Annotated in this window: 59 protein-coding genes and 1 tRNA gene (1 of these 60 only partly in view); 40 read left to right on the top strand and 20 right to left on the bottom strand. The window is 60.4% G+C overall.

The genetic code is table 11. From position 1 onward, the window contains the following. The 12 genes from D1641_RS07015 to D1641_RS06960 all read left to right on the top strand — a co-directional run. Window positions 1-283 carry the final stretch of a histidine phosphatase family protein gene (locus tag D1641_RS07015; RefSeq protein ID WP_160664073.1) on the top strand. It extends 806 nt beyond the left edge of the window, so 283 of the gene's 1,089 nt are visible here — the last part of the coding sequence; the start codon falls outside the window, past its left edge; it ends in the stop codon at window positions 281-283. Continuing rightward, window positions 262-1,200, top strand: a complete 939-nt coding sequence (locus tag D1641_RS07010; protein ID WP_160664071.1) for an NTP transferase domain-containing protein — start codon at window positions 262-264, stop codon at window positions 1,198-1,200. The genes D1641_RS07015 and D1641_RS07010 overlap by 22 nt, the downstream gene beginning before the upstream one ends. Window positions 1,201-1,278: 78 nt before the next feature. After that, window positions 1,279-2,109: a xanthine dehydrogenase accessory protein XdhC gene (xdhC, locus tag D1641_RS07005; protein ID WP_160664069.1), complete on the top strand. Its 831-nt coding sequence runs from the start codon at window positions 1,279-1,281 to the stop codon at window positions 2,107-2,109. A gap of 76 nt (window positions 2,110-2,185) precedes the next feature. Beyond that, window positions 2,186-3,130, top strand: a complete 945-nt coding sequence (gene moaA / locus D1641_RS07000) for a GTP 3',8-cyclase MoaA (protein ID WP_160664067.1) — start codon at window positions 2,186-2,188, stop codon at window positions 3,128-3,130. Window positions 3,131-3,133: 3 nt separating this feature from the next. Next, window positions 3,134-3,613, top strand: a complete 480-nt coding sequence (gene moaC / locus D1641_RS06995; RefSeq protein WP_160664065.1) for a cyclic pyranopterin monophosphate synthase MoaC — start codon at window positions 3,134-3,136, stop codon at window positions 3,611-3,613. Between the two features lie 6 nt (window positions 3,614-3,619). Further along, window positions 3,620-4,054, top strand: coding sequence for an MOSC domain-containing protein (locus D1641_RS06990; RefSeq protein WP_160664063.1), 435 nt, complete (start codon window positions 3,620-3,622; stop codon window positions 4,052-4,054). Next, the gene (locus D1641_RS06985) at window positions 4,051-5,070 is read left to right on the top strand and encodes a molybdopterin-binding protein (RefSeq protein ID WP_160664061.1); all 1,020 of its coding nucleotides are present in this window, start codon (window positions 4,051-4,053) and stop codon (window positions 5,068-5,070) included. Before D1641_RS06990 ends, D1641_RS06985 begins: the two co-directional genes overlap by 4 nt. 113 nt (window positions 5,071-5,183) lie before the next feature. Beyond that, window positions 5,184-5,966 (top strand): molybdate ABC transporter substrate-binding protein, encoded by a 783-nt coding sequence (gene modA, locus D1641_RS06980; protein WP_160664059.1) that lies wholly within the window; start codon window positions 5,184-5,186, stop codon window positions 5,964-5,966. Window positions 5,967-5,992: 26 nt separating this feature from the next. Beyond that, entirely contained in the window at window positions 5,993-6,658 is a 666-nt protein-coding gene (gene modB, locus D1641_RS06975) for a molybdate ABC transporter permease subunit (RefSeq protein ID WP_160664057.1), read from the top strand. A 5-nt stretch (window positions 6,659-6,663) separates the two neighbouring features. After that, entirely contained in the window at window positions 6,664-7,710 is a 1,047-nt protein-coding gene (locus D1641_RS06970; protein ID WP_160664055.1) for an ATP-binding cassette domain-containing protein, read from the top strand. A gap of 11 nt (window positions 7,711-7,721) precedes the next feature. Beyond that, the gene (locus D1641_RS06965; RefSeq protein ID WP_160664053.1) at window positions 7,722-8,219 is read left to right on the top strand and encodes a MogA/MoaB family molybdenum cofactor biosynthesis protein; all 498 of its coding nucleotides are present in this window, start codon (window positions 7,722-7,724) and stop codon (window positions 8,217-8,219) included. A 13-nt stretch (window positions 8,220-8,232) separates the two neighbouring features. Further along, window positions 8,233-8,607, top strand: a complete 375-nt coding sequence (locus D1641_RS06960) for a hypothetical protein (RefSeq protein WP_160664051.1) — start codon at window positions 8,233-8,235, stop codon at window positions 8,605-8,607. A 50-nt stretch (window positions 8,608-8,657) separates the two neighbouring features. Here D1641_RS06960 and D1641_RS06955 read toward each other — a convergent pair. Beyond that, window positions 8,658-8,733 (bottom strand) — tRNA-Gly (locus D1641_RS06955). A 70-nt stretch (window positions 8,734-8,803) separates the two neighbouring features. Next, window positions 8,804-9,337 carry a hypothetical protein gene (locus D1641_RS06950; protein WP_160664048.1) on the bottom strand — a complete coding sequence of 178 codons (534 nt, stop codon included), beginning with the start codon at window positions 9,335-9,337 and terminating at the stop codon, window positions 8,804-8,806. A gap of 220 nt (window positions 9,338-9,557) precedes the next feature. Here D1641_RS06950 and D1641_RS06945 point away from each other — a divergent pair, with 220 nt between their 5' ends. From D1641_RS06945 to D1641_RS06935, 3 genes are all read left to right on the top strand, one after another. Then, a complete protein-coding gene (locus tag D1641_RS06945; protein WP_201757275.1) occupies window positions 9,558-10,121 on the top strand; it encodes a biotin transporter BioY in 564 nt (187 codons plus the stop codon). 164 nt (window positions 10,122-10,285) lie between these two features. After that, a complete protein-coding gene (locus D1641_RS06940) occupies window positions 10,286-10,864 on the top strand; it encodes an RNA polymerase sigma factor (protein WP_160664044.1) in 579 nt (192 codons plus the stop codon). Beyond that, window positions 10,861-12,408 carry a PepSY domain-containing protein gene (locus tag D1641_RS06935; RefSeq protein WP_160664042.1) on the top strand — a complete coding sequence of 516 codons (1,548 nt, stop codon included), beginning with the start codon at window positions 10,861-10,863 and terminating at the stop codon, window positions 12,406-12,408. Before D1641_RS06940 ends, D1641_RS06935 begins: the two co-directional genes overlap by 4 nt. A 29-nt stretch (window positions 12,409-12,437) precedes the next feature. Here D1641_RS06935 and D1641_RS06930 read toward each other — a convergent pair whose 3' ends face one another. The 4 genes from D1641_RS06930 to D1641_RS06915 all read right to left on the bottom strand — a co-directional run bounded on the left by D1641_RS06930 (window position 12,438) and on the right by D1641_RS06915 (window position 16,004). Beyond that, window positions 12,438-13,904 (bottom strand): HAMP domain-containing sensor histidine kinase, encoded by a 1,467-nt coding sequence (locus tag D1641_RS06930; RefSeq protein WP_160664040.1) that lies wholly within the window; start codon window positions 13,902-13,904, stop codon window positions 12,438-12,440. A gap of 36 nt (window positions 13,905-13,940) precedes the next feature. Continuing rightward, a complete protein-coding gene (locus D1641_RS06925; RefSeq protein WP_160664038.1) occupies window positions 13,941-14,447 on the bottom strand; it encodes a hypothetical protein in 507 nt (168 codons plus the stop codon). A 203-nt stretch (window positions 14,448-14,650) separates the two neighbouring features. After that, a complete protein-coding gene (locus tag D1641_RS06920; protein WP_160664036.1) occupies window positions 14,651-15,331 on the bottom strand; it encodes a response regulator transcription factor in 681 nt (226 codons plus the stop codon). Window positions 15,332-15,398: 67 nt separating this feature from the next. Then, on the bottom strand, window positions 15,399-16,004 hold the full coding sequence (locus D1641_RS06915) for a hypothetical protein (protein ID WP_160664032.1): 606 nt from the start codon (window positions 16,002-16,004) through the stop codon (window positions 15,399-15,401). 177 nt (window positions 16,005-16,181) lie between these two features. Here D1641_RS06915 and D1641_RS06910 point away from each other — a divergent pair, with 177 nt between their 5' ends. Then, the gene (locus D1641_RS06910; protein WP_160664030.1) at window positions 16,182-17,336 is read left to right on the top strand and encodes a hypothetical protein; all 1,155 of its coding nucleotides are present in this window, start codon (window positions 16,182-16,184) and stop codon (window positions 17,334-17,336) included. Between the two features lie 32 nt (window positions 17,337-17,368). Here the strand turns inward: D1641_RS06910 and D1641_RS06905 are convergent, their stop codons facing one another. Then, on the bottom strand, window positions 17,369-18,514 hold the full coding sequence (locus D1641_RS06905; RefSeq protein ID WP_160664028.1) for an aldo/keto reductase: 1,146 nt from the start codon (window positions 18,512-18,514) through the stop codon (window positions 17,369-17,371). Between the two features lie 184 nt (window positions 18,515-18,698). Here D1641_RS06905 and D1641_RS06900 point away from each other — a divergent pair, with 184 nt between their 5' ends. The 5 genes from D1641_RS06900 to D1641_RS06880 all read left to right on the top strand — a co-directional run bounded on the left by D1641_RS06900 (window position 18,699) and on the right by D1641_RS06880 (window position 22,068). Next, window positions 18,699-19,133, top strand: coding sequence for a hypothetical protein (locus D1641_RS06900; RefSeq protein ID WP_160664024.1), 435 nt, complete (start codon window positions 18,699-18,701; stop codon window positions 19,131-19,133). Window positions 19,134-19,159: 26 nt separating this feature from the next. Next, window positions 19,160-19,885, top strand: coding sequence for an NAD-dependent protein deacylase (locus D1641_RS06895; protein WP_160664022.1), 726 nt, complete (start codon window positions 19,160-19,162; stop codon window positions 19,883-19,885). Continuing rightward, entirely contained in the window at window positions 19,882-20,787 is a 906-nt protein-coding gene (locus D1641_RS06890) for a YafY family protein (protein ID WP_160664020.1), read from the top strand. The genes D1641_RS06895 and D1641_RS06890 overlap by 4 nt, the downstream gene beginning before the upstream one ends. A gap of 80 nt (window positions 20,788-20,867) precedes the next feature. Then, window positions 20,868-21,140, top strand: coding sequence for a zinc ribbon domain-containing protein (locus D1641_RS06885; protein ID WP_160664018.1), 273 nt, complete (start codon window positions 20,868-20,870; stop codon window positions 21,138-21,140). Between the two features lie 730 nt (window positions 21,141-21,870). Then, window positions 21,871-22,068 (top strand): hypothetical protein, encoded by a 198-nt coding sequence (locus D1641_RS06880; RefSeq protein ID WP_160664016.1) that lies wholly within the window; start codon window positions 21,871-21,873, stop codon window positions 22,066-22,068. A gap of 3 nt (window positions 22,069-22,071) precedes the next feature. Here the strand turns inward: D1641_RS06880 and D1641_RS06875 are convergent, their stop codons facing one another. Continuing rightward, window positions 22,072-23,589, bottom strand: a complete 1,518-nt coding sequence (locus tag D1641_RS06875; RefSeq protein WP_160664014.1) for a YifB family Mg chelatase-like AAA ATPase — start codon at window positions 23,587-23,589, stop codon at window positions 22,072-22,074. A 187-nt stretch (window positions 23,590-23,776) separates the two neighbouring features. On the opposite strand from D1641_RS06875, the gene D1641_RS06870 reads away from it, so the two are divergent. From D1641_RS06870 to D1641_RS06850, 5 genes are all read left to right on the top strand, one after another. After that, complete coding sequence (locus tag D1641_RS06870; RefSeq protein WP_160664012.1) at window positions 23,777-24,463, top strand: hypothetical protein; 687 nt, start codon at window positions 23,777-23,779, stop codon at window positions 24,461-24,463. A 348-nt stretch (window positions 24,464-24,811) separates the two neighbouring features. Beyond that, window positions 24,812-28,336: a pyruvate:ferredoxin (flavodoxin) oxidoreductase gene (gene nifJ, locus D1641_RS06865; protein ID WP_160664010.1), complete on the top strand. Its 3,525-nt coding sequence runs from the start codon at window positions 24,812-24,814 to the stop codon at window positions 28,334-28,336. A gap of 294 nt (window positions 28,337-28,630) precedes the next feature. Beyond that, window positions 28,631-30,544: an acyl-CoA dehydrogenase family protein gene (locus D1641_RS06860; protein WP_160664008.1), complete on the top strand. Its 1,914-nt coding sequence runs from the start codon at window positions 28,631-28,633 to the stop codon at window positions 30,542-30,544. Window positions 30,545-30,610: 66 nt separating this feature from the next. Next, on the top strand, window positions 30,611-31,144 hold the full coding sequence (locus tag D1641_RS06855; protein WP_160664006.1) for a GNAT family N-acetyltransferase: 534 nt from the start codon (window positions 30,611-30,613) through the stop codon (window positions 31,142-31,144). Between the two features lie 76 nt (window positions 31,145-31,220). Beyond that, window positions 31,221-32,447, top strand: a complete 1,227-nt coding sequence (locus D1641_RS06850) for an FprA family A-type flavoprotein (protein ID WP_160664004.1) — start codon at window positions 31,221-31,223, stop codon at window positions 32,445-32,447. Window positions 32,448-32,568: 121 nt separating this feature from the next. Here D1641_RS06850 and D1641_RS06845 read toward each other — a convergent pair whose 3' ends face one another. Beyond that, window positions 32,569-33,474 (bottom strand): dihydrodipicolinate synthase family protein, encoded by a 906-nt coding sequence (locus D1641_RS06845; protein WP_160664002.1) that lies wholly within the window; start codon window positions 33,472-33,474, stop codon window positions 32,569-32,571. A gap of 67 nt (window positions 33,475-33,541) precedes the next feature. Beyond that, the gene (gene ilvD, locus D1641_RS06840; protein WP_160664000.1) at window positions 33,542-35,221 is read right to left on the bottom strand and encodes a dihydroxy-acid dehydratase; all 1,680 of its coding nucleotides are present in this window, start codon (window positions 35,219-35,221) and stop codon (window positions 33,542-33,544) included. A gap of 675 nt (window positions 35,222-35,896) precedes the next feature. On the opposite strand from ilvD, the gene D1641_RS06835 reads away from it, so the two are divergent. From D1641_RS06835 to D1641_RS06800, 8 genes are all read left to right on the top strand, one after another. Then, window positions 35,897-36,394: a TRAP transporter small permease gene (locus tag D1641_RS06835; RefSeq protein ID WP_160663998.1), complete on the top strand. Its 498-nt coding sequence runs from the start codon at window positions 35,897-35,899 to the stop codon at window positions 36,392-36,394. A 5-nt stretch (window positions 36,395-36,399) separates the two neighbouring features. Continuing rightward, window positions 36,400-37,695 carry a TRAP transporter large permease gene (locus tag D1641_RS06830; RefSeq protein ID WP_243149300.1) on the top strand — a complete coding sequence of 432 codons (1,296 nt, stop codon included), beginning with the start codon at window positions 36,400-36,402 and terminating at the stop codon, window positions 37,693-37,695. A gap of 60 nt (window positions 37,696-37,755) precedes the next feature. Next, complete coding sequence (locus D1641_RS06825) at window positions 37,756-38,958, top strand: TRAP transporter substrate-binding protein (protein ID WP_160663996.1); 1,203 nt, start codon at window positions 37,756-37,758, stop codon at window positions 38,956-38,958. Window positions 38,959-39,066: 108 nt separating this feature from the next. Then, complete coding sequence (locus D1641_RS06820) at window positions 39,067-39,861, top strand: SDR family oxidoreductase (protein ID WP_160663994.1); 795 nt, start codon at window positions 39,067-39,069, stop codon at window positions 39,859-39,861. Window positions 39,862-39,911: 50 nt separating this feature from the next. Beyond that, on the top strand, window positions 39,912-40,877 hold the full coding sequence (locus D1641_RS06815) for a phosphoglycerate dehydrogenase (RefSeq protein WP_160663992.1): 966 nt from the start codon (window positions 39,912-39,914) through the stop codon (window positions 40,875-40,877). An 11-nt stretch (window positions 40,878-40,888) separates the two neighbouring features. Further along, entirely contained in the window at window positions 40,889-41,629 is a 741-nt protein-coding gene (locus tag D1641_RS06810; protein WP_160663990.1) for an SDR family oxidoreductase, read from the top strand. Between the two features lie 286 nt (window positions 41,630-41,915). Then, a complete protein-coding gene (locus tag D1641_RS06805; RefSeq protein ID WP_160663988.1) occupies window positions 41,916-42,749 on the top strand; it encodes a DUF2971 domain-containing protein in 834 nt (277 codons plus the stop codon). 31 nt (window positions 42,750-42,780) lie between these two features. After that, window positions 42,781-43,326 carry a TetR/AcrR family transcriptional regulator gene (locus D1641_RS06800; protein ID WP_160663986.1) on the top strand — a complete coding sequence of 182 codons (546 nt, stop codon included), beginning with the start codon at window positions 42,781-42,783 and terminating at the stop codon, window positions 43,324-43,326. Window positions 43,327-43,380: 54 nt separating this feature from the next. On the opposite strand, the gene D1641_RS06795 is transcribed toward D1641_RS06800, so the two are convergent. The 8 genes from D1641_RS06795 to D1641_RS06760 all read right to left on the bottom strand — a co-directional run bounded on the left by D1641_RS06795 (window position 43,381) and on the right by D1641_RS06760 (window position 53,355). Next, window positions 43,381-45,492, bottom strand: a complete 2,112-nt coding sequence (locus D1641_RS06795; protein WP_160663984.1) for an MMPL family transporter — start codon at window positions 45,490-45,492, stop codon at window positions 43,381-43,383. Window positions 45,493-45,506: 14 nt separating this feature from the next. Further along, window positions 45,507-48,260, bottom strand: a complete 2,754-nt coding sequence (locus D1641_RS06790; protein WP_160663982.1) for a hypothetical protein — start codon at window positions 48,258-48,260, stop codon at window positions 45,507-45,509. A 211-nt stretch (window positions 48,261-48,471) separates the two neighbouring features. Further along, entirely contained in the window at window positions 48,472-49,086 is a 615-nt protein-coding gene (locus tag D1641_RS06785) for an SIS domain-containing protein (protein ID WP_160663980.1), read from the bottom strand. A gap of 19 nt (window positions 49,087-49,105) precedes the next feature. Continuing rightward, a complete protein-coding gene (locus D1641_RS06780) occupies window positions 49,106-50,101 on the bottom strand; it encodes a ribokinase (protein ID WP_160663978.1) in 996 nt (331 codons plus the stop codon). Between the two features lie 118 nt (window positions 50,102-50,219). Beyond that, window positions 50,220-50,498 carry a hypothetical protein gene (locus D1641_RS06775; protein ID WP_160663976.1) on the bottom strand — a complete coding sequence of 93 codons (279 nt, stop codon included), beginning with the start codon at window positions 50,496-50,498 and terminating at the stop codon, window positions 50,220-50,222. 429 nt (window positions 50,499-50,927) lie between these two features. Continuing rightward, window positions 50,928-52,295 (bottom strand): recombinase family protein, encoded by a 1,368-nt coding sequence (locus D1641_RS06770; protein WP_160663974.1) that lies wholly within the window; start codon window positions 52,293-52,295, stop codon window positions 50,928-50,930. Window positions 52,296-52,559: 264 nt separating this feature from the next. Beyond that, entirely contained in the window at window positions 52,560-52,991 is a 432-nt protein-coding gene (locus D1641_RS06765) for an ImmA/IrrE family metallo-endopeptidase (RefSeq protein WP_160663972.1), read from the bottom strand. Between the two features lies 1 nt (window position 52,992). After that, window positions 52,993-53,355 carry a helix-turn-helix transcriptional regulator gene (locus D1641_RS06760; protein WP_160663970.1) on the bottom strand — a complete coding sequence of 121 codons (363 nt, stop codon included), beginning with the start codon at window positions 53,353-53,355 and terminating at the stop codon, window positions 52,993-52,995. Between the two features lie 194 nt (window positions 53,356-53,549). Between D1641_RS06760 and D1641_RS06755 the strand changes: the two genes are divergently transcribed. Then, the gene (locus D1641_RS06755; protein ID WP_160663968.1) at window positions 53,550-53,777 is read left to right on the top strand and encodes an XRE family transcriptional regulator; all 228 of its coding nucleotides are present in this window, start codon (window positions 53,550-53,552) and stop codon (window positions 53,775-53,777) included. Between the two features lie 177 nt (window positions 53,778-53,954). Here D1641_RS06755 and D1641_RS06750 read toward each other — a convergent pair whose 3' ends face one another. Next, on the bottom strand, window positions 53,955-54,128 hold the full coding sequence (locus D1641_RS06750) for a hypothetical protein (protein WP_160663966.1): 174 nt from the start codon (window positions 54,126-54,128) through the stop codon (window positions 53,955-53,957). A 261-nt stretch (window positions 54,129-54,389) separates the two neighbouring features. On the opposite strand from D1641_RS06750, the gene D1641_RS06745 reads away from it, so the two are divergent. Then, window positions 54,390-54,566 (top strand): hypothetical protein, encoded by a 177-nt coding sequence (locus D1641_RS06745; RefSeq protein WP_160663964.1) that lies wholly within the window; start codon window positions 54,390-54,392, stop codon window positions 54,564-54,566. Here D1641_RS06745 and D1641_RS06740 read toward each other — a convergent pair. After that, window positions 54,557-54,769 (bottom strand): hypothetical protein, encoded by a 213-nt coding sequence (locus tag D1641_RS06740; protein ID WP_160663962.1) that lies wholly within the window; start codon window positions 54,767-54,769, stop codon window positions 54,557-54,559. The genes D1641_RS06745 and D1641_RS06740 overlap by 10 nt on opposite strands. A 69-nt stretch (window positions 54,770-54,838) precedes the next feature. Between D1641_RS06740 and D1641_RS19125 the strand changes: the two genes are divergently transcribed. From D1641_RS19125 to D1641_RS06730, 4 genes are all read left to right on the top strand, one after another. Then, window positions 54,839-54,985: a hypothetical protein gene (locus D1641_RS19125; protein WP_201757278.1), complete on the top strand. Its 147-nt coding sequence runs from the start codon at window positions 54,839-54,841 to the stop codon at window positions 54,983-54,985. Between the two features lie 87 nt (window positions 54,986-55,072). Further along, on the top strand, window positions 55,073-55,222 hold the full coding sequence (locus D1641_RS06735; protein ID WP_160663960.1) for a hypothetical protein: 150 nt from the start codon (window positions 55,073-55,075) through the stop codon (window positions 55,220-55,222). Between the two features lie 22 nt (window positions 55,223-55,244). Next, window positions 55,245-55,379, top strand: a complete 135-nt coding sequence (locus D1641_RS19675; RefSeq protein WP_279285659.1) for a hypothetical protein — start codon at window positions 55,245-55,247, stop codon at window positions 55,377-55,379. Window positions 55,380-55,403: 24 nt separating this feature from the next. Then, window positions 55,404-55,775 (top strand): hypothetical protein, encoded by a 372-nt coding sequence (locus D1641_RS06730; RefSeq protein ID WP_160663958.1) that lies wholly within the window; start codon window positions 55,404-55,406, stop codon window positions 55,773-55,775. Window positions 55,776-55,902 lie beyond the last annotated feature (127 nt).

Here is a 55,902-nt window from a genome sequence, read left to right as displayed (position 1 = left end):
GGTCAAGGAGGGCTGGCCGGCGCTGGCGGATGTGATCGCCCTCCACCACGACCTGCCTGAGGGGGCAGGGGTGGAGGCCAGCCTGCTCTATCTGGCAGATAAGCTGGTCCAGGAGGACCGGCCGGTCAGCCTGGAGGAGCGGTTCGGGGCCAGGAGGGCCCTCTGCGGCACGCAGGAGGCCCTGGAGGCCTGGGAGCGGCGCTACCGCCGGGCCAGGAGCGTTATGGAGGAGCTTGGCCTGAGCAGGGAGGAGGAGAAGATATGTCAGAGCTGGCAGGGCTGATTTTGGCCGCCGGGGTGTCCTCCCGGATGGGGGCCTTCAAGCCCATGCTCCCGGTGGACGGTAAGACAATGATCCGCCGGGTGGCGGAGATGATGTGCGGGGCGGGGGCGGACCCCGTGGTGGTGGTGACCGGCTACCAGGGGGGGACCCTGGAGGGGCATTTAAAGGACCTGGGCCTGCGCTTTGTCCACAATGAGCGGTACTATGAGACTCAAATGCTGGACTCCCTGCTGCTGGGGCTGGAACAGCTGGAGGGGGCCCGGCGGGTGCTGGTGTCCCCGGCGGACATCCCGCTGGTGGAGCAGTCGACGGTGGAGGCCCTGCTGGCGGCGGAGGGGGACTTTGTCCGCCCCCTGTTTCAGGGGACCCCCGGCCACCCTGTGGTGCTGTCTCAGAAGATTTTCCAGGGGCTGAGGAGCTACAGCGGCAGCGGCGGGCTGAAGGGAGCCATTGAGGCACTGGGCGTCCCGATCACCGACGTGACCGTGGAGGACCAGGGCACCGCCCTGGACAGCGACACCCGGGACGAGTACGCCGCCCTGCTGAAATACCGCCGCCGGCAGACCGACCGGCCCCAGCCGCTGCAGCTGGAGACGCAGGTCTGTCTCCGGGCGGAGACCTCCTTTTTCGGCCTGCGCAGCGCCCAGTTTTTGGAGCTGATTCAGACCACCGGCTCCATGCTCAGCGCCTGCCAGTGCATGCACATGTCCTACTCCAAGGGCTGGACTATGATTAACGAGATGGAGCGCCAGCTGGGCTGGCCGGTGCTCATCCGCAGCCAGGGGGGGAGTAACGGCGGGGGCTCCAGCCTGACCCGGCAGGGCTCTGGGCTGCTGTCCGCCTACCGGGAGCTCCAGGCGGATATCCTGGCCTACAGCCAGGAGGCGTTTCAGAAATACTTTGGCAATATGCAGTAGGGGCGCACAGCGCACCCCGGTACCCAAGGAACAGGAAATCGCTCTGTATCGAGACAAAATTGAAAAGGAGAGGCATCTATGCGTCAGTTATTTCAGCAGCTGGAACAGACCCTGCGGGAAAACCAAAATGCCGTCCTGGTGACGGTGGAGGCCAGCAGCGGTTCCACCCCCCGGGGGAAGGGGGCCACGATGCTGGTGACCGCCCAGGGCCGGATTGCCGGGACCATCGGCGGCGGCGCGGTGGAGTTCCGCAGCGAGCAGGTGGCCCAGGAGGTGCTGGAGTCCGGCGGCTCCCGGGAGGAGACCTTTCTGCTGCACCCCAACGAGGTCCAGGACCTGGGGATGATCTGCGGCGGAGACGTCCGGGTCCACTTCCGCTACTTGGCCGGGGGCGACCCGGCGGCTCTGGAGTGGGTGCGTCAGGAGCGGGCCCGGCTGATTCCTCCGGGGCGGGTGTTTATCTTCGGCGGCGGCCATGTGGCCCAGGCTCTGGTTCCCGCCCTGGCGGCGGTGGGCTTCCGGTGCGTGGTGCTGGAGGACCGGGAGGATTTCTGCCGGCCTGAGCTCTTCTCCGGTGTGGAGGAGACCCGCCTCATCCGGAACGACGACCCCGCCGCCTATGGGGACATCACGGCGGAGGACTACGTCGCTGTGATGACCCGGGGGCACAAGGACGACCTAACCGTCCAGGCCCAGGCCTTGAAAACCCAAGCCAAGTACATCGGGGTCATCGGCAGCCGGAAAAAGACGGCGGCGGTGTTCGCCAGACTGAAGGAGATGGGCTATACCGACGCCGACTTGGCCCGGATTACCACACCCATCGGTCTGGACATCAAGGCAGAGACCCCCGCGGAGATCGCGGTGAGCATTACGGCTCAGCTCATCATGCTCCGGTCGGAGAAAATGTAGGGTCGGTGTCCTCGCCGCCCTGGAGAGACGCAGGGGGCGGCCTCTGTGCCGCCCCGCCGAAAGGAAGGAATGGGGTATGAAGGATCAATACGGCCGGGCGGTGGATTACCTGCGCCTGTCGGTGACCGATTTGTGCAACTACCGCTGCCGGTACTGTATGCCGGAGGAGGGGGTGTGCAAGCTCAGCCACAGGGATGTCCTCTCGGTGGAGGAGTGCGTGGAGGCGGTCCGGGCGGCGGCCAGGTGCGGGGTGACCAAGGTCCGCCTCACCGGCGGGGAGCCCCTGGTCCGCCGGGGGATTCTGGATATCTGCCGGGGAATTGCCGCCATCCCGGAGATTCAGGAGCTATGTCTGACCACCAACGGCTCCCGCCTTCCTGAGCTGGCGGGGCCCCTCCGCCTGGCGGGGGTGGACCGGCTGAACATCAGCTTGGACACCCTGCGGCCCGAGCGCTTTGCGGCCATGACCCGCACCGGGACGCTCCGGCAGGCGCTGGAGGGCATTGCCGCCGCCGAGGAGGCCGGATTCACCGGCCTGAAGGTGAACGCCGTCCTCATCGGAGGCTTCAATGACGATGAGATCGGGGACTTCCTGGACCTGACGGTGGAAAAGCCCTGGGAGGTGCGGTTCATCGAGCTGATGCCCATGGGTCCCTGCGCGGAATGGGACCGGAGCTGTTTTCTATCCAGCCAGGCGGTGCTGGAGCGCTTCCCCCAGCTGGAGCCTGTGGAGGCCCGGGGGGTGGCCCTGCGCTACCGGCTGCCGGGGGCCAGAGGGACGGTGGGCTTTATCTCCCCCCTGAGCCACACCTTCTGCGCGAAATGCCGCCGTATCCGGATCACAGCGGATGGCAGGCTGAAAAGCTGCCTCCACAGCCGGGAGGAGATTCCACTCAAGGGCCTCCGGGGCCGGGAGCTGGAGGAGGCCATCCGCCGGGGCATTCTGCAAAAGCCGGAGGAGCACCACCTCACCCAGCGCCCCAGCGACACCCCCCGGAGCATGAACCAGATCGGAGGCTAGAATATGGCAGAGCTGACTCACTTCAATGGACAGGGCCGGGCCCGGATGGTGGACGTGAAGGACAAGGCCGTCACCCACCGCACCGCCACAGCCCGGGGGGGGATTTATGTAAACCAGGAGACCTTCTCCCACATCCAGGCGGGGACCATCAAAAAGGGGGACGTGCTGGCGGTGGCCCAGGTGGCGGGCATCCAGGCCGCCAAGCACACCTGGGAGCTGATTCCCATGTGCCACCCCCTGCCCCTCACGGGCATCGACATCGCCTTCACCCTGCTGGAGGACCCCTTCCGGGTGGAGATTACCGCCACGGTCACCTGCACCGGAGTCACCGGGGTGGAGATGGAGGCCCTCACCGCCGTGTCGGCGGCGGCGCTGACCGTCTACGACATGTGTAAGGCGGTCCAGAAGGACATGCGCATCGAACACATCCGCCTGCTGTCCAAATCGGGCGGCAAGAGCGGGGACTATCAAATCAAGGAGTGAATCCCTATGGCAAGCGTTATTTCCGTCAACATCAGCGAGAAAAAAGGGGAGCAGAAGCACCCTGTCCCAGAGATTCGGTTAAAACTCCGCCACGGCATCGTGGGGGACGCCCACGCCGGGGACTGGCACCGGCAGATCAGCCTGCTGGCTGAGGAGAGTGTGGACACCATGCGGGCTAACTGTCCCATCCCCCTGGACAGCGGAGTGTTTGCGGAGAACATCAACACCAGGGGCATCGACCTGAAAAGCCTTTCGGTGGGGACCCATCTGCGCGTCGGGGAGACCGAGGTGGAGGTCACCCAGATTGGCAAGGAGTGCCACAGCGACTGCGCCATCAAGAGGGCGGTGGGCAAATGTGTCATGCCCACTGAGGGCATCTTCGCCGTGGTGGTGAAGGAGGGCACGGTCCGGGCCAGAGACGAAATCGAGGTGCTGGCATGAAGCTGATTCAAACTCAGGACGCCGTGGGACACGTCCTCTGCCACGACATGACCCAGATCATCAAGGACCAGTTCAAGGACGCCCGGTTCCGGAAGGGCCATGTGGTGACGGAGGAGGACGTCCCCGTGCTGCTGTCCATGGGAAAGGAGCACTTGTACGTCTGGGAGATGACTCCCGGTATGCTCCACGAGGACGAGGGGGCCGCCCGGCTGGCCGCCCTGTGCCGCAATGAGCACATGACCCTCTCCGCCCCCAAGGAGGGCAAGATCGAGGTTTTCGCCGGCTGCGACGGCCTGTTTCTGGTGGACAGCCGGCGGCTTGCCGCCGTCAACTCGGTGGGGGATGTGATGATTGCTACCCGCCACGGGAACACGGCGGTCCACAAGGGGGACAAGCTGGCGGGCACCCGGGTGATTCCCCTGATTATCCCGGAGGAGGTCCTGCGAAGGACCGAGGAGGCGGCGGGGAGCGAGCCTCTCCTGTCCCTCCGCCCCTGGAAGCGAAAGACCGCCGCCGTCATTGTCACCGGAAACGAGGTGAAAAAAGGCCTGATTCAGGACACCTTCTCCCCCGTGGTGATGGACAAGCTGGCGTCCTACGGGGTGGAGACCCGCTCTGTGGTCCAGTCCGGCGACGGGGTGGAGGCGGTGGCCAACGCTGTCAGGGAGGCCAGGGCCAGCGGGGTGGACATCATTCTCTGCACCGGCGGCATGAGCGTGGACCCGGATGACAGCACCCCCGGCGGCATCAGGGCCACCGGCGCGGACATCGTCTCCTACGGCGCCCCCGTCCTGCCCGGGGCCATGTTCCTGCTGGGCTATTTTGACGACAGCACCCCCGTTATGGGTCTGCCCGGCTGCGTCATGTACGCCGGAGCCACCGTCTTTGACCTGGTGCTGCCCAAAATCGTGGCGGATGTCCCCGTCACCCGGGCGGACCTGGCCTCCATGGGGGAGGGCGGCCTGTGCCTGGGCTGCAAGCCCTGCCGGTATCCCGTCTGCCCCTTCGGGAAGTAAGACTGGTAAAAATAGCTGGACCTCCAGCTATTTTATAAAAACGTTATTCTGATATAAGAATATCGAATCGCTATTCTTATATACGAATAATGAAAAAAAAGGAAGAAAGCGATATGAAAAAACTGATGTCCCTTGTCTTGGCCGCGGCGATGGCCCTGACCCTGGCCGCCTGCGCCTCCAGGCCGGAGACGGTGGAGCTCCACGTCTTTGCTGCCGCCTCCATGACCGAGACCATGGATCAGATCATCGAAGCCTACAAGACAGAGGCCCCCAATGTGACCGTCATTCCCACCTACGACTCCTCAGGCACCCTGCTTACCCAGATTCAGGAGGGGGCGGACTGCGACCTGTTCCTCTCCGCCGCACAGAAGCAGATGAACGCCCTGGAGGAGTCCGGCTCCCTGCTGGCGGATACCCGAATTGACCTGCTGGAGAACAAGGTGACTCTGGCCGTCCCCCAGGGCAATCCAAAAGGCATTGAGGGCTTCGGCCAGCTGGCGGAGCTTCTGAAATCCGGGGATGTGCTGCTGGCCGTGGGCAACAGCGACGTGCCGGTGGGTCAGTACACCCAGAAGATTTTCGCCTTCTATAGGCTGGACGAAGAGGCGCTGGCCTCCGCCGGGGTCCTCACCTACGGCTCCAACGTGAAGGAGGTCACCACCCAGGTGTCTGAGGCTGTGGTGGACTGCGGCATTATCTATGGCACCGATGCCGTCTCCGCCGGCCTGACGGTGGTGGACAGCGCCACTGTAGAGATGTGCGGTCAGGTCATCTACCCAGCTGCCGTCCTGGGCAGCAGCCAGCACACCGACGAGGCTCAGGCCTTTCTGGACTACCTCCAGACCGACGCCTGCGCTCAAATTTTTGAGGGGGTTGGTTTTTCTCCCATCCAGTGATATAATAGCCGGAAAGGAGGGCGTCTATGGACTGGTATCCGCTGCTGAATTCCCTGCGCATAGCGGCCATTTCCACGGGGATTGTGTTTTTCCTGGGCATTGCTGCCGCCCACTGGATTGCCAAACTGCCTCGGACGGTGAAGGGGGTTCTGGACGTGGCGCTTACCCTGCCCCTGGTCCTGCCTCCCACGGTGGTGGGCTGGCTGCTTCTCCTTCTGCTGGGGCCCAAGCGCCCCCTGGGCGCCTGGGTTCAGAGTGTGTTCGGCCTGCGGCTGGTGATGACCTGGCAGTCAGCCATCTTCGCCACGGTGGTGGTGTCCTTTCCCCTGATGTACCGCACCGCCCGGGGGGCCTTTGAGAGCTTCGACAAAAATCTGGCCGACGCCGGCCGTACCCTGGGCCGGTCCAACAGCTGGGTGTTTTGGCGGGTGCAGATGCCCTGCTGCAAGCAGGGGATTTTGGCGGGGATGGTGCTGGCCTTCGCCCGGGCTCTGGGGGAGTACGGCGCCACCTCCATGGTGGCGGGCTACACTCCGGGCCGCACCGCCACCATCTCCACCACCGTCTATCAGCTGTGGCGCACCGGCGACGACGCCGGGGCCCTGGGGTGGGTGCTGGTGAATATCGCCCTCTCCGCCGCCTTTCTGCTGGCCATCAACCTGCTGGAGAGCCGGCAGAGAGAGAGGAGGTGAAGGGCGTGGCCCTGTCAGTTGATATTCAAAAGCAGCTGGGCAGCTTTTGCCTCCAGGTCCGCTTTGAGGCCGGAGACGAACGGCTGGCCCTGCTGGGGGCCTCCGGGTGCGGGAAGTCGGTTACTCTGCGGTGTGTGGCCGGGATTCTCACCCCGGACGAGGGAAGGGTCGTCCTGGACGGCGTCACCCTCTTTGACAGCGCTGCCAAAATCGACCTGCCCCCCCAGCGCCGGAAGGTGGGCTACCTGTTCCAACAGTACGCCCTGTTTCCCAATATGACGGTGGCGCAAAACATCGCCGCCGCCGTCCGGGACCGCTCTGCCCGGGAGGAGACGGTCTCCCGCCTGGTCCGCCGCTTCCGGCTGGAGGGGGTCTCCCGTCAAAAGCCGGGCCAGCTGTCCGGAGGACAGCAGCAGCGGGCGGCCCTGGCCCGCATCCTGGCCTCCGAGCCCCGGACCCTCCTGCTGGACGAGCCCTTCTCCGCCCTGGACAGCTATCTCAAATACCAGCTGGAGCTGGAGCTGATGGAGACGCTGGACCAGTTCTCCGGCACTGTCCTCTGGGTGTCCCACGACCGGGGGGAGGTGTTCCGCAGCTGCCAGCGGGTGTGCGTCATCGACCGGGGACAGTCCTGTCCGGTCCAGGACCTGTCCCAGCTGTTCCACAACCCCGGAACCGAGTCCGCCGCCCGGCTGTCCGGCTGTAAAAACTTTGCCGGTGCCGTCCCTCAGGGGGAGCGTATTTTTCTCCCGGAATGGAACCTGACCCTGGACTGGGCCCGGCCCGTCCCAGAGGGGATCATCCGCATGGGGGTGCGGGCCCACTTTGTCCATATAGCGGAGCCCGGTGAGCAAAACGCTTTTCCCTGTCAGGTGACGCGGGTGGTGGAGGACGTGTTCAACACCGTTGTGATTCTCCGGCCGGAGGGGGCCGTCCCCGGCGCACCGCCTCTGCGGATGGAGCTGGACAAGATGGCCTGGCGGGCCCTCCCGGCCCGGGAGCGGATCACAGTGTCCATCGAGCCCCGGGATATTTTATTATTTGAGGAGTAGGAGAGATTGCTATGTTTCAAGCCGCTGTTGTAACGGTCAGCGACCGCAGCTTTCGAGGGGAACGCCCCGACGAGGGAGGTCCTCTGGTGGCCGGCCTGCTGGAAAAGGCGGGCTGCGCCGTGGTAAAGACCGCCATAGTCCCCGATGAGCAGCCGCAGATTGAGGCCGCTCTGCGGGAGATTGCCGACGCCGGAGAGGTCCAGCTCCTGGTGACCACCGGGGGCACCGGCTTCGCCCCCCGGGACGTGACCCCTGAGGCCACCCTGGCCGTCTGCCAACGCATGACCCCCGGCATCCCAGAGAGCATGCGGTACGCCTCTATGCAGATCACGCCCAGAGCCATGCTCTCCCGGGCCCAGGCTGGCATCCGGGGCAGGACCCTGATCGTCAACCTGCCCGGCTCCCCCAAGGCCGCAAAGGAAAATCTGGAGGCTGTCCTGCCCGCTCTGTCCCACGGGCTGGAGATGCTGTCCGGCCGCCCCGCCGACTGCGCCAGGCTTGAAAAATAAGGAGGAAAAAATTATGATGATCGCAGCAGCCACCGAGGAAAACGGCATGTCGGCCGTCATTCCCGACACCATGGAGCGGGCGAAGGGGGTCATGCTCTTCGACCTGGAGACCGATGATCCGCCCCGGTTTGTCACCGAGAACCTGGCTAAGCACATTGTAGAGGCCCAGTGTGAGGCATTGCTGTGCGGCTTTATCTACGACACCCAGTTCTTTGAGACGGTTGCCGGGGCGGGGGTCACCCGATATCTGGCCGCCGGCCTGACCGTGGAGGAGGCCGTCACAGCCATGAACGCCTACCAGCTGAACATGATTCCCGACTATGTGGGCGGCCCCGGCTGCTCGGACCACGGCCACGACCATGAGGACTGCGGCTGTGAGAAGAGCTGAGGGGAGAGGGAACCAAAAAGAAAGACACCCCAAAAGGGTGTCTTTCTTTTTGGAGCGAGTGACGAGGCTCGAACTCGCTACCTCCACCTTGGCAAGGTGGCGCTCTACCAGATGAGCTACACTCGCAACAACATTGGCTATTATAGCGTCACCCGGCAAAAAAGTCAAGCCCTAATTTGCGGTTTTTTAAAAAATTTCAGGCGGCTGGCTGGGACAAAATTCCTTCCAGAGGGCCCTGATGGATGGGGCGCAGGCCCGCCACCCGGCAGAAATCCGCCGGACGCAGCAGGGAGGGGGGCTTGGGCAGCTCCACCGCGCCGCAGTCCTCCAGCAGCCCGGCCACAAATTGGGAGCAGAAGTAGTGATGCCGGCGCTGGAGGGACAGGTTGAAATAACAGGCGAAGGCCCCCAGCACGCTGTAGTGGTACTCCTCCCGCTGGGCGTACATGGACCTCAGCCGGCGCCGCAGACGGAAATAGGTCTCCTCGCTCACCTTCAGCTCATACAGGCAGCAGGGGACGGCCCGGCGGTAGACGGTGACCTGCTCCTTCACCAGCCCGGCGGGCAGGGCCAGGTAGCGGTATTTCCGGGCGAAGCTGTAGAAGGGACCGTTCGGACCGTCCAGGCCGATGGAGGCGTGGGTGTAGCGGTCCTGGGTGGCGAAGTGGATCAGCCGGGAAAACCAGGTCCCTGACCGGGTCAACAGGATGTAGATGGTGCGCTCTGCCATATGTGCTCCTCCCTCCGGGCTCTGGAAGATCAATCTATTCTATTCACAGAATAACAGATAAACTCTAAAAAGCTCTGAAGGAAACATTAAGAATTTCTGAAATCATATTGGAAATAATTGATGTAAACTTTTAAAAAAAGCAGTTGACAAAAAATGAAAAATACTGTATACTGCAAAATGTAATAAGTTTACAATGAGATTTGGAAAGGACCGATCATCAATGGAGACAAAAACCAAAAAAAGCAATGTATATTCCCTGGCAATGACCGCTGTGATGACGGCGGTAATCGCGGTAATCGCTCCCTTTTCTATTCCGGCCTGGGGAGAAGTATCCTTTACCCTGTGTACCTTTGTCCTTTATCTGTCCCCCTATATCCTGGGCTGGAAGCGGGCGACAGCGGCCACATTGGTCTATATTCTCATCGGCATGGTGGGTATGCCGGTGTTTAGCAACTTTAAGGCTGGACTGGGCGTGCTGGCCGGCCCCACAGGCGGCTATATTTTGGGCTACATCCCTATGGTAGTCATAGGCGGCCTGGTAATCAAGGCATTTCCGACAAAGCGGGCGGCTCAGATTGGCGGCATGATTTTAGCCACCGCCGTGCTCTACGCCTTCGGCACCGCAATCTTCTGTGCTCAGACAGGTTCCACCCTGGAGCGCGCGCTCTGGGTCTGTGTGATTCCCTTTATTCCCTTCGACCTGGGCAAGATGGTAATTGCCACAACAGTTGGTCCTGTTCTGAGAGCCCGGCTGGTCAAAGCCGGTATTGACCCGGAAAGTTGAAGCGTCTTCCCCCTCTCGATCCGCCGCCCCGAAGGTTTTGCCGGGGCGGCGGCTTTTTATCTTGCTTTCCGGAGAAAAGGGAAATATAATAGAAGAAAAAATTTTTGGAACAGGGGATAAAACGCCATCCCCGTGCGTTCCTTGTTTGACAGGAGAAATGGACTATGCTGGCTGCCTTAAGCGTCCAGACAACAGAAGAGGCGGAGGAGCGCCGCCGGGAGCTGGAGCGGCTGCTGTGCCGGACGGGCCAGGGAGAACGGGAGGCCTTCGGCAGGCTGTACAGCCTGACACGAGGGGCGGTGTACGCTCTGGCGCTGTCTCTGCTCCACGACGGGCACGAGGCCCAGGATGTGGCCCAGGACGTCTTTGTCCGGGTGTGGGAGAGCGCTCCAGGCTACCGTCCTCAGGGCTCGCCTATGGCCTGGCTGCTCACCATCGCCCGGAACCAAGCCTTGAGCCGCCTGCGCCGGAGCGGACGTCAGGTGGACCTGGACGAGGAGGCGTGGAACGCCATCCCCGCAGAGGCCCCGGGCGTCACCCCGGAGGACCGGGCGTTTCTCCAGGAGACGCTGGCCCGGCTGAGCGGGGAGGAGCGGCGGATTGTCCTGCTCCACGCCGTCACCGGCCTGAAGCACCGGGAGATTGCCCAGCTGCTGGAGCTGCCTTTGTCCACTGTCCTGTCCAAATACCACCGCGGGCTGAAAAAAATGAGAGCCCTGATGAAAGGAGAGATCAGCCAATGACAGACCGGGAACTGGTGCGAAAGCTGGCGGACGCCGTGGACCGGGCCGCCCCCGACGATTTGGAAGCCATTCTCTCCCGATGCGGCGGAGAAAACGGGAGCGTGATGGAATTGAAAGAGCTGAAACAAACAATCATTGACGTGGAGGCCGTTGCGGTCAAGCCCAGGAAAAAGCTGCGGCTCTGGCTGGCCGCTGCCTGCGCGGCGCTGGTGCTGCTGGGAACCGGAGGGGGACTGATGTATCACCAGAGCTACGCCGTGGCCTCGGTGGTATCCCTGGATGTGAACCCCAGCATTGAGCTGAAGGTCAGCCGAAACGAGCGGGTGATCTCCTGCACCGCCCTGAATACCGAGGCGGCGGCGGTCCTCTTCGATATGGACGGCGGCGCCGACCTGAAGGGCACAAAAGTGGATGTGGCGGTGAATGCCATTGTGGGGGCCCTGGTGCGGGAGGGCTATCTGGACAGCATCTCCTCCGCCATCCTCATCTCGGTGGAGGACAACGATCAGGACCGGGCGGCCCGGCTCCAGGCGGAGCTGGTGGCCTCGGTGGACGGGGTCCTCAAGACTCAGGCCCCGGGCACGTCTGTGCTGAGCCAGACGTTTACTTTGGATGCTGGGACGAATTATGTAAATTACGATTCCGGCATCTCTGCGGGTAAGGCTGCGTTAGTGCAGAAGGTGATTGAGAGGAATGGCGTGGATGCCGATGCCTTTGATCAGCTGGCCGCACTGTCGGTGGAGGAGCTGAACGACCTGCTGAAGGCGGGGGAGAAGCGCATCCCCATCGGCAAGTCCGCCGCGGCCTGGGCGGCGCAGGAGTACGCCGGGACACTGGTGCTCAGCTCCAATGTGGTCCAGGATGTGGACCCGGAGCTGGATGATACTCCTCCCCACTATGAAGTGGAGCTGAGTGTGTCCGGGCGGGAGTATGAGTATGTTGTGGACGCCTTCACTGGGGAGGTCCTCAGCGGGCAGAAGGATATCCTGAATACTCCGACCACCACTCCCGCCGCCCCGGACCCGGCGCCTCAGGACCCTGTGACGCCGTCTCAGAGTCAGGACGTGGGCCGGGATGCGGCCAAAAAGGCCGCCCTGGACAACGCAGGTCTGTCTGAGAAGGATGTCACCGGCATGAAAATCGAGCGGGAGTGGGACGACGGCCGGCTGGAGTATGAGATCGAGTTCTGGTGCGGGAATACGGAGTACGATTGCACGGTGGACGGTCATACCGGTGCCCTTTTGAAGTGCGAGATTGACCACCACGAGGAGTATAATTCCGGATTCCACAGCGATCCCTACCACAACGGGAGCGGTAACACCATCTCTTCTGCCGATATTGGCGCGGAGGCCGCTAAGGCCGCCGCCCTGACCCACGCCGGAGTGGCCGAGGGCCAGGTTACTAAGATGGCGGTGGAGCGGGACTGGGACGACGGCCTGCTGGAGTATGAGGTGGAGTTCAAATCGGGAGGAATGGAGTATGAATACACCATCGACGGCACCACTGGGGCCATATTGAAGTACGATTCCGAGTGGGACGACTGATAAAAAAGAGCGCCATCGGCGCTCTTTTTTTATGACGCTTTTTCCCGTTCTGATTGGGAGGCGGCGGGGAGGACGGCTGTGATTCGAGTACCCACATCGGGGCGGGAGACCACCTCAAACCAGCCGTCATGCTGCTCCACGATCCATTTGGCGATGGACAGCCCCAGCCCTGTCCCGCCGGTCTTCCGGTCCCGGGACTGGTCGGTGCGGTAGAAGCGCTCGAAAATGTGGGAGATGCCCTCGGGGGGGATGCCCATGCCCTCGTCCTGGACGGTGAGGCGGACGTAATCCCCCGCCTGAAGCACCCGGAGGTAGACGCGGCCCTCGGGGGGGCTGTATTTTAAGCTGTTGTCCATCAAAATGCGCAGGACCTGCTTCATCAGGCCGGGGTCAGCATAAATGCTGACCAGTTCCTCCCCCCAGCGGGGGAGGAAGATGCGCTCAGGGTGGATCATCTCCTCCTCCCGCAGTACCTCCCCGGCCAGGGCGGTGAGGTCGAAAATCTCCTTTTTCACGGGCTGGGAGTTGTTGTCCCCCCGGGCCAGGAAGAGCAGCTGCTCCACCAGCCGCTCCATAGAGGCGGCCTCCCCCCGGATGGCGTCGATGGACTCCTGCAGGGCCTCCGGGTCGCTCTTGCCCCAGCGGTCCAGCAGGGCGGCGTAGCCCTGAATGACGGCGATGGGGGTGCGCAGCTCGTGGCTGGCGTCGGAGACAAAACGCATCTGGGCGCTGTAGGCCTGGTTCACCCGGTCCATCAGTTCGTTGATGGACTGGGCCAGGGAGCGCAGCTCCTTCTGGGTGGGGGGCAGGTCGATGCGGCTGTCCAGGTGGGCGGCGTCGATCTTGTCCAGCTCTCCGGCCAGGCTCTCCAGCTCCCGCTTGGACATGTGGGTCATGGAGTTGAGCCGGGAGGCCGTGGCAGCCAGGTCCTGGATGGGCCGGAGCACCTTGCGGATGGAGCGGTTGCTGCGGAAGAGGTTGGTAATCAGGGACAGCCCCTGACAGGCCAGAATCACCACCCCCGCCCAGTACAGGCCGGTGAAGATACCGGAGGTATCCACTGTGATGGCGTAGGGCTGGCCGCTATTGGGCAACTCAATGGTGTAATACTCGCTGAGATTCCAGGAGCGCCATCCCCCCCGGGTCTCCTGGCGGTGAGGGAACAGGAGAGTGGAGCCGACGGTGGTCTCTCCGCGGGGCTCCCGGTCCAGGGGGGTGATAGTGTAGTCGCTGGCCTCCATCCAGGCCAGGGTCTCCTGGGTGGGCACCCCCCGCTGGCTGACCAGCGCGGCCACGTCGGCGCAGCGGTTTTCCGCGTAGATGAATATGCCAGTGGTGGCCAGGGCCAGCAGAAGCAGGTCCATCACCAGGAAGATGCCCAGCTGGCGCAGAAAAAAGATGATGTTCAGCCGGAGGGTGAGGGAGGAGTCCCGGGCGGCCGCGATGGGGTCCTCAGGCGGAGGGCTCTGAAAGCGGTGTATTTTCTTTTTTCCCATATTGAGCCCCTCCTTTTCCAATGGGAAAGGGTGATATCAGCCCTGGCTTTGCAGCCAGATACGGATAGATCTCAGATTTTCAAACGCCACGAAGCTGCCCCCCTTGAGGAGCATCTGATACTGGGCCTCCTCAGCGGGGGTGCGGCGGTGGCCCTTGCCCCGCAGGGCTTCACGGGTGGATTTTGTGACCATGCTCACCATCCGGCGCTTAAACCAGTCCACCTTTTCCGGAGACCAGCCGCCCTGGAGGTAGAAGATAGGCGCGCCGTGAACATAGTTGGCCTTGGACATGGTATCCAGCACCTGCTGGGAGGGCGGGGACATGCCCACGCCGCACACGCCCCTGACATCGTAGCGCTTGACCGCCTTGTCGATACCGGCGATGTGGCCCGCGGTCAGCGGGCCCATGTAAAAGACCGGCTCTCCCGGGCCGGCCTTTCCCTCCGCCTCGCCGGCGGGAAGGACCGTCAAATGCTCCGCCTTGCCCAGCATCTCAGCGTACTCCTGGGTAAAGCCAGTGTTGGAACGATAGATGATGACCATAGCACTCTCTCCTTTTGGTTGTTAGAACCTGCATTCATAACCAAAAATGCTGAATGGCCGAGGAGCTTTCCTGCCGGACGAGACAGATTTTTACAGGAATGCATTGCGTGCCGCAAGAAAATTGAACGCAGTACGGCGGGAAAACCCGGTCAGGCGGTGTTTGAGGCTGTGAATACAGGTTTTTGAAAACGGCCCCTGGCCGGTCAGTCCTCCTTAATCACATAGCCCACGCCCCGGACGGTGTGAATCAGCTTCAGCCCGAAGGCGTCGTCCAGCTTGCTCCGAAGAAAGCGGATATACACGTCCACCGAGTTGGTCTCCCCCATAAAGTCGAAGCCCCAGACCGCGTCCAGAAGGGTCTCCCGTGTGAGAACCCGCCCCTTGTTCTCCAGCAGACAGCGCAGCAGATCGAACTCCTTCTTGGTCAGCTCCACATTCTGGCCCCGCACGGTGACCTGGTGCTTATCCACGTCCATGACCAGCGCCCCCGCCGCCAGGGGGACCGCCGGGTCTGCCGCTCCGCTTCTTTTCCGCAGCGCGGCCCGGATGCGGGCCAGAAGCTCCTCGATGGCAAAGGGCTTGGTGATATAGTCGTCCGCACCTGAGTCCAGCCCGGCTACCTTGTCCACCACGCTGTCCCGAGCGGTTAACATAATAACCGGGACCTGGCTCTCCCGCCGCAGCCGCCGCAGGACCTCCATCCCGGACAGCTGGGGGAGCATGATGTCCAGCAGGACCAGGTCGAAGGAGCCGCTCAGGGCCAAATCCAGCCCCCGGCGGCCGTCCAGGGCCTTTTCCACGGCGTAGCCCTCGTAGTTCAGCTCCAGCTCCACCATTCGGGCCAGCTTTTCCTCGTCCTCTATCAGAAGGATGCGTTCTGACATGTTTGTTCACCTCATGCGGTTATGTAGAGGCGCGCTGTGCGCGCCTGCGGGCGGACAATGTCCGCCTCTACTTGTCCTGCTCGTCGGAGTGCCAGTCGTGCTTCAGCTCGTCCATGACCTTGTGCCCCAGATCGGCGGCGGTGTCGGCCACCGAGCCCATCACATTGTTGATCTCGTCCCGGTCCAGGTCAGGGCCGGAGAAGCGGTAGCGGAAGCCCAGAAAGAGCCCCAGCGCCAGAATGGGGAGGGTGATCCAGGGGGCGCAGCACAGCAGCAACACCAAAATCAGCACCGGCAGGGCGGTGATGGGCTGGCTGCGGCGCCAGATCTCCAGCTCATTGTCCACCAGCCAGCGGCGCAGGGCATTGAAAAACCGCCGGACGCTCCCGCCGGAGCGGGGAGGACGGGGAGGCTTAGGCGCCTTCTGCTTCTTCGCTTTGACGGGCAGCGGAGCGGGCAGGGGGTCCTCCGGAGGCAGAGGGGGAGGCGGAGTCTCGCTCCGGGTGGAGTAGTAGGCCCCCGTGTCCCGGGGGATGGACTCCTTCTCCTCCAGATAGATCAGCGCGTCCAGCAGATTGCCGCCGCTGTACTCCAGGGCCTCCTTGGCCTGCTTGTAGCTGACATTGGCCTTCTCCTTCAGGCGCTCTACCATTTCTAAGGTAATCTCCATCATAAACGGCTCCTTTCTTCGGGCCATGTTTTGGTTTACGCTGTTATGGTAACACGGCCGGCTTGAAGGACCGTTTAGCGAAGATTAAAGTTTTCTTAAATTTTCCGGGTGCTTGCCCTTCTTATTATACTATGATATAATCAATCACGCAACAAAAACTGTAGGAAAGGGGGGAGCCCTGTGAAGAAAAAACGCAGCGCCTTGTCCGTGCTGCTCACGGCCGTCCTGGTGCTGGGGCTTTTCCGCCCCATGCCGGCTTCGGCGGCCAACCTGTATTTTGTGGGCCTGAACGACAATGTCCCCCCGATGACCGCAGGCAGCATGCCCTTCTGGTCGGGCGGGATGCTCTTTGTGCCCTATACGGTCTTTGACGCCAATCTCAACGGCAGCCACGTCAATCTGGGGCTGTACACCAGCTACAACCGCACCGACAACACGGTCGCCCTCTTCAATCTGCGGCAGATGCTGGTCTTTAACATGAACGACGGCACCTGCCGGAACGATATGACCGGAGTTGTCTATTCTTCCCGAGCCGTTATGCGCAACGGGCGGCCCTATGTGGCCCTGAACACGGTATGCAGCTTCTTCAATCTGGAGTACAGCTACAGCCAGATTCCCTATATCTCCCAGGGCTACCTGATCCGCATCAAGAGTGCTGCCGCAGTGCTGGACGATGCCAGATTCATCGACGCGGCCCAGGATCTGATCAACACCCGCCTGCGGGAGTATACCCGGAGCCTAAGCTCCGCCGCCACCACCAGTCCCGGCGACAGCTCCGTCCCTGAGCTTCCAGAGGAGCCGGACGGCGCCAATACGGCGGTCTATCTGGCCCTCCGCTTTGAGCGTGCCGACGGGCTGGCCGAAACGCTGAACGCCCTGAACAGCGGCGGGGGCAGCGCTTTGTTCTTCCTCACCCCCCAGCTGCTGGAGGAGGAGGGAGACCTGGTCCGCCGCATCCTGGGCACCGGCCACAGCCTGGGCGTTCTGGCCGGCGGCGGGGAGGAGACGGAGGAGCAGCTGGAGCGGGGCCGGCGGGCGGTGGAGCGGGCGGCCCGCACCCGCACAACCCTGGCCTATGTCCCCGCCGAGCAGCGGGAGGCCCTGGAGGAGAAGGGCTGGGTGTGCTGGGAGGAGACCCTCCTCCAGGAGCCGGGGACCAACACAGGGGCGGCCGCCTTCGCCAACGGGGTTATAAACCGCCTGGGCACCCGCCACCGCACCGTCTATCTCACCCTGGAGGGCGGCGAGGACGCCGCCCGGGTCCTGCCTGCCCTCCTGCGTCAGCTGAACAGCAGCCACTATGCTCTGTCCGTCCCTCTGGAAACGAGATTATGAGAAAACCGCCGGTGAAAGCCGGCGGTTTTTCTTTACAGTCCGAATACCTGGGCGGCCTGTTTCATGTTTTCCCGGATGGGCACCGAGAAGGGACAGCGCCCTTCGCAGGCGCCGCAGGCCACGCACTCCCCGGCGTGGCGGGGGAGGGCGGCGTAGTGCTCCCGCACCGTCTCAGGCACCTGGCCCTGGGCCCTCGTCAGGTTGAGGAGCTTGGTCACCGCCGCCACGTCGATGCCCTGGGGGCAGGGGGCGCAGTGGCCGCAGTACATGCAGTGGCCCACCCAGCTGATTTTAGGCATGGCGGCGAAGGCGGCGGCATAGTCCTTTTCGCTGTTCGGCGCGGCGCAGTAGGCGGCGCACTGCTCCAGCTCCTCCACCGTTTTGACCCCCGCCATGACGCTGGCCACCCCGGGGCGGGTGAGGGCGTAGTGCAGGCACTGGAAGGGGGTCAGCGCCACCCGGGCGATGGCGTTCTGCCCCAGCAGCTCCCCACCGGCGAAGGCCTTCATCACCGTGATGCCTACCCCCTGGCGCTGGCAGCTCTCATAGAGGGCCTGGCGCTGGGGGTCCATGTTCACCAGCTCCTTCTCATAGGCCGTGTCCGCCCACAGCTGCTCCACGTCCTCGTTGGCGGGCTGGAGGTCGTAGCAGGGGTTGACGCTGAACATGAGTACGTCGATCAGCCCGCTGTCCACCGCCGCCTGGGCCACCTCCGGGTTGTGGCTGGACAGGCCGACGCAGCGGATTTTCCCGGCTTCTTTCAGCTCCTGAGCGTAGGTCATCACCGGGCCGTCCACGATTCCATGCCAGTCGGACAGGGCGTCAGAGTAGTGGATCATGCCGATGTCGATGTGGCCGGTATCCAGCTGGCGGAGCATGTCCTCAAAGCCGGCCTTTACCTTGCCGATGTCCCGGGTGCGCAGATACTGGCCGTTTTCCCAGATGGAGCACAGATGGGATTGCAGAATGAATTTGTCACGCCGGCCGGCCATGGCACGGCCCAGGCTGGAGCGCATCTCCGGGTTGGGGGAGTACAGGTCGATGCAGTTGACCCCCAGTGCCTCCATCCTGTCTACAAATTCCTTCACCTGGCTGAAGCTCTTGTCTATAAGACCCTCGCAGCCCATGCCGATCTCGCTTACCTTCAGCCCGGTGCGGCCCAATGTACGGTAGTTCATACCCTTCCTCCTTGCAGGTTCGGTTGTAGGGCGCGACGACCCCGGCGCGCCGTTGGCATATTGTGGGGCCATCTTACCACTTGAAGCCGGGTTTAAGTCAAGAGGGAGTTTCCCAGCGCGTTGACGTTCAAAGCTGGCGGTGATATAATCAAAATCATAAATCTGGATTTTTGGAGAGGATTTTATGATTGACAGATCAAAAAAATATTGGACAGGTGATTCGGCCGAGGACATATCCGAATGGCTTCATTTATATGCAGAAGAAAATGCCTTGGATGTAAAGCCTGTGATGTGCCACGCCTGTGGAGGCGATTCGTTTGAGCTTCGGGTCGATCAAAACGAGGGTGCAATTCAAGTGATATGTACGGCTTGCGGAACGAAAAAGATACTGCTTGACTGCGGCGATATTTGGGCGGACGCGAAACCAAAACGCAAGAAGTGTTCTGTGTGCAAGACTAGTAAGTCATTCAATGTTAGAGTGGGGTTCGTCCGCAGGGAAAACGGAAGCGTCAAGTGGGTCTACATCGGGAACCGCTGTACAGAATGCGGTACATTAGGCTCTTATCTGGATTGGAAAATTGACTATGAACCAACGGATGAGATGGAACAGAATATATAATTTCCAGATTTAAAGGAGGGCTTCTCATGGACGAAAAACTCAAAACCTTACAGCAGTGGATTGACGAAAGCCAAAGGATAGTCTTTTTCGGCGGGGCGGGGGTGTCCACCGAGAGCGGCATCCCGGATTTCCGCAGTGTGGACGGGCTGTATAACCAGAAATACGCCTGGCCGCCGGAGCAAATTCTGAGCCGCACCTTTTTTGACGCCCAGCCCGAGGAGTTCTACCGTTTCTACCGGGACAAGATGCTCTGCCTGGACGCTCAGCCCAACGCCGCCCATAAGAAGCTGGCCGAGCTGGAGGCGGCGGGCAGGCTGCGCTCTGTCGTCACCCAGAACATCGACGGGCTGCACCAGCTGGCGGGCTCCAAGCGGGTTTGGGAGCTCCACGGCTCGGTCCACCGCAACTACTGCATGAGATGCCGCAGGCCCTGCGCCGTGATGGATATCAAGGAGGGGACCGGGGTTCCCAAATGTGTTTGCGGCGGGACGGTCAAGCCCGACGTGGTCCTCTACGAGGAGAGCCTGGACAGCGCCACCATGGAGGGGGCGGTGATGGACATCCGTGCCGCCGACTTGCTGATCATCGGGGGCACATCTCTGGCGGTCTACCCCGCCGCCGGGCTTATCAACTATTTCCGGGGAAAGCGGCTGGTGCTCATCAACAAGAGCCCTACTCCTTACGACGACCGGGCCGACCTGGCCATTAACCTGCCCATCGGCCAGGTTCTGGGACAGATCGAGGTCCGATGAAAAACGGCCGTCTCTTTGAAATTCTCTACCTCCTGGTGGAGAAGCGGGCCCTTACCGCCGGGGAGCTGGCCCGGCGGCTGGAGGTGTCGGAGCGGACCATCTACCGGGACGTGGACGCCCTGTCCGCCGCCGGCATCCCCGTCTACGCCCAGAAGGGGCAGGGGGGCGGCATCCGGCTTCTGGACCAGTTTGTGCTGGACAAGGCGCTGCTCTCTCCGGAGCAGCAGGACGAGATTTTGTTTTCCCTCCGGGCTATCCTGGCCACCGGCGGGGCGGAGGAGGGGGAGACCCTGTCCCGGCTGTCCGCCCTCTTCCGCCGGGAGGGGGACGGCTGGCTGGAGGTGGACTTCACCGACTGGGGCAGCGGGGCGGCGGAGCGGGAGAATTTTTCCCGGGTGAAGCGGTCCATTCTGGCACACCGGCCCCTGTCCTTCACCTACTACAGCTCCGCCGGTGAGAGGAGCCGGCGGACCGTGGAGCCCGCCCGGCTGGTGTTCAAGGCGGGGTGCTGGTATCTGTCCGCCTTCTGCCGGAACAAGCAGGACTGGCGCATCTTCCGCTTGGTACGCATGGAGGACCTGGTGCTGGAGGAGGGGAGCTGTCCGCCCCGTCAGCCCCCGGAGGAGCTGGAGGCCCCCATGCCCGGGGACTACCGGGGAGTGGACCTGCGGCTGCGGTTTGCCCCCTCCGCCGCCTGGCGGGTGCGGGACTACTTCCACCCCCGGGAGATTACCCCCTTGGAGGACGGCTGTCTGCTGGTGGAGTGCACCTTCCCGGAGGATCAGTGGCTGATGTCCTTTCTCCTGTCCTTTGGCGGGCAGCTGGAGGTATTGTCGCCGGCCTACTGGCGGGATATTCTGAAAGAGGAGCTGAAAAAATCCTTGGATGTTTATGAAACCTGACAGACCCTGTCAAGTTTCAAGGCGTATCCTTGTGTCAGAGACAGGGAGGAAATCCCGTCCAACATAAGGAGGTCATCTCAATGGAAGAAAGAAAATTTTGTCAGTGCTGCGCCATGCCCCTGGACAAGCCCGAGGACAAAGGCACCGAGGCCGGCGGCACCCTCAGTGAGGACTACTGTCGCTACTGCTATCAGAACGGGGCGTTCACCGCTCCAGACGCCACCATGGACGACATCATCGCCTTTAATCTGAAGTTCAACGCCGAGAACGGCCACCCCTTCGGTCCCCAGGAGGAGGCGGAGAAGATGATGCGGGGCTGGTTCCCCACCCTGAAGCGGTGGAGAAAGGGGTAACTTTGCCTTTTCGTCTTGACAAAGATGGAGATGGTCAGGTATAATAAACGCAGAAGGGCGCTGTTACTGACGGTTGGCCCAGACAATCACTTTACTTTAAAGTTGACCGCTTGGGTTGCAGCCGAGCGGTCAACACGCATTTATGGACGACAGGTACATGAGAATTGCTGTACCCATCAAAAAACAGATTACCTTGAAAATCCATTTTTTCCACATCTGCACCACCTCCCCTTGTTTGGACTAGGGGTTCGAACGGTGGGCCAACCGCCTTTTATGTAACAGCGCACAATCTGCACCCATCGGATGGATGGGTGCTTTTATCATATCGTGTATATCGGATTTTGTCAAATTTTTCCGCCCGACTGGGCGGTTTTTTTTATAAAAAAGCTTGACATTTCGAGCCACATAAATTACAATAATTTTGTGGCTCAGAAAGTGGGTGATAAATTGAGTCCACGAACCGGACGCCCAAAATCAGACAATCCGAAAGAGATTGAAGTAAAAGCCCGAATTGATGCAGAGACAGACAAAAGACTTCAGGAGTTCTGCAAAGCGCATGGCAAGACAAGGACCGATGTTGTGCGGGAGGGCATAGAGCTGGTTTTGGCGCAAGAAAAATAGAGTGCTGGCGGCCCTCAGAAAGCATACCAACACTCTAATACCCACACCCGGAGGTCTGGTAAATCTGATCATACCATGCCTCCCGGTGAAAATCAAGGAGGTTTTTTAGATGGAGCCTATTATAAAAGAGATCAAGCAATATATAGAGGCAACCGAAATGGACGAAAAAGCGAAACAGGGCTATCAAATCGGATTACGTGACATCTTGGCCCTGTGTGATGTGGCGGACCGGGACACCTGCGGAGCGATCTGCCACACCTTTTTATTTGGCAAGGCCATGGGCTACCGGGCGGCGAAGGGGATGTAGCCCTTAACGCCTCAAATATTCCGGCGGCCTGTATTGCAGGGCTTCGGCCAGGTGGGTGGGGGAGATATCCCCGCCGCCGTCCAGGTCGGCGATGGTGCGGGCGACGCGGAGGATGCGGTCGTAGCTCCGGGCGGTGAGGCCCATGCGGTCGAAGGCTCCCTTCATCAGCCGCTGGCAGCTCTCGTTCAGGGCGCAGAAGCGGTCCAGGCCCTGGCGGTCCAGCTGGGAATTGCTGGACACGCCAGTGTCTCTTTGCCGGGCGGTCTGAAGGGCCCGGGCTCCGTCCACTCGCTCCTTCACCTGGCCGGAGGTCTCCGCCCGCTCCCGCTGGGCCAGCTCGTCGAACTCCAGCGGCTCTACCTGGACGAACAGGTCCAGCCTGTCCAGGAGGGGGCCGGAGAGGCGGGAGAGGTACTTTTTCACCTCGGCCTCCGAGCACCGGCACCGGCCTGACGGGTGGCCGTACCAGCCGCATTTGCAGGGGTTCATGGCGCACACCAGCATGAACCGGGCGGGGTAGGTGACGGTGCCCGCCGCCCGGGATATCTGCACCTGGCCATCCTCCAGAGGCTGGCGGAGCACCTCCAGCACCTCCTTGGGGAACTCGGGCAGCTCGTCCAGGAAGAGCACCCCGTTGTGGGCCAGGGAGATCTCACCGGGCCGGGGGTTGGAGCCGCCCCCGGCCATGCCGGTGGAGGAGACAGTGTGGTGGGGGGAGCGGAAGGGCCGCAGAGTGATGAGGGGCTGCTTGGCACTGGTCTGGCCCATGATGGAGTGAATTTCGGTGCACTCCAACGCCTCCTGCCGGGTCATGTCGGGCAGAATGCCGGGCAGGCGGCGGGCCAGCATGGACTTGCCTGTGCCGGGGGGGCCGGACATGAGGACGCTGTGCCCCCCGGCGGCGGCAATTTCCAGCGCCCGCTTCACCTGCTCCTGACCCTTCACCTCGGACATATCGGGGCAGTGGAAGGCGGCGGGGGAGGGCACCCAGGGTGGGGCGGGGGAGATCAGCTCCTCCCCCATCAGGTGGCGCTCCAACTGCTCCACGTCCCGGACAGGGTAGACGGCGGGGCCTTCGGCCAGGGTGGCCTCGGCGGCGTTCTCCTCGGGGACGTACAGAGCTGTAATTCCCTCCCGCTTGGCGGCCAGGGCCATGGACAGCATCCCCGCGCAGGGCCGCAGCTGTCCGGACAGGGACAGCTCCCCCAGGAAGGCGCAGTTCTCCTCGGGCAGCCGCAGCTGTTTGCCGGCGGCCAGGATGCCCACCAGTATGGGCAGGTCGTAGAGGGTCCCCACCTTTTTCAGGTGGGCGGGGGCCAGATTGACGGTGATCCGGCTCACTGGGAAGGTGAAGCCGCAGTTTTTGATGGCGGAGCGCACCCGCTCCCGGGCCTCGTTGACGGCGGCGTCGGGCAGGCCTACCACCGTAAAGGCGGGCAGGCCGCCGGACAGGTCGCACTCGGCAGTCACCGGATAGCCGGTGACCCCGTGGAGCCCCAAGGATTGGATAGATTGCACCATATTTCCGCCTCCCAACAGGATGGTTATGTACTGATTTCTATTGTAACGGGTTTTTCTCTGAAATGCAACAAAATAGCGAATATTAAGAAAGGATAAAATTGCGGTTTTGATGGTTGATTTTTCTAAATGCACTTTGTATAATAAGCGAAGCGGCCTTTGGCCGAAAGTTGAAAAGGAGTGACTTGTAATGAAAATGACCCACAGAATCCCCGCGCTGCTGCTGGCGCTGGTCATGATGACCTCTGTCCTGGCCAGCTGTGGAAAGAAAGAGGCTCCCGCCCCCGCCAATGAGGTGGCCGTGGCCCTCTTCAACATGATCCTGAAGGATGACCCCTCCTCCCTGGTGGAGCTGTTTGGCTACGCGGACGAGGATGCGGCCCGGAAGGACATGGGCCTGGAGGGCAGCCTCTATGAGGAGCTGGCCAACGAGATGGCCTCCACCTTCACCTCTCAGGGCCTGACCGTCAGCACGGAGCAGATGCAGGAGTTTGTAGATGCCTTCATGAAGATGTTCAGCGGGGTGAACATGACCGCCGTGGTCAAGGAGTCCGACGAGAAGGCCGGCTCCGCCGTGGTGACCTGCACCGTGAACACCTTTGATTCTGCCGCCCTGACCCAGGCTATGGCCGATGCCATGAACAATGTGGACCCCAACCTGCTCCAGAGCGGCGACATGGACGCCGCCTTCGGCGCGATTCTCCAGGCTGCCGCTACTGCCATCGCCGACATCAAGCCCACCGACAGCACCGCTGACTTCGACGTGGACTTTGAGCTGGCCGACATGGACGTGGACGGCAAGACCAAGAAGGTCTGGGTGCCCAAGGACGCCGCCGAGTTCGGCAATCTGCTCTCCACCACCGCCATGGGCGGCTGACAGGCGCATAACCCTTTACTTAATAACACAGCGGAGCCCCCGCCGGCCTTCAGACCGGCGGGGACTCTTTTGCTGTTCTCAAAATACCCCCCTTTTTTGCCTCAAATTTTGTAGGGGAAATTTCAAATGAAAAGTTTACAAACGGCCAAAAAAGTGATACACTACACCCGTATGAAGACCCAGGGCCGCCTCTTCCTGCCGGAGGGGGCCACGGGCCTGTCCCGATATAACCGATTGCCTATGGAAAGCATAACTGTTTTCTGAATTGGTCCGATGGGGACAGGCCTGTAAAACAGAGCAGAGAAGCGCTTTACCCAAGCAAATTTAGGAAGAAAGTAGGGAACCTCTATGGCAAGAAAATTCAAAACCATGGACGGCAACAACGCAGCCGCGTATGTCAGCTACGCTTTCACCGAGGTAGCCGGCATCTACCCCATCACGCCGTCCAGCCCCATGGCCGATTACGTGGACCAGTGGGCAGCTCAGGGCCAGAAGAACATCTTCGGCACCACCGTAAAGGTAATTGAGATGCAGTCCGAGGCCGGCGCCGCCGGCACCGTCCACGGCTCTCTGAACGCCGGCGCCCTGACCACCACCTACACCGCCTCCCAGGGCCTGCTGCTGATGATCCCCAATATGTACAAGATCGCCGGCGAGCTGCTGCCCGGCGTGTTCCATGTGTCCGCCCGTACCGTGGCCGCCCAGTCGCTGAACATCTTCGGCGACCACTCCGACGTGATGGCCTGCCGCCAGACCGGCTTTGCCATGCTGGCCGAGGGCAACGTACAGGAGGTTATGGACCTGGCCCCCGTGGCTCACCTGGCCGCTATCAAGGGCCGCGTTCCCTTTATCAACTTCTTCGACGGCTTCCGCACCTCCCACGAGATCCAGAAGGTCGCCATCTGGGACTACAAGGATCTGGGCGAGATGGTGGACATGGACGCCGTGGCCGCCTTCCGCGCCCGGGCGCTGAACCCCGAGCACCCCACCATGCGCGGCTCCCACGAGAACGGCGATATTTTCTTCCAGCACCGCGAGGCCTGCAACAGATACTACGACGCCCTGCCTGAGGTCGTTGAGGAGTATATGGGCAAGATCAACGCAAAGCTGGGCACCAACTATCAGCTGTTCAACTACTACGGCGCCCCCGATGCCGACCGGGTCATCATCGCCATGGGCTCCATCTGCGACGTGGCCGAAGAGGTTATCGACTATATGAACGCCCACGGCGAGAAGGTCGGCCTGGTGAAGGTCCGCCTGTACCGCCCCTTCCGGGCTGACAAGCTGATTGCCGCCATTCCCGCCACCTGCAGGAAGATCGCTGTTCTGGACCGCACCAAGGAGCCCGGCTCCCTGGGCGAGCCCCTGTATCAGGACGTGATTACTGCCCTGGCTGAGGCCGGCATCACCGACAAGACCGTCATCGCCGGCCGCTACGGCCTGGGCTCCAAGGATACCCCGCCCCGCAGCGTCTTCGCCGTGTACGAGGAGCTGGCCAAGGCCGAGCCCAAGAATAAGTTCACCATCGGCATCGTGGACGATGTTACCGGCCTGTCCCTGGAGGAGAAGAAGGCCCCCAACACCGCCGCTGAGGGCACCATCGAGGTCAAGTTCTGGGGTCTGGGCGGTGACGGCACCGTGGGCGCCAACAAGAACTCCATCAAGATCATTGGCGACCACACTGACAAGTATGTTCAGGCCTACTTCCAGTACGACTCCAAGAAGACCGGCGGCGTGACCGTGAGCCACCTGCGCTTCGGCGACCAGCCCATCCGCGCCCCCTACTATATCAATAAGGCCGACTTCGTGGCCTGCCACGTGCCCGCCTATATCGTCAAGGGCTTCCCCATGGTTCGTGACGTCAAGCCCGGCGGCACCTTCCTCATCAACTGCCAGTGGAGCGACGAGGAGGTTGACAAGCACATGCCCGCCGTGGCTAAGCGGTATATCGCCGAGAACAACATCCAGGTCTACACCATCAACGCCATCGACCTGGCCCAGGAGATCGGCATGGGCAAGCGCACCAACACCATCCTCCAGTCCGCCTTCTTCGCCCTGGCCAAGGTTATGCCCGGCGACGAGGCCATCGGCTATATGAAGGATGCCGCCACCCACTCCTACCTGAAGAAGGGCCAGGACATTGTGGACATGAACCACAAGGCCATCGACGCCGGCGCCACCGCCTTCAAGAAGTTCGAGGTTCCCGCCTCCTGGAAGGACGCCGTTGACGCCCCCAAGGAGAACAAGCACACCGGCCCCGTCAAGCTGGTGGACCTGGTGAACAACGTCCTGGATCCCGTGGGCCGCATGGACGGCGACAGCCTGCCTGTCTCCGCCTTCGAGCCCTATGCCGACGGCACCTTCGAGCTGGGCGCCGCCGCCTATGAGAAGCGGGGCGTGGCCGTCTCCGTGCCCACCTGGGACTCCTCCAAGTGCATCCAGTGCAACCAGTGCTCCTATGTCTGCCCCCACGCCACCATCCGTCCCTTCGCCCTCACCGAGGACGAGGCCAAGAACGCGCCTGAGGCCGCCAAGATCGTGGACGTGAAGGCCGGCAAGGGCAAGGGTCAGTACAAGTTCACCATCGCCGTCAGCCCCCTGGACTGCATGGGCTGCTCCGTGTGCGTGAAGACCTGCCCGGTGGACGCTCTGGCTATGGTTGGACAGGAGCAGGAGGCCGCCCAGCAGGATGTGTTCAACTATATGGTAGCCAACGTCACTACCAAGGAGGACATGGCCGACCTGTCCGTCAAGGGCTCCCAGTTCAAGAAGCCTCTGCTTGAGTTCTCCGGCTCCTGCGCCGGCTGCGCCGAGACCGCCTATGCCCGCCTGATTACCCAGCTCTTCGGCGACCGGATGTATATCTCCAACGCCACCGGCTGCTCGTCCATCTGGGGCGGCCCCGCCGCTACCTCCCCCTACGCCACCACCTCCGAGGGCAAGGGTCCCGCCTGGGCCAACTCCCTGTTTGAGGACAACGCCGAGCACGGCCTGGGTATGTATCTGGGTCAGAAGGCGATCCGTGAGCGTCTGATCGCCAAGCTGGAGGCCATGCAGCCCGAGGGCGAGGACAAGGCCATCATTGACAAGTATTTGGAGACCAAGGAGGACGGCCAGGCCAACACCGAGGCCACCAAGGCCCTGATTGCCCTGCTGGAGAAGTGGGCGGCTGACGGCTGCGAGGACTCTAAGGCCATCCTGGCCGAGAAGGAGTACCTGGCTAAGAAGTCCGTGTGGATCTTCGGCGGCGACGGCTGGGCCTACGACATCGGCTACGGCGGCGTGGATCACGTGCTGGCCTCCGGTGAGGACGTGAACATCTTCGTCTTCGACACTGAGGTGTACTCCAACACCGGCGGCCAGGCCTCCAAGGCCTCCAACATCGGCCAGGTGGCCCAGTTTGCCGCCGCCGGTAAGGTGATGCCCAAGAAGTCCCTGGCTGAGATCGCCATGAGCTACGGCTATATCTATGTGGCCCAGATCGCCATGGGTGCCAACCCCAACCAGACCCTGAAGGCCATCGCTGAGGCCGAGGCCTATCACGGCCCCTCCCTCATCATCGGCTACGCCCCCTGCGAGATGCATTCCATCAAGGGCGGCATGGCAAACTGCCAGGCTGAGATGAAGAAGGCTGTTGAGTGCGGCTACTGGAACCTGTTCCGGTTCAACCCCGCCGCTGAGGGCGCCAAGCTGACCGTGGACTCCAAGGCCCCCGCCGGCGGCTATCAGGAGTTCCTGCTCAACGAGGCCCGTTACTCCTCCCTGACCCGCTCCTTCCCCGACCGCGCCAAGGAGCTCTTCGCCAGGTCCGAGGATACTGCTAAGGCCCGCTATGAGAAGCTGTTGCGGCTGCAAAAGATGTACGAGGGTTAATTCCCGTTAAACAAAAATCCTCCCTGCCTTTTATGGCAGGGGGGATTTTTCAATCTGCCGTCCGGCTGAGCCAGAACGCTTCGAGGGCCCTTAGGGAGGGAGTCCGTCTATGGGATTAACAAAAAATAAAATTTTTGCCCAGTTCGATTGACAAATCTGGTAGATGTGCTATAATGAACTAAAAAGGTACTCTTTATTGGGACCACGTATCTTCGACCGGCGCGGCGGGGCCGCGAAAATATTATTAGAGCGCAATATTCCAGGAAATTTTATGATCGAGGAGGAAAAATCGGTATGCTGTATCAAACCACACAGGAGCATGAGGCGCTGCGGGCGAAGGTAAGGGAGTTCGCTGAGGCCGAGATCAAGCCTATCGCGTTCATGCTGGACAAAAACAACCAGTTTCCCACCGAGCAGGTGAAAAAGATGGGGGAGCTGGGCCTGATGGGCCTGCCCTATGAGAAGGAGTACGGCGGGGCGGGGCTGGACGCCCTGAGCTACGCCATCGCCGTGGAGGAGCTGGCCCGGGTGGACGGCGGCGCGGGGGTGATCCTGTCGGCCCACACCTCCCTGGGCACCTACCCCATCTACGCCTTCGGCAATGAGGAGCAGAAGAAAAAGTATCTGCCCGACCTGTGCTCCGGCAAGAAGCTGGGGGCCTTCGGCCTCACCGAGCCCAACGCCGGCTCCGACGCCGGCGGCACCGAGACCACCGCTGAGGACATGGGGGACCACTATCTGCTCAACGGCGAGAAAATCTTTATCACTAACGGCGGCGAGGCCAGCACCTACGTGGTGTTTGCCGTCACTACTCCCGGTATCGGCACCCGGGGCATCTCCGCCTTTATCGTGGAAAAGGGCTGGGAGGGCTTCACCTTTGAGGAGCACTACGACAAGATGGGCATCCGCTCCTCCGCCACCTGTCAGCTGAACTTCAACGGCGTGAAGGTGCCCAAGGAGAACCTGCTTGGCAAGGAGGGCCAGGGCTTCAAGATCGCCATGGCAACGCTGGACGGCGGACGCATCGGCATCGCCGCCCAGGCTCTGGGTATCGCCCAGGGGGCCTATGAGGCCGCCGTGGAGTACTCCAAGGAGCGTGTCCAGTTCGGCAAGCCCATCTGCCAGCAGCAGAACATCGCCTTCAAGATCGCCGACATGGCTACCAAGCTGCGCTGCGCCCGGTTCCTGGTCTACTCTGCCGCCGAGCTGAAGCAGGCCCACGCCCCCTACGGCATGGAGTCCGCCATGGCAAAGCAGTACGCCTCCGACATCGCCTTGGAGGTCACCAACGACGCCCTGCAAATCTTCGGCGGCTCCGGCTACCTGAAGGGCATGGAGGTGGAGCGGTTCTACCGGGACGCCAAGATTACCACCATCTACGAGGGCACCAACGAAATTCAGCGGGTGGTCATCGCCTCCCACATCCTGGGCAAGGCCGCCAAGGAGGCCCCCTCCGCCGCGGCAGCCGGCCCCCGCGGCCCCGAGACGGGAGCCCGGAAGCGGCTCATCCTCAAGGACGGCACCGCTCAGGAGAAGGTGGAGACCCTGGTGGCTAACCTGAAAAAGGACGGCCACGACTTCACCGTGGGCATCCCCATGGACACCCCCATCACCCAGGCTGAGCGGGTTGTCTCCGCCGGGCAGGGCATCGGGGAGAAGAAGAACATGAAGCTTATTGAGGCCCTGGCCAAGGCCGCCGGCGCCGCCGTGGGCTCCAGCCGCCCCGTGGCCGAAACGCTGAAATATGTGCCCATCAACCGCTATGTGGGCATGTCCGGCCAGAAGTTCAAGGGCAACCTGTACATCGCCTGCGGCATCTCCGGGGCCATCCAGCATTTGAAGGGCATCAAGGACGCCTCCTGCATCGTAGCCATCAACACCAACCCCAACGCCAAGATCTTTAAGAATTGCGACTACGGCATTGTGGGCGACGTGCTGGAGATTCTGCCCCTGCTCACCAAGGCGCTGGACACCGGCGAGAAGCTGCCCGCCCCGCCCATGACCAAGATGAAGCGCATGGTGCCCAAGAAGGTCTACCAGCCCCGGAAGTTGTACATCTGCAACGGCTGCGGCCACGAGTACGACCCCATGCAGGGCGACCCAGAGAACGAGGTCAAGCCCGGCACCGCCTTCAAGGACCTGCCCGAGGGTTGGACCTGCCCCCACTGCGGCGAGGCCGTGGACCAGTTTATCGAGATCGAGGCGTAGTCCTACGAATTGCTTGCTTGGCTTGTCTGACAGATTTTAAAATGATTCAGTAAGGGAAGTTAAGGCATGGAAAACAAAACAATAATAGCAGAAACCAAAAGGTTGATTTTAAGAAGATATAGAATAGAAGATGTACAGGACTTGTTTGAATATTTATCTGATGAGGAAGTTGTCAAATATGAGCCATATAAGCCGCTGAGCTTTGATGAAGCAAAGAAAAACCTTGAATGGCGCATTGGCACTGGTGAAATGATCGCTGTTGAATTGAAAAGTTCCCACAAAATGATCGGGAATGTGTACTTGGGCAGGCGTGACTTTGAAGCGCTGGAAATAGGATATGTATTCAATCGAAACTACTGGAGACAGGGTTATGCCGCTGAAAGCTGCGAGGTTTTGATCCAACGGGCATTTTCCAATGGCATACACAGAATATACGCGGAATGCGATCCCGACAACAAAAGTTCATGGAAATTGCTTGAAGCATTAGGATTTCAGCGGGAAGCTCACTTTAGGAAAAATGTGTACTTCTGGAAGGATGAAACAGGAAAAGCGATTTGGAAAGATACATATGTGTACGCTAAGTTGAAGGAAAACTTGTAAATGACATTCCGTTCATCGAGGGAGCTTGTGAAATCCACATTCTCCCGTACAAAGAACAATGAAGGAGGAAACCCCTATGTATAATTACCGCATGGTCACCGATGACCTGTACTGGGTAGGCGCGGACGAGCACCGGCTGGCCCTGTTTGAGAACATCCACCCCCTGTACCACGGCGTGTCCTACAACGCCTATGTCCTGCTGGACGAGAAGACCGTCCTCTTCGACACCGCCGACTGGGCGGTGGGCCGGCAGTTCATCGCCAACGTGAAGGCCGTCCTCAACGGCCGCCCCCTGGACTACCTGGTCATCAACCACGTGGAGCCCGACCACGCCGCCTCCATTGAGGAGATTCTCCTGCGCTGGCCCAACGTGAAGATCATCACCACCCCCAAGGCGGTGACCCTGCTCAATCAGTTCGGCTTCGGCCTGGACCCCAGCGCCATCGAGGAGGTGGCCGAGGGCGACACCAAGTGCTTCGGCAAGCACACCGTGGCCTTTGTCTACGCCCCCATGGTCCACTGGCCCGAGGCCATGGTCACCTTCGACACCACCAACGGCGTGCTCTTCTCCGCCGACGCCTTCGGCTCCTTCCGCTCCCTGGACGGCAAGCTCTTTGCCGACGAGTTTGATTTTGATCGGGAGTGGATCGACGACGCCCGCCGGTACTACACCAACATCGTGGGCAAGTACGGCCCCCAGGTGGTGGCTCTGCTGAACAAGGCGGCCTCCGTCGTGGGTCTGGAGAACATCAAGTTCCTGTGTCCTCTCCACGGTCCGGTGTGGCGCAAGGACCTGGGCTACATCATCGACAAGTACACCCACTGGGCCACCTACGAGCCGGAGGAGAAGGGCGTCATGATCGTCTACGCCTCCATGTACGGCAACACCGAGGCCGCTGCCGAGGTGCTGGCCGCCAAGCTCACCGCCCGGGGCGTCACCAACACCCGGCTGTACGACGTGTCCTCCACTCACGTCAGCTACCTCATCTCCGACCTGTTCAAGTACAGCCATCTGGTGCTGGCCTCCGTCACCTACAACCTGGGCATCTTCCCGCCCATGCACAACTTCCTCATGGACATGAAGGCCCTGAACCTGCAAAAGCGCACCGTGGCTATTATGGGCAGCGGCTCCTGGGCTCCCCGGTCCGGCGCGCTGATGAAGGAGGAGATCGAGTCCTTGAAGAACATGACCGTTCTGGATGAGGAGATGACCGTCACCTCCGCCCTCAAGGCCGACAACGAGTCTGAGATTGACGCCCTGGCCGACGCCATCGCCGCCTCAGTCAGGGGCGAGGCGAAGTAAGGACAGCGGGAGACCCCTCAGGGGTGCAAGGAAAGAGAAAAAAGAGCGCCGTCAGCCGCATTTGCGGCTGACGGCGCTTTGATATGACAGGATCAGGTCGGCGCGGCGCGCAGGAAAGGGATCAGATCAGAACCTCGCGGTATTTCAGATCGGCCATGGTCTTGAGCAGCTCTTTCTCCTGCTCGGGGGTCAGGTTCTCCATGGGCCGGCGCATCTTGCTGGTGGCAATGACGCCCTCGTTCTTCAAAATCACCTTGTAAGCGGCGATGTTGTTGATGGCGCACATGGTGGCGTTGAGGATGTTGGTGCGGCGCTGATACTTGGTGGCCAGATCGAAGTCCTTGGCCTGGATGGCGGCCCACACCTTGGCGTAGTGCTCAGGGATGCACATGGCGTTGCCGGACACAACGCCCTCGCCGCCCACGGCGCACAGAGCCTCAAACAGGTGGTCGGGGCCCACCAGCACGCTGAAGGTCTCGTTCCGGATGGTCATGAACTGCTGCAGCTTGGTAAAGTCGGGGAAGCTGTACTTGATGCCCACCACGTTGGGGCACTTCTCGGCAATCTTCTCCGCGCAGGCGGGGGTGATGTCGTTGATGGCGTTCTGGGGGATGCTGTAGAGATAGACGGGGAAGTCAGCGGGGACGGCCTTGGACACGGCCTCATAGAAGTCCACCAGGCCCTGGTCGCTGAGCTTGTAGAACACGGGGGTGACCACGCCGATGCCGTCGGCGCCCTTCTCCACGGCGTGCTTGGCCAGCTCGATGGTGTCGGCCAGGTTCCAGGCGCCCACCTGAACAAAGACGGGGACCCGCTTGGCGGTGTGCTCCAGCACAACCTCGGCCACCAGCTTGCGCTCCTCCACGGTGAGATACATCATCTCGCCGGTGGTGCCGCAGGGGTACAGGCACTGCAGGCCGTTGTCGATGCAGTGGTCAACCAGGTTCTTCAGGCTCTGGACGTCGATCTTGTCGTCCTCGGTGAGGGGGGTGATAACGGGGACTACGGTTCCAAACAGTTTCTGCATAATAAATCATCCTTTCAATATTTTCGGGCGGGGACCGGAGGCTGGCCGGCCTGCCCGGGACTCACGATCAGCGGTTGCGGATAATGGCGCCCTTGTCCGCCGACTCAGACAGCCGGGCGTAGACATTGAGCCAGCCTCTCAGAGGCGGGCGGGGCGCCGGGGTGAAGGCGGCCAGGCGGGCCGACAGCTCCTCCGGCGGGATATTCAGCTCCAGACAGCCCCCCTCCACGTCGATGAGGATGGGGTCTCCGTCCTGGACCACAGCGATGGGGCCGCCCTCGCTGGCCTCGGGGGAGATGTGTCCGACGAAGCAGCCGTTGTTGGAGCCGGAGAACCGTCCGTCGGTGATGACGGCGGTGGTCAGAGCCAGTCCCTGGCCGGTGAGCAGCTTCATCAGCCGGACCATCTCCCGCATGCCCGGGCCTCCCTTGGGGCCCTCATAGCGCACCACCAGGACGGTGCCCGGCTTGATCCTGCCGGCCATCACCGCCTCGCTGGCCAGGTCCTCCGAGTCGAAGCAGGCGGCGGTGCCCTCAAAGCGGAGCATGTCCGGATGGATGGCGGTGGGCTTGGTAACGGCGGTGTTGGGGGCCAGGGAGCCCCGGAGGACTGCCAGGCTGCCCCAGCTGTGCCAGGCGTTGGGGATGGCGTGAATGATATCGTTCTCCACAGCGGGGACGGATTCCAGCAGCTCCGGCCAGCCCTTGCCTGTACAGGTGACAGCCTCCGGGCTGAGCAGGGGGAGCAGCTGCTTCATCACAGCGGGCACGCCCCCGGCCCTGTAGAAGGCTGGGACGTTTTCCGGCCCGTTGGGGTAGATGTTGGCCAGGTGAGGGGTAGAGCGGGCGATGCGGTCCACGTCGTCGATGGTGAAATCGCACTCCGCCTCATAGGCGATGGCGGGGAAGTGGAGGGCCATATTGGTGGAGCCGCCGATGGCCATACCCAGCTTCAGGGCATTCTCCAGGCCGTTCTTGGAGATGATTTTCCGGGCGGTGAGCCCCTCCCGCACCATCTCCACAATCCGCCGGCCCGAGGCCCGGGCGGCCCGGCGGCGCTCCGCCATGACGGCGGGGATCATGCTGGTGCCGGGCAGGCACATGCCCATGGCCTCCGCCACGGCGCACATGGTGTTGGCGGTGCCCAGGAAGGAGCAGGAGCCGCAGGAGGGATTGGAGTCGGCTTCCAGGCGGTTGTATTCCTCCTGGGTGATGGCTCCGTCGTTAAGCATGGCCAGGGCCTCCACCATGGTGGAGTTGTCCGACTCCCGCCCGTTGAAAACGCAGCCCCCCAGAGCGGGGCCGCCGTTGACCAGAATGGCGGGCAGGTCCAGCCGGGCCGCCGCCATGAGCAGGCCGGGGACCACCTTGTCGCAGCTGCCCAGCAGCACCACGGCGTCCAGGTGATTGACCTGCACCATGGTCTCCACCTCGTTGGCGATGAGGTCCCGGGCGGGGAGGATGTAATGCATCCCGTCGTTGCCGCAGCCCATGCCGTCGCAGGGGCCGATGATGCCGAACTCCACCGGGGTGCCGCCGGCCTGGAGGATGCCCTCCCGAACGCACTCGGCCACCTGACGCAGGTTGTCGTGGCCCGGGTTGGCCCCGTTCCAGCTGTTGGCGATGCCGATCATGGGCCGGGACAGGTCATAGTCGCCATAGCCCATCCCCTTGTACAGCGCCCGGATGCTGGACCAGACCGGGCGGGACAGGAACTGCTGGCTTCTTGGCGCCTGTTGATCGCTCATGGAATATACCCTGCCTTTCACAATAGTAAATAGTCAAATAAAAATAACGCTAAACTTTCACTAAAATATCATTCCCGTTCTCTTTTTGCAACTCTCCCTTTTTCATGCGTTCTCTGCATTTTTGAAATAAAATAATTGTTTCTGTGGGGAAATGGAGGGAAAATGTGGCCGAAAACAGTGTTTTCTAAATATCGCCTTACATTCTGATTGTGAAATGTACTAAAAAATGATAGGTGATTTTGTACAAGAGGTAAATGAGAAGGGCTGCCCCAAAATTCTTGTGTTTTCGGGGGTAAACGGGGTTTATTTGCTCAGCTGTTCCGTTTTTTCTGTCCTATTAAGGAAGGGAAGAACAAACGTCATTTTGCGTTGGTCAATTTCAACAAATGGGGCCTGGGGAAAAGTTGGGATAGGTCTGAATTAGGAAACAGCAGTGATTGTTTTTCATCGAAAATGACATCTTTACACGGCGGAACGGCTTGTGATATCTTATTGGGGCAAGGCATGGGTGACAGAAAGCAGGGTACCCTGCTTTTGTCTGTCCTTTCAGGGCAGACAAGCTCACTCAGCGCACGGTCGCAGTCCCGGTTGGTCGGGCGGGAGTAACCCAGGGGTGCCAGGACCCTCCAGACAGCTGCGGCGGAAAACGCCAAAATGATAAAGGAGGAGATGTAGTTGAAAAACATTCTAAGCTTCCTCGACAAGCACCTGGAACGAATCTGCATGGGAATACTTTTTGTCGTCATGTTCGTTGTGGTGTTTTTGGGGATCCTCACCCGCTTGATTGGCTCGCCTATCTCCTGGACGGAAGAGGCCTCCCGGCTGGCCTTCGTCTGGATGATCTTTTTCGGCCTGTCCTTCGGCACCAAGTATGACAAGCACATCCGCGTGACCATCCTGCCCGACAAATTCGGCCCCAAGTTCGCCGCCGCGGTGACCATTTTCTGGGATATTGTGACCATTCTGGTATTCATCTGGATTGGCTACTACGGCTTTAAGTATGTGGCCTACAGCTCTACGGCCAGGACCTTCGCCCTTCAGCTGAACAAGGGCCTTGTGGCCTCGGTCATCCCCATGAGCTCCGTGCTGAACATCATCCGCTGCATTCAGAAGATGGTGCTGGAGCATATCCCCGACTACCAGGCCGGGGGTAAGAAAGTAGAGGAGGGATAAGCGGTATGAGTATGGCATTTTGGGTCTATTTGGCCGTATTTATTGTATTCCTGGCCTGCGGCGCCCCCATCTATATGGCGCTGCTCTCCAGCGGTCTGAGCTATGTGTTCCTCCACGGCAATATCGACAGCATGGCCGTTATGGCTAAGATGTACGGCAGCCTGGACAGCTTCGTGCTGCTGGCCATCCCCATGTTCATGGCCGCCGGTATTGTGATGAACAACGGCGGTATCACAGACCGTATCTTCAACTTCTGCCGGGCCCTGTTGGGACATCTCCCCGGCGGCCTGGCCTATGTAAACGTGCTGGCCTCCTTCCTGTTCTCCGGTATGTCTGGCTCTGCGTTGGCGGACGTGGGCGGCCTGGGCAATGTGGAAATCAAGGCCATGCGGGACGAGGGCTATGACGACGATACCATCTTCGGCATCACCGCCGCCTCCGCCACCATGGGCCCCATCGTTCCCCCCTCCATCCCCATGGTCGTATACGGTTCCGCCGCCTCCGTCTCGGTAGGCACCCTGTTCACCGCCGGCGTGGGCCCCGGCATCGCCATCGGGCTGATTCTGTGCATTGCCGTGTTCATCGTGGCCAAGCGCCGCGGCTATACCGTACATAAACGGGCTACCATGCGGGAGCTGTTTACCTGCATCCGCCGTTCCTTCTTCGCACTGCTGCTCCCCATCATCATCATGGGCGGCATCATGTGCGGCTACTTCACCCCCACCGAGGCCTCCTGCATCGCTATCACCTACTGCATCATTGTGGTCTGCTTCATCTATCATGACATGCCGGTGAAGAACCTGCTGGCGGTGGTGGACGGCACCGTGTCCGGCATCGTCCCCGCTCTGGCCATTGTCTCCTCCGCCTCCCTGTTCGGCTGGGTTCTCCAGTTTGAGCACCTGGGCGAGAAAATGTACAACGGCATCACCTCCCTCACCAACAACAAGTGGGTCATCCTGCTGATTATCGACGTGATCCTGCTGTTCTTCGGCATGATTCTGGACTCCACCCCCACCATTATGCTGCTGGTTCCCATCTTCCAGCCCCTGACCACTGCGGTGGGCATCAGTCCCATCCACCTGGGCGTGATCGTGGTGCTGAACCTGATGATCGGTCTGATGACGCCTCCCTACGGTCAGTCCCTGTTTATGCTGGCCGGCACCACCGGGGTCCACTTCAACAAAGTGGTCAAATATGTTATGCCCTGGCTGCTGCCCATGTTCATCGCCCTGCTGGCGATCACCTTCTTTGAGCCCATTACCCTGGCTATCCCCATGATGCTGGACTTCGAGGTATTTTAATCGGTGACACCATACGTTATGTATGTTTTGTCCAACAATTTGAAAGGAGACTATTTTAAGATGAAGAAACTGCTTTCCCTTGCCCTGGCTGCGGCTATGGCCCTGTCCATCGCCGCCTGCTCCGTCCAGAACCCCAATACCCCCCCTGCCAGCAACAGTAATCCCGGCACCTCCGCTGGCAGCCAGAACCCCGGCACCCCCGCCGGCTCCAACGGCGGCTCCGCCTCTGGCGCCTACACCTATGACGAGAGCGATCCCTATCCCTGCATCGCCATCTACCGGGACGGCGACCCCGCCGCCGATGCCCACGCCACCGTCACCTCCACCGACGACATCACCTGGACCATCGCCGTCTGCCTCCAGGAGAGCAACCCCCAGTCCGTGGCCGTCAAGCTGATGGGCCAGGAGCTGGAGGAGCTGACCAACGGCCACTTCAAGTGGGACATCTTCTACAACTCCGTCCTGGGCAGCGAGTCCGAGGCCGTTGAGCTGGTCCGCAACAACACCGCTCAGTTCGTCACCTCCAATGTTACCGTAATGTCCACCTACGTGGACACCTTCGGCGTGTTCGCCCTGCCCTACCTGTTCCACAGCGAGGAGGACGAGCTGAACTACCTGTCCAGCAGCCCCAAGGCCTATGAGCTGTACAAGGAGCTGGAGGAGACCGCCGGCCTGGTGACTCTGGGCTTCAACTGCACCGGCTCCCGCTGCCTGTCCACCAAGGGCGTGAAGCAGATCAAGAGCCCCGCCGACCTGTCCGGCACCAAGGTCCGCTCCATGGAGGCCCAAGTGTGGCAGGATGTCATCTCCTGCCTGGGCGCCACTCCCGTGCCCGTGGCTTACACTGAGCTGTACACCGGCCTGCAGACCGGCGTGGTTCAGGGCCAGGACAACCCCATCGCCAACACCGTGGACGGCAAGTTCTATGAGGTTCTGGATACCTTCTATGAGACCGACCACAGCTACCTGGTCTCCGCTTATTACACCAACCCCACCGCTTGGGATCAGCTGCCCGACGACTACAAGGCCGTTCTCATGGGCCTGCTCCAGAAGTATCAGGGCAACTACTACCACGAGGAGATCCTGAAGTTCCGCGAGGACTGCGCCAAGACCGTCGCCGATGCCGGCGTGAAGATCGTGCCCCAGAGCGAGCTGGATATGGACGCCTTCTATGCCAGCGCTGACGCCATGATCGCCGACAAGTACATGACCGGCTCCTACGCCGACTTTGTCAACGACGTAAAGTCCACCTTCAACTATTAATTCGTCTGCCCTCAGGCAAGCAAATGAGCACAGGGACGGCGCCCGGCGGAGTGCCGGGCGCCGTCCCTTTCGCCGGAAAGGAGAGACAGGCCGCTCAGGCCGGAGTGTATGGATCTGAATTTGACCGGAAAGACTGTGGTCATCACCGGCGGAGCCACCGGAATCGGCCGGGCCGCCGCCCAGGAGTTTCTGCGGGAGGGGGCTCGTGTGGCCGTTCTGGGCCGCCGGCTGGAGCCGCTGGAGGAATTTGCCCGGGAGATGGCCCTGGAGGGCTTTACCGTCTATTATGAGAGCTGCGACGTCACCGACCTGGAGAAGGTAGAGGGCTATGCCCGGCGGGTTCGGGAGAAATTCGGCTCCCTGGATGTGTGGCTGAACAACGCGGGCGTCGCTGTCAACAAGCCCTTTTTGGATTTCACCCGGGAGGACTGGGAGCAGATCTGCGCCATCAACCTGCGGGCGGTGGTGGAGTGCACCCAGATCGCCGCCCGGCTGATGAAGGAGCAGGGAAGCGGGGTGATTCTCAACGCCTCCAGCTTCTGCGCCAAAATTCCCCACGCCAACGGGGTGCTTTACGCGGCCACCAAGGCGGCGGTGTCCAACCTGACCCGGTCTACCGCGGCGGCCCTGGCCCCCTACGGCATCCGGGTGGTGGGCTACATCCCTGGCATGGTGGTCACCCCCATCAGCGAAGAGATGGTGGCCCAGTATAAGGAGAAGTTCACCAAGGACATCGCCCTGGGCCGGCTGGGCCGGCCGGAGGACCTGGCCAAGCCCCTGGTGTTCCTGGCCTCCGACGCCGCCCGGTACATCACCGGCATTGACCTGGAGATCAGCGGCGGAAAGTTTACGGTTCAGGACTGCGCCATGCCTTGGCGCTTTGCCCAGGGGGAGCAGGCCTGAGCAGTCGACAGATACTTTAAAAAAACGCATGTAGAAAGGAAGTTTTTACCATGGGAAAGGTTTTGGTTTCGGCTACCCGCTTTGACGAGCTGTGCAAGGACGCCTGGAAGCTGCTGGAGGACAACGGCCACGAGGTCATCTTCGACCCCTCCCGCCCCTTCCCCGCATACAGCTATGAGGAGCTGGCGGAGATTATCCCCGACATCGACGCGGCCATTATCGGCATGGACTACTATGACGAGAAGGTGTTCAAGCTGGCCCCCAAGCTGAAGTGCGTGTGCAAATTCGGCGTGGGCGTGGACAACATCAACCTGCCTGACGCGACCAAGTACGGTGTGAAGGCCTGCAACTGCCCCGGCCAGAACTCCAACGCTGTGGCTGAGCTGACCATCGGCTTTATCATCGACGTGCTGCGGGGTGTGATCTCCCTCCACAAGGACATGGAGAAGAGCACCTGGACCCGGTACATCGGCAACGAGCTGGCCGGCAAGACGGTGGGCCTGCTGGGCTTCGGCGCCATTGCCCGGGAGGTGGCCCGGAAGCTGACGGTCTTTGACGTGAAGGTGAAGGCCTTCGACCTGTTCCCCAACGAGGAGGCCGCCAAGAAGCTGGGGGTGGAGATGGTCAGCCAGGACGAGATCATCGAGACCTGCGATATCATCAGCCTCCACGTCCCCGCCACCGCCGAGAACCACCACCTGTTCAACAAGGACACCTTCGCCCGGATGAAGGACGGCGCCTTCCTCATCAACGCCGCCCGGGGCGCCCTGGTGGACCTGGACGACCTGGCCGAGGCCATGCTGTCCGGTAAGATCGCCGGCGCGGCCCTGGACGCCTTCGAGGTGGAGCCCCTGCCCGCCGATTCCGCCATCTTCAAGTGCCAGAACGTGGTTCTGACCCCCCACACCGGCGCGGAGAGCTATGAGTCCTACCACAAGGTGAGCATGGTGGCCGCCCAGAACGTCATCGACACCCTGGCCGGCCGGGAGCCCAAGTTCTGCGTCAACCGGGGCTGAGAGGCGTTCTAATGGAGAACATGCTGCAAGGAAAAAACGCCCTGATCACCGGGGGCTCCCGGGGGATCGGCAAGGGCATCGCGGTGAAATTCGCCGGACAGGGGGCCAAAATCCTGCTGGTGGGCCGTAAGCTGTCCGGCCTGGAGCCGGTGGCGGAGGAGATCCGGGCCCAGGGAGGACAGGCCGCCTGCTTCCAGGCGGACGTGTCCCAGGCGGACCAGGTGGAGAAGCTGGCAAAAGAGGTCCTGGAGGCCCACGGCCAGGTGGATATTCTGGTGAACAACGCGGGCATCAGCAGGGAAATGCCCTTCCTGGAGATGCCAATCGAGACCTTTGACGAGATTATGACCACCAACATGCGCAGCGTCATGCTGGTGACCCGCGCCTTCCTCCCCGGGATGCTGGAGCGGAAGGCGGGCAACATCATCAACATCGGCAGCGGCGCGGCCCTCCGGGGCCTGCCGGGCAGCGCGGCCTACTCGGCCAGCAAGGCCGCCGTGGTCTGCTTCACCCAGGCTCTGGGAGACGAGGTGCGCAAGCTGGAGCAGAATGTCCGCATCAACGCCATCTGCCCCGGCCCGGTGGACACCGAGCTGTTCCAGAAATCGGAGCGCCGGGAGTTCATCCTCCAGGCCGGAGGGGATGTGTTCAGCACGGACACCATGGCTGACGCCGCCCTCTTCCTGGCCAGCGACATGAGCAAGGGGATGAACAGCCAGGTGCTGGTCCTGCGGGGCTTCAACCGCTGGTAAAGAGAGAAAAAGACTCCCGTCCAAAAATGGCGGGAGTCTTTTCTCTTTGAAAACAAAGTTTGATTTCTCCGCTCCGATGCGGTATACTAATTTTATAGCAATCATCAGAATATATGACACCATGTAGGGGCGCACATTGTGCGCCCGGACAATCATGCGGTGTGTACCGGCAGAGCGGGCGGACAATGTCCGCCCCTACAAGCCGCTGTCAATCATTCTGCATATTGCTCTAGAAGGACAATAAAATGGGTGGCGGAGGGTCCGCCGGGGGAACGGAGGGCACGCGATGAGCCGGACGGACAAAAAGATTCTCTATCATTACACAGACTTTCAGGCTGTGGACGGCATCCTGCGCTGTGCTCAGCTCAGGGTGAACAACGTCCTGCGCATGAATGACTCGGCAGAGATGCGGCACTTTATGAACCGTCTTTGCAGCGCCATTGTGGAGCGGCTGGAGAGCGGGGGCGGCGGAGAACATGCCAACGCAGTGAAGGCCCTGTTCCGAGAGGAGCTGAAGAAGGAGTATTCCGCCTTCGCCGCCTGCTTCTCCTTCCACCGGGACGACGCGGCCCAGTGGGAGCGGTACGGGAACCGGGGCAGAGGGGTGTGCATCGGCTTCCGCCGGGAGCATATGCAGAGGATGGCCAAGGGGGCGCTGTCCCTCCAGGCGGTCTTTTATCAGGACGACATGGCCGGCCACCCCATGGTGGAGGAGTTCTGCCGGCTGATCCGGGAGGGGAGGCAGCTGTCCGGTGAGGATCCGGAGATCCGGCGGGCCATGTGTGAGGCCTGGGCCTGCTCGGTGTCCTTCAAGCACCCGTCATTCTCCTCAGAGTACGAGATGCGGCTGGTGGTCTCCCCCTTCGGGAAGGACGGGCTCAACGTGGAGCCCTGCTACCACGTGACCAAGGAGCGGATCAAGAAATATTACCCCCTGGACCTGCGGGCCATGTGCGGGGAGGCGGGCATCGGCCTGGAGGACCTGGTGACCGAGATCATCATCGGGCCGGACTCCACCCAGTCCATGGCAATTTTTCAGGATTACCTGCGGGACAACGGGCTTTGCGCTCTGGCGGAGCGGGTGTCTCTGTCAGACTGCCCCCTGCGGGTCACAATCTAGCCCGGCTCTGGGGTGAAGGAGGTACTGTTCTATGCCAAATTTTACCAAGAAAGCAATTAAGGAGACCTTTGTTGCCCTGCTGGATGAGCGCCCCCTGAACCGGATTACGGTGAAGGACATCGTGGAGGCCTGCGGCATCAACCGCAACTCCTTCTACTACCACTTCGAGGACCTGCCCGCCCTGCTGGAGGAGATTATCGCCGAGCGGGTCCAGGACCTGATCTCCGACCACCCCAGCATCGACTCCATGGAGGACAGCTTCGACGCGGCGCTGGAGTTTGTCCTGGACCACAGGCGGGCGGTGCTCCATATATACAACTCTATGAGCCGGGACGTCTTTGAGCGGTATCTGATGGAGGTCTGCCGCTATGTGGTGGACACCTATATCGACGCCGCCTTCGCCGATCAGGAGATCGGGCGGGAGGACAAGGACATGCTGGTCCGATACCACAAATGCGCCTGCTTTGGACACATCATCGACTGGCTGAACACCGGCATGAAGGACGACGTCTCCGCTTATTTCCACCGGGTCTATGCGTTGATACTGAGCCGCAGGGGAGATGGAACCCAGATTTAAAGTATATGAAGCCGCTCCGTGCCCCGCCGGGGGATACGGAGCGGCTTTCTGCTGTCAGGAGGTGTGAGCAGCGAAACGCAGCCTGCGCTCCCGGACGGGGGCGGCCTGCCGCCAGTGGAGGCTGGTTTTTTGGATGAGGGGCTCGCAGACACACAGCACCGGGGGCATAAGGAAGATGCTCACCAGGGCGGAAATGAGGGCGCCCCGGGCCAGCATGGTGCAGATAGAGCTGATAATCTCGATCTCAGAGATCAGGCCCACCCACAGGGTGGCGCAGAACATGACCAGGGAGCTGGTGATGATGGAGCCGTCAGAGGCGGTGGCGGCGATTTGGATGGCCTCCACCCGGTCCTTGCCGGACTGGAGCTCCTCCCGGAAGCGGGTAGCCAGCAGGATGGCGTAGTCCACCGTAGCTCCCAGCTGGACACAGCCGATGATGGTGGGGGAGACGAAGGGGATCACCGTGCCGGTGAAGTAGGGGATGCCCTGGTTGATGAAAATAGCCAGCTCGATGGCGGCCACCAGCACTACCGGCATGGACGCCGACCGGAACACCCAGGCCACAATCAGCAGGATGGCGGCGATGGAGATGTAGTTGGTCACCTGGAAATCCACGGCGGAGGTCTTAATCAGGTCGTCAGTGAGGGCGGCCTCGCCGGTAATCATGGCGCCCGGGTCGTACTGCTTGAGGATGGCGTTCAGGGAGTCCAGCTGGGCGGACACCGCGTCGGAGGCGGTGGCGAACTGGGAGTTAATCATCATCAGCTGCCAGCCCTCCTGCCGGAGCATGTTCCGCACATCCTGGGGGATGAAGAAATCCGGGATGCCGGAGCCCAGCAGGGCGTGGTAGGACAGCACCGAGGTGACGCCCTCCACCTCCCGGAGGCTCTCCTCCAGCTGGTTCATGTCGGCGGCCGGGATGTCGTCCCGGAGAACGGCAAAGTGGGAGACGGCCATGTCAAACTCGTCCTTGAGCTTGCTGTTGGCCACGATGGAGGCCATATCCTGAGGCAGGGCCTCGTCCAGCTTGTAGTAGACGGCGGTGTGGGACTGGGCGTACAGCGCCGGGGCGAAGAGGACCAGGAATACAATGGCAAAGCCCTTCCGATGCCGGACCACCCAGCTGTTGACCCGGCTGAAATCGGGCAGCAGGCTGCGGTGCCTGTGCTTTTCAATCTGCTTATCGAACAGCAGCAGGAGGGCGGGCAGGACCAGAATGACGGTGGCGACCCCCAGCACCACGCCCTTGGCCATGACAATGCCGATATCCCGGCCAAGAGTCAGGCGCATGAAGCACAGGGCGATAAAGCCGGCGATGGTGGTCAGGCTGGAGCCGGACAGGGAGGTAAAGGCGGCCACAATGGCCTGAGACATAGCGTCCCGCTTGTCCTCGTAACGGGATTTCTCCTCCTGGTAGCGGTGGTAGAGGAAGATGGAGTAATCCATGGTGACCCCCAGCTGGAGGACGGCGGCGATGGCCTGGGTGATGTAGGAGATCTGGCCCAGGAAGATGTTGGTGCCGAAGTTATAGACGATGGCCATGCCGATGCTGGTCAGAAAGACGAAGGGCAGGACGGTGGATTCCATCGTCAGGGACATAGCGATGAGAGACAGCAGCACGGCCAGCCCCACATAGACAGGCAGCTCTCTGTCCACCAGATCCTTGGTGTCCTTGATGACCACTGAGAAGCCGGCCAGGAAGCACTTCTCATTGCACAGCCTGCGCACATTCTCGATGGCCTCCATGGTCTCCTCGTCAGCGCCGGATTTGTCGTACTGGATAATCATCATAGTGGCCTCGCCGGCGAAAAACATGTCCCGCAGGCCGGCGGGGATGAAGTCCAGAGGAATCTGGATGCCCACCGCGTTGGACAGCCACACGGCGTTGGAGACATTGGGAACCTTCCTGATCTCATTGATCAGGCCGTTGGTGTAGGCGGCGGGCATATCCTCCACAATGAGCATGCTGGTGGCCGCCATGTGAAAGGGCTCCTCCAGCAGCCGCTCCCCCTGGGAGGACTCCAGGTCCTGGGGCAGGTAGGTGAGGATGTCGTAGTTCACCCGGGTGCCGATGTACCCCAGGGCGGAGGGGATGAGCATCAGCAGGGCGGTCAGTGCTACCAGCTTTGGCTTCCGTGTCAGCCAGCGGGCGATTTTTTCCAGCATGGGGGTCTCTCCTTTCAGCGGAAGATGCCGGTCAGGAACAGCCAGAAGTCCTTGAACATCTGGGCCACCCGGCTCCAGAAGGTGCCGTTGTCGGCGGTCTTGGCGGACAGCGGCTCGGCAGTCAGGCCGGACGCCTCCCCATCCTCTGCCTTGATCTCCTGAGTGCGGATCAAAACCTGGACGCTGGAGGGGATGGGGTTGCGGGGATCGGTGAGGGAGACCGCCCGGGCCTCGGCGTCCATGAGCAGAATGTTGTTGATGTCGCCGGTGTATTCGTGCCAGGTGTCCTCGATGATGCCGGTGAGGGCGTTTTTCGAGTTCTTTACGTTCTGGGTGGTGGACAGGGCCGCGCCTGTCTGCCTCAGGGTGGAGGCTAGCCCCCGGAGGGTCTGCCTGGTGCCGGCGTCCAGCTGGACGCCGGAGGTCCGCATCAGGGACTCGGTGTCGGCCAGCAGGGTCTCCATGTCCCGCAGGGTGGTGACGGCGGCGGTGGACAGGCTTCCCATGGAGGTCAGCCCCTCCTGAAGGGTGGGCTCATACTCGTTCAGAGTGAGCCGCAGGGCGTCCACGCTGTCCAGAATAGAGGACAGCTTTCCGGAGGTCTGACTCAGCGCATAGGCCAGGTCCTCCGCGTCGTCCAGCAGGTCAGCCAGCTCGCCGATGTCGTCGCACAGGCTTGCCAGCTTGCCCACCACGTCGGCGGTAGGGGTGGCGATGCGCTTGAGGGTGTTGTTCAGCTCCTTCTGGATGGCGCTGATCTTGGCGTTGGCCGAATCCAGGCCGTTGGCGATGAGATCCACCGCCGCACTGCCCACGGAGCTTTTGTCGGAATCGGGGGCGGAGTCGCCGCTGTCCGGCGCGGGCTCGCTGTCAGAGTCGGGTGAGGCGCTGCCGTCGGGGTCAGACTCGGGGGAACTGCCGCTGTCCGGGGCGGGCTCGCTGCCGGAGTCGGACGGAGTATCCCGGGGGACGACGCCGGGGGTGCTGTCCTGGGTGTCGGAGATTCCCGCGGAGGCCAGAAGGAGCCTGCCGCTGAGCATACTGCCCGCCAGGGCCCCGGACATCATGCCGCCTGCCGCCGGGGTCCCGCCGTTGCTATAGATGGTCCACAGGTCGGCCATCTGCTTGGCCTGGGATTTGGAGACGCCGGGCAGATTTTCGCAGAAGGTCTGGAAGGAGCTGCTCTGAGCCACCTGGTACAGGCCGTCCAGCTTTTTCACCTCGGGGAGCTGAGCCCGGACCGTCTGAGCCACCTGGGCCTGGATGGCCGCTCCGGTGGGGGAGGCCAGGACCGCCTCATAGGTGTCCTCTGTGACCCCGGGGACCTTTTCGAAGATCACCTTTTTCGTCTGACTGGCGATAATCATCTCCTCCGTGGCACCGGCGGACAGCGCCTCGGCCAGGGGGGCGGCAGCCGCGGCCTTCTCACTGGCACTGGAGGAGCTCTCCCCTTGGAGCATCAGCAGGGCGGTGAAGGCGGCCGTTCTGCCTCCGTCTCTGGCGGTCTCATAGGCCCTGTGGACCTCCTTCACCTGGTTCACCAGGGCCGTGCCAGGGGTGGAGCTGTCGGAGGAGCCGCCTGAGCTGATGTGGCTGTTGTCCAGGGACCGCTCCAGCCGGCGGAGACTGTCCTTCATGTCCGCCAGGCCGTAGACCACCTGCTTCACATCTCCGGTGCCGTCGGCCAGGCTTTCCAGGGCGGCCTCTATCCCGTCCAGCTGATGCTTCAGGGACACGGCGGTGTCGGTCATCTCGTTCAGGGTGAGTTTGGAGCTGGCAATGGTCTGGCTCAGGATCTGAATCCGCTGCTCCGCCGGCTCCAGCAGGTCGGCGATGCCGGACAGGTCGCCCCGGAGAACGCCGGCCTCGTCATAGAGCTGACCCTTGCCGCCAGAGATGGTGCCCCGGGCCTTGTCCAGCTGATCCAGGCCGTTGGCGGAGGCGTACAGCCCGTCCTGGATGTCGTTCAGAGCGTCCAGCAGGGCGTCCAGACTGCCGGACAGGGCCCGGTAGTCCTCCTCCAGCTCGTCCTTGCGCTGGGACAGCTTGGCGATCTCCTCCAGCTGGCTCAGGGTGGCGGGCACCATCAGAATGGTCATGCCGTTGAAGGAGAAGTCGTCACTGCCCACCCGGATGGTGAAGTGCTGCTCCTCCCCAGGCAGGGCCATGAACAGGACGGAGCGCAGGTTGCCCACCAGCTGGACCTGGGCTCCGGGGGCGTCCAGGGAGAGGATGTCGTCCTCGTTGAAGATAGCCATGGCCTCCAGGGTGTAGTTGTACCTGGCGTAGGCGCTGGCGGCCCGGTTGGGAACCAGGTCCAGGTCGATGTCCACCACGCCTTTCTGCCCGGCCAGCTCCTCCGCCCGGGCGGGGACGCCGTTGAGGGAGTACCGCAGGGTGATGGTCCAGGGCAGGTCCTGGAAGGGCTGGGCGGTCTTGCCCTCAAAATAGAAGTGGCCGGGGGCCTGGCTGAACTGGAAGTCCGTCTGTCCCTGGCCCAGCTTGGCGGGGGTGCTGTCGGTGAGGTTGACCACCTCGTCGTAGGTGCCGTAGTCGGTGATCTTGGCCGCGCCGTTGAGGGCATAGCTCTTGACCACGCTGCCCTCCAGCAGGTTGCCGTAGTAGTCCAGGGTGGCGTAGTAGGCCTCATCATAGGTAGAGCTCACGCCGCTGCCGATAGAGGCGGCTGAGGCCGGAAGGGTGCAGCCCGCTGTCATAAGCACGGCCATCGCCAGGGCCAGGGGCCGCTTTCGGTGGGATTGCTTCATAAGTGATTCCTCCTTGAAGACTGCCGGCGGCAGGGCGCCGGCCCTAGATTGATGTTGATTGTAACGGCGGGCGGCGGCTCTTTCAATAGACAGATGGAGGAGGGTGTCTAAAATTTCGTCAGCAGATGGGGAATGATAAAAGAATAGAAAAAAGTGCGAAAAAAGCTCCGCTCTGCCTGAAAAGGCGGAGCGGAGCAGAGTAAATATTTCCTTATTTTTCGTTCTCCCGCAGCTGGCCCAGCTTTCCGCCTGGGTGGCAGCGGACGTATTTGACGGGGTCCCAGTCCTTCTCCACCTGGAGGGCTACAGACAGGGCCTGGAGAGTGAGGGTCTCGGCCAGGATGGAGTTCCGGGGAGCCCGGTTCAGGGGGCCGCCCTCGGCCTTGACGCCGGCGATGAGGAAGGCGTCGCTCTCCTTAGCCAGCCAGCTGTCAGGATTGCCGGATACGCCGATAATCTTGCAGCCGTTGTTCTTAATAGCCAGCACGGTGGCCTTCAGCTCGCCGGTCTCGCCGGAGTTGGAGATGCAGATGACCACATCCCCCGCCGCCAGCTGGCCGCAGGAGCCGTGAACGGCCTCGGTGCCGTGGAGGAAGTAGCAGGGGTTGCCGGTGGAGGAGAAGAGGGAGGCCATATAGGCGGACACATGGCCGGGCTTGCCGATGCCGGTGATGTGCAGCCGGCCGCCCTGGGCCTGGGAGTCCAGAATGAGCTGGGCGGCAGCCTCGTACTCGTCGGCGGTGCGGGCCTTCAAAAAGGCGTTGAACTCGGTGTCCACGCTGGCGAAGAACTGCTCTACCGCCTGCTTGCTCTCAGTTTTCAGCATAGTAACCTACTCCTTTTTATTATTTCAGTGCGTCCAGCTCCGCAGGGTCGAAGCCGTTGTAGCCCCGCTCCCGGAGCAGCGCCTGAACCTCCGACGCGGTGGGCAGGCTGGGCATGGCCCCCATGCGGGAGACGGTGATGGCGGCGGTGTGGCTGGCGAAGGCCAGGGCCTCGCCCTGAGGCAGGCCGGCGGTCAGGCCAGTGCAGAAGGCGGCCACGAAGGAGTCGCCGGCGGCGGTGGGGTCGGCCACGTGGGGCATCCTGACGCAGTGGGTGTGATGGATGCCGTTTTTGCCCGCCACGATGGAGCCGTTCTCCCCCATGGTGATAATCAGGTTCTCCACCCCCCGGGCCTGGAAGGCCTGGGAGACAATCTCCACGTCGTCAAAGTTGATGCCGTTGTCCACATTGATGGAGTGGTTAGCCAGGATGGCGGCCTCATGCTCGTTGGGGGAGATGTAGGTGGCGCAGGCCAGCAGCTTGTCTGACATGGGGGCGGCGGGAGCGGGGTTAATCATGACAATGACCCCCGCGTCATGGGCCCACTGGGCCACCGCCTCGATGACGGGCATAGGCAGCTCAAACTGCATCATGACCAGGTCGTAGTTCTTGATATCGTCCTTGAGCCAGGCCACGTCCTCCACTGTCAGGGTGAAGTTGGCCCCGGGGCAGACGGTAATCCGGTTCTGAGCGCCGTGCTCGGTGACCTCCAGCACGATGTGGCCCACGCCGGAGGACTCGTTGGGGTCCACTGTCACGTGGGAGACATCCACGCCGGACTTTTGGGCGGTTTCCAGCATAATCTTGCCAAAGGCGTCGTCGCCCACCTGGCCCACCATGGTGACCTGAGCGCCCAGGCGGGCGCACTGGACGGCCTGGTTGGCCCCCTTGCCGCCGGGGGCGGTCTGGAATTTCTTGCCGATGACAGTCTCTCCGGAGGCCGGCGCGCGGCTGGTGGAAGCAATCAGGTCCATCATAAAGCTGCCCACGACCAAAATTTTTGGTTTTTTCAGCATTAAGAAAAGCTCCTTTCCTCATCGAATGATGATGGTCATATTATACAAAATATTCCCGGAAAATGCAACGGTTAAATAATTTTTGTCAGGTTGTCCGAAAAAGGGCGGGGGAGAGGCATCAAATAGGAAACGCCTCCCGGCTCAGCTCCTCCGCCTGCTTTTTCAGCCAGGCGGCAGTTTGAGCCAGTCCCTCTTCGGTCATCGGGAAGGCGGCGGAGGCGATGACCTCGCTGCGGTCCATCGCCAGCGGACCCCTCCAGAGCTGGACGGTAAGCTGCGTCTCCTCCGCCCCCTCGGGAGTCTCCGGCTTGATAAAGAAACGGGCTCCGCCGAGACTTCCGTACCAGCTGTTGCCGTTCTCCCAGAAGAGCAGAGTGGGGATTTCAATGGTGTTCAATGAAAATGCGCCTCCTTTTCTTCTATTATAAAAGAAAAGATCCCCGCTGTAAAGATCCCGCACCGATAGGCGCTGCGGTCATAGTATGGTATGTGGCATCGCCACATCCATTACTTGAAGTAGAAGGAGCGCGTTATGAAACGATATTATGCTTCTGATTGGGAGCAGAGCAGCGGAGACGGAGTGGTAGCCCGCCTGAGCGGCTGCTCCAGCTGCGGGTGCGGCTCCGGCTGCAACACAGGCTGCGGGTGCAATACTGGCTGCGGATGCAGCACAGGCTGCGGCTGTGACTGCGACTGCGGCTGCCCCGGCCCCGGCCCTCTGCCCCCTGTACCTCCCTGCCCTCCGGGCCCCGGTCCCTTCCCGCCATACCCCGGCGTTGGCCCCACCGGGCCGATGGGTCCCACAGGACAATATAAATTAGTACAACTACTCTCGAAAAATAACGCGGGGGATGTTATCTCCATCGAGACAAATTTCCTGTATCACGGAGCGCCAGAGGTCACGGTGTTGTTCAGGCGTGAGAGTTGGGTAGATGTTGGGCAGCTCGTACTGCAAGAGCTCTCGCAGGCTGCGAAAGTCCGGGGGCGGTGTCGGTTCTGTCTCCTGAGCCTCCTGAAGCTGAGCGGAGTATTTTGCCCAGTCCTCACGATACTGTTCCATGGTGATCAGCTCATTGACATATAAGTCCTTGAGCCGGTCCATCTTCCGCTGGATGGCTGCCCGGTCCACCTTCGGATGTTTGACTTTGGAGGTGGCAATATTCCACTCAGTCTCCCAGCGGTCCAACTCCAAAGGCAAATTGAGCAACAGCCATTTTTCAAGTTTATTTTCCCCCATCTGACGGCGGTGGGTGCATCTGTGATAGATGGTTGCATTTCGACAGCGGTAAAACTTACGTTCACATTTTTTGTCAGTGCTGTGGCTCCCTGTCATCTTCTGACCGCACTCCTGGCATTTGAGCAGGCCAGCAAAAATATACACTCGGCCGCTCTCATTCTGCCGGATGGACCTCCGCTCCAGCAGTTTTTGGATGGCGTCAAACTCTTCTGGCGGAATCAACGGCTCACAATAATTTGGATTGTCACGGTACATCCCCTTATACAGAGGGTTGTGCAGCATTTTTCGGGCGGACGGGTCCCACAGGATGATTCCATAAGTTTCCCGGATGTAGGTCATAGCGCCATTGATAGTGCCGTGTTCTTTGTAATGCCTGAAAAATTCCCGGACTATATCCGCTGTCTCCGGGTCTGGCACCACATGTTTGTCTTGGATCATCAGGCCCATAGGGAGTGATCCGGAAATCACCTCACCCCTGGCAACCTTGGAGTCGAATACAAACTTGATGCGGTCGCTGTCCCGGTCGCTTTCATCCTGGGCTACGGATAGGCGGATGTTGATGTACAGCCGGCCGTTGGTAGTCTCAGTGTCATAGTGCTCCTGAGTGGTTTTCCAGGCCACATTATGGGCGTCAAGTATCTCTTGGATTTTGTAATAGTCGGCCACGCTCCGGAACCAGCGGTCCAGCTTGATAAACAGAATCACATCAATCTTTCCGGCCTTCACGTCCTCCAGCATCCGCATGAACTCCTTGCGCTTAGTGTATTTTTTTCGGGCGCTTTTGCCTTCGTCGATATAATATCCGGCGATTGCATAGCCGTTTTTGTGGGCGTATTCCTCCAAGTCCTCCTTCTGCGCGGGGAGTGAATAGCCTTTTCTGGCCTGTTCTTCTGTAGACACCCGAATGTACAAAGCCGCACGGCGGGGGGCCATGGATTCATTTTTTGGTTTAGGCACAAAAATTCCCCCTTTACACCACAAAAATATGCGGTATAATAGAGGGGCAGTAGCATCCGCCAAGATTTACTGCCCCGTGACCGTCTCTGGTGATCCAACACCAGGGGCGGTTTTTTATTTTCAATCGGGTTTCCTTTTTTTCTTTGCTAATTGTACCTGTCAAAATAAGGATTCCTTAGTCCGCTTTTGGGTTGAGCGGCTGTCCGCAGTTTCTGCAATACATGGTTTTCTCCTCTCTATTTATCCGCCCCTGGCGGGTAGTTATTAAAAATATAAATCTGTATCAAAGCTCCTATATATGTACCAACAGACAGCCATTCGCATAAAATCTTCGGTTACCTCAAAGTGCTCCGCCAACTCAAATATACTGGTGTACCCATCCGCAACCGCATTATCAAGCTCATTCGCTGGAATTAGTTTTTCTATGGCCCATCGGTTTGCCCGGTTCTCATGTTTTTGACGGATATCACAGGTTGCATAACGATTATAAAAACTTCCGGTTATGCAATGGCCCAGCTCGTGCCCCAAGTGAATTTTTTTATCAGATTCAGTCTCCAGTAAATTTTCGTCGATACCGATGAAACAATTCCCGGTTTCATTTTGAACACAGAGAGAACCCGTTTCCGGAAGCTGGAACGGAATAACGGGTATATCTTTCTCTTCCGCAATGCGGAAAAGAGAGATTGAATCCTTCATGCTATCCCTTCTTTTTCTTTTCTTCCTCCCTCTGTTTGACGTAGGCCGCAAAATTCTTTACCTCATCAAACATTGCGTCGGTAATTTCACCGCCGCCGCCAAAGAGGGCAAATTTAATTTCATCGTCACTTGGCTGGCGCTCACCCTCCTGGATGGGCGCTTTTTCTTTACCCAAAACCCGATCAACCGAAACATTAAAATAATCAGCTATTTTTTGTGCAGTGTCAGCCGTTATTCCTTTTTTACGGCCAGATTTCAAATCAGTCATTAAACTTTTACTTAAACCAAGATCGACGCACATTTTCCCGCCTTTTATCCCCCTTTCAGCGCAGAGGGATAAAATACTTTCGTATAAAGTCCACATATAAGTACCCCCGTTTTTGGGCAAATCTACAAAAGTACTTTTTAGCGCGAAATAACACTTGCAAAGTACGTGATAGTGGACTATAATGCAAGACAGAAAGGCGCAAATAAGTACTTCTGTGATTGGTAGCATATTCATTATAAGTACATTAAGGCGTACTTGTCAACACTTTTTTTGAGAGGAGGTTCTTTTTTGTGGATTCCTGCAAATTCACCCCTTTTGGTTTGTGCGTTAAGACGGAGCTATTAAAGCGAGGTAAAAGCCAGAAATGGCTAGAGGAGGAAGTTAGTAATCGCTACGGGATGTATGCGGACAGCGGCTACATGTACAAAATCCTCACCGGCCAGCGCAACGCCCCGAAAATTGTCCGGGCCATCCGGGAAATTTTGGAGTTGCCTAGCGAGCAGTGTAGCACGGAGTGAGGGTGATAAACCGGACTTTTGGGGGTGGGAAAATTATTTACACATATTCATACCCGGAACTCGGCCCCATAAAAGATTTTGTCGTCACAAACGACAGAGAAACGGCAAAAAGGTATATCAGGCATGGATACACACTTTTTACCGTTCCTCAGATGTTTGGCACAGAGCACGGAATCATCACTTTATTTTTGGAGGCTCAGAGTCAAACGGCCAATCAAATGTCAGAAGACGCTGTGAACCGATGTCTGACAGACTATGAAGTTGCCAGCCGAGAGCTGTGTACTGAGCAATCAACGCTTCAATTTTTTCCTGAGACAGCTTTTCGACCATGAATCCCTGACGTGCAACCATATGCTTCACCTACTTTCAAAGGGTGAAACAAGCATATCATGAAACGACCAATAGTACAAGATTATGTACTGTAAATTTTTTGTAAACACATCATATTGTATACGGAAGTAATCATTTTGCAGACATGCCCAAGTAGGGTGCAGAGGCCGCATTGACAGCAGCTTTTCAAAGGCTTGTAGAGAAAAAGTGTAGCGCATGACATGTACAATAAACCGGACTATTGCGTAACGCAAGAAACGGCGGCGGGGAGGGGGTGAAAAAATGAGAACACAGACGGATGTTGCTTCCAGGATTAAGGAATCCGACAAAAAAGTGTTAGACGCAGCAACGCAGATAGTTGAGATATCTGCGGTACTACGCCTAACAGTAGCTGAATTTGAACGAGCAGTTGATGCTGCTAAGAAATCGGCCATCATGACAACGGGAAATCAGGATTGATACATTCTTTTTTTAAACTCTGTTTCATCAATATTGCTGTAATAGTCATAAGCGCAGGTGAATTGTTCAATCAGATATTCCAGTTCTTCGACTTCTTCTGGAGCAGCACCATGATAAAACTGAGTTCCCTTTCTTAATTCGTTGTCAAACTTCGATTTTGCATAAGCGATAGAAAGCCCATAAGCGATTTTTTCAATATCCATGTTTTGACCTCCTTCCGCCGCCATTATAGCACAGGCGGCGAGAGGAGGCAAGGAAAGGAGGAGAGGCAAGTGTCCGAGAAAGATAAAAAGATCATGGAGCCCTTTGGACGAATCATTCCGCAGCTGAGCGAAACGGAAAAGGAAAAGCTTCTGGCCTTCGGTGAGGGCATGCCTTTTAAGGCGGACCAGCAACGGGCACAGCAGGACAGTGCCTGAGATGGCGCGGGCCAGTGAGAGGGTGTGAGAAAGAATACATATAGGACAACTTTTGTCCCATAAGTTGTCAGGAAGGAGGCGGTTACTATGGAGGGCACATTTGAAAATCATTTGAATGGAAAACTGTTTTATGAAACTCTAGCCCGAATCCTCGGCGAGAAATATGGAGTCCAGATTACGGTGACCGTCAGAGCGAAGGGACAGGCGGTCGGGGAACAGAACAAAGAGAGCGCATAGAAAATTTTACAGAGGTGACACCATGCGAGAGCTTTTTCGGAGCAAGGCCCGTGCAGAGATGCAGCGGGCCGGCTACACCCGGCTGAACAAGCCGATACCGAGCGGCACTGTTATTTATCCAAGCGTATTCGCCCAACGGTGGCGGGAGTTTGCCTGAAAATAATGAAAGGAAGAAAAGAAAATGGAACAGAAAATCAACGAAATCGAAATCAATGGAGTTACTTATATTCCCAAGGACAGTGTGGTTCAAATGGCCCCTAAACTGGCCAGCATGAAGTACTGCATGGTGCGTACATATTCTGCAGGAGTTTTTGCGGGGTACATCGAGAGCCGAGACGGGAAAGAAGTTGTACTCAGAAATGCCCGTCGCATCTGGAAATGGGCGGGTGCGGCTAGCCTCTCTCAGCTTGCCACTGATGGGACAAGTTCTCCGAACGACTGCAAGTTCCCTGTTTCAGTAGATAGAGTTACCCTGCTAGAGGTAATAGAAATTATTCCAATCACCAAAAAAGCAAAGGAAAGCATTGAGGGGGTTCCGGTATGGAAGGTTTGATTCTATCCAGCTCCGGCGACGGCTCCGGCTCCGGCTCCGGCGACGGCTACGGCTCCGGCGACGGCTCCGGCGACGGCTACGGCTACGGCTCCGGCGACGGCTCCGGCTCCGGCTACGGCTCCGGCGA

The organism is Colidextribacter sp. OB.20, from assembly GCF_009911595.1.
Taxonomy (GTDB): Bacteria; Bacillota; Clostridia; order Oscillospirales; family Oscillospiraceae; genus Lawsonibacter.
Note: the sequence above shows the minus strand (reverse complement) of the source record. Positions and strands in the feature narration are given on the sequence as shown.

Coding starts and splice junctions, on each gene's coding strand:
- D1641_RS06825 (WP_160663996.1), top strand. CDS start 37,756: ATGAAGAAACTGCTTTCCCTTGCCCTGGCTGCGGCTATGGCCCTGTCC.
- D1641_RS06870 (WP_160664012.1), top strand. CDS start 23,777: ATGAAAATGACCCACAGAATCCCCGCGCTGCTGCTGGCGCTGGTCATG.
- D1641_RS06760 (WP_160663970.1), bottom strand. CDS start 53,355: ATGTGGACTTTATACGAAAGTATTTTATCCCTCTGCGCTGAAAGGGGG.
- D1641_RS06920 (WP_160664036.1), bottom strand. CDS start 15,331: ATGTCAGAACGCATCCTTCTGATAGAGGACGAGGAAAAGCTGGCCCGA.
- D1641_RS06800 (WP_160663986.1), top strand. CDS start 42,781: ATGCCAAATTTTACCAAGAAAGCAATTAAGGAGACCTTTGTTGCCCTG.
- D1641_RS06925 (WP_160664038.1), bottom strand. CDS start 14,447: ATGGTCATCATCTATCGTTCCAACACTGGCTTTACCCAGGAGTACGCT.
- D1641_RS06985 (WP_160664061.1), top strand. CDS start 4,051: ATGAAGCTGATTCAAACTCAGGACGCCGTGGGACACGTCCTCTGCCAC.
- D1641_RS06745 (WP_160663964.1), top strand. CDS start 54,390: ATGAGAACACAGACGGATGTTGCTTCCAGGATTAAGGAATCCGACAAA.
- D1641_RS06785 (WP_160663980.1), bottom strand. CDS start 49,086: ATGCTGAAAACTGAGAGCAAGCAGGCGGTAGAGCAGTTCTTCGCCAGC.
- D1641_RS06855 (WP_160664006.1), top strand. CDS start 30,611: ATGGAAAACAAAACAATAATAGCAGAAACCAAAAGGTTGATTTTAAGA.
- D1641_RS19675 (WP_279285659.1), top strand. CDS start 55,245: ATGCGAGAGCTTTTTCGGAGCAAGGCCCGTGCAGAGATGCAGCGGGCC.
- D1641_RS06765 (WP_160663972.1), bottom strand. CDS start 52,991: ATGAAGGATTCAATCTCTCTTTTCCGCATTGCGGAAGAGAAAGATATA.
- ilvD (WP_160664000.1), bottom strand. CDS start 35,221: ATGAGCGATCAACAGGCGCCAAGAAGCCAGCAGTTCCTGTCCCGCCCG.
- D1641_RS06730 (WP_160663958.1), top strand. CDS start 55,404: ATGGAACAGAAAATCAACGAAATCGAAATCAATGGAGTTACTTATATT.
- D1641_RS06965 (WP_160664053.1), top strand. CDS start 7,722: ATGTTTCAAGCCGCTGTTGTAACGGTCAGCGACCGCAGCTTTCGAGGG.
- D1641_RS06815 (WP_160663992.1), top strand. CDS start 39,912: ATGGGAAAGGTTTTGGTTTCGGCTACCCGCTTTGACGAGCTGTGCAAG.
- D1641_RS06795 (WP_160663984.1), bottom strand. CDS start 45,492: ATGCTGGAAAAAATCGCCCGCTGGCTGACACGGAAGCCAAAGCTGGTA.
- modA (WP_160664059.1), top strand. CDS start 5,184: ATGAAAAAACTGATGTCCCTTGTCTTGGCCGCGGCGATGGCCCTGACC.
- D1641_RS07010 (WP_160664071.1), top strand. CDS start 262: ATGTCAGAGCTGGCAGGGCTGATTTTGGCCGCCGGGGTGTCCTCCCGG.
- D1641_RS06780 (WP_160663978.1), bottom strand. CDS start 50,101: ATGCTGAAAAAACCAAAAATTTTGGTCGTGGGCAGCTTTATGATGGAC.
- D1641_RS06950 (WP_160664048.1), bottom strand. CDS start 9,337: ATGGCAGAGCGCACCATCTACATCCTGTTGACCCGGTCAGGGACCTGG.
- moaC (WP_160664065.1), top strand. CDS start 3,134: ATGGCAGAGCTGACTCACTTCAATGGACAGGGCCGGGCCCGGATGGTG.
- D1641_RS06890 (WP_160664020.1), top strand. CDS start 19,882: ATGAAAAACGGCCGTCTCTTTGAAATTCTCTACCTCCTGGTGGAGAAG.
- modB (WP_160664057.1), top strand. CDS start 5,993: ATGGACTGGTATCCGCTGCTGAATTCCCTGCGCATAGCGGCCATTTCC.
- D1641_RS06850 (WP_160664004.1), top strand. CDS start 31,221: ATGTATAATTACCGCATGGTCACCGATGACCTGTACTGGGTAGGCGCG.
- D1641_RS06960 (WP_160664051.1), top strand. CDS start 8,233: ATGATGATCGCAGCAGCCACCGAGGAAAACGGCATGTCGGCCGTCATT.
- D1641_RS06940 (WP_160664044.1), top strand. CDS start 10,286: ATGCTGGCTGCCTTAAGCGTCCAGACAACAGAAGAGGCGGAGGAGCGC.
- moaA (WP_160664067.1), top strand. CDS start 2,186: ATGAAGGATCAATACGGCCGGGCGGTGGATTACCTGCGCCTGTCGGTG.
- D1641_RS06935 (WP_160664042.1), top strand. CDS start 10,861: ATGACAGACCGGGAACTGGTGCGAAAGCTGGCGGACGCCGTGGACCGG.
- D1641_RS06830 (WP_243149300.1), top strand. CDS start 36,400: ATGAGTATGGCATTTTGGGTCTATTTGGCCGTATTTATTGTATTCCTG.
- xdhC (WP_160664069.1), top strand. CDS start 1,279: ATGCGTCAGTTATTTCAGCAGCTGGAACAGACCCTGCGGGAAAACCAA.
- D1641_RS06820 (WP_160663994.1), top strand. CDS start 39,067: ATGGATCTGAATTTGACCGGAAAGACTGTGGTCATCACCGGCGGAGCC.
- D1641_RS06895 (WP_160664022.1), top strand. CDS start 19,160: ATGGACGAAAAACTCAAAACCTTACAGCAGTGGATTGACGAAAGCCAA.
- D1641_RS06990 (WP_160664063.1), top strand. CDS start 3,620: ATGGCAAGCGTTATTTCCGTCAACATCAGCGAGAAAAAAGGGGAGCAG.
- D1641_RS06740 (WP_160663962.1), bottom strand. CDS start 54,769: ATGGATATTGAAAAAATCGCTTATGGGCTTTCTATCGCTTATGCAAAA.
- D1641_RS06885 (WP_160664018.1), top strand. CDS start 20,868: ATGGAAGAAAGAAAATTTTGTCAGTGCTGCGCCATGCCCCTGGACAAG.
- D1641_RS06930 (WP_160664040.1), bottom strand. CDS start 13,904: ATGGGAAAAAAGAAAATACACCGCTTTCAGAGCCCTCCGCCTGAGGAC.
- D1641_RS06750 (WP_160663966.1), bottom strand. CDS start 54,128: ATGGTTGCACGTCAGGGATTCATGGTCGAAAAGCTGTCTCAGGAAAAA.
- D1641_RS06845 (WP_160664002.1), bottom strand. CDS start 33,474: ATGCAGAAACTGTTTGGAACCGTAGTCCCCGTTATCACCCCCCTCACC.
- D1641_RS06735 (WP_160663960.1), top strand. CDS start 55,073: ATGGAGGGCACATTTGAAAATCATTTGAATGGAAAACTGTTTTATGAA.
- D1641_RS06790 (WP_160663982.1), bottom strand. CDS start 48,260: ATGAAGCAATCCCACCGAAAGCGGCCCCTGGCCCTGGCGATGGCCGTG.
- D1641_RS06945 (WP_201757275.1), top strand. CDS start 9,558: ATGGAGACAAAAACCAAAAAAAGCAATGTATATTCCCTGGCAATGACC.
- D1641_RS06810 (WP_160663990.1), top strand. CDS start 40,889: ATGGAGAACATGCTGCAAGGAAAAAACGCCCTGATCACCGGGGGCTCC.
- D1641_RS06860 (WP_160664008.1), top strand. CDS start 28,631: ATGCTGTATCAAACCACACAGGAGCATGAGGCGCTGCGGGCGAAGGTA.
- D1641_RS06915 (WP_160664032.1), bottom strand. CDS start 16,004: ATGATGGAGATTACCTTAGAAATGGTAGAGCGCCTGAAGGAGAAGGCC.
- D1641_RS06880 (WP_160664016.1), top strand. CDS start 21,871: ATGGAGCCTATTATAAAAGAGATCAAGCAATATATAGAGGCAACCGAA.
- D1641_RS06900 (WP_160664024.1), top strand. CDS start 18,699: ATGATTGACAGATCAAAAAAATATTGGACAGGTGATTCGGCCGAGGAC.
- D1641_RS06905 (WP_160664028.1), bottom strand. CDS start 18,514: ATGAACTACCGTACATTGGGCCGCACCGGGCTGAAGGTAAGCGAGATC.
- nifJ (WP_160664010.1), top strand. CDS start 24,812: ATGGCAAGAAAATTCAAAACCATGGACGGCAACAACGCAGCCGCGTAT.
- D1641_RS06805 (WP_160663988.1), top strand. CDS start 41,916: ATGAGCCGGACGGACAAAAAGATTCTCTATCATTACACAGACTTTCAG.
- D1641_RS06875 (WP_160664014.1), bottom strand. CDS start 23,589: ATGGTGCAATCTATCCAATCCTTGGGGCTCCACGGGGTCACCGGCTAT.